At 64.8% G+C, this 56,613-nt stretch carries 50 protein-coding genes, 1 tRNA gene, 1 pseudogene and 2 riboswitches (1 of these 54 only partly in view); of the genes and pseudogenes, 19 read left to right on the top strand and 33 right to left on the bottom strand.

Annotated features, from left to right (window positions below; all coding sequences use genetic code 11):
- Nucleotides 1–84, bottom strand: the start of a protein-coding gene (locus HDG37_RS20740) for an aminopeptidase P N-terminal domain-containing protein (protein WP_184050878.1). Its footprint begins 1,335 nt before the window's first position; only the first 84 of its 1,419 coding nucleotides appear in the window; its start codon is at nucleotides 82–84; the stop codon falls past the left edge of the window.
- A 211-nt stretch (nucleotides 85–295) separates the two neighbouring features.
- Here HDG37_RS20740 and HDG37_RS20735 point away from each other — a divergent pair, with 211 nt between their 5' ends.
- Nucleotides 296–910: a glutathione S-transferase C-terminal domain-containing protein gene (locus tag HDG37_RS20735; protein ID WP_018421769.1), complete on the top strand. Its 615-nt coding sequence runs from the start codon at nucleotides 296–298 to the stop codon at nucleotides 908–910.
- Nucleotides 911–992: 82 nt separating this feature from the next.
- Here the strand turns inward: HDG37_RS20735 and lnt are convergent, their stop codons facing one another.
- The 7 genes from lnt to HDG37_RS20700 all read right to left on the bottom strand — a co-directional run bounded on the left by lnt (nucleotide 993) and on the right by HDG37_RS20700 (nucleotide 8,849).
- Nucleotides 993–2,750: an apolipoprotein N-acyltransferase gene (gene lnt / locus HDG37_RS20730; protein WP_184050875.1), complete on the bottom strand. Its 1,758-nt coding sequence runs from the start codon at nucleotides 2,748–2,750 to the stop codon at nucleotides 993–995.
- A gap of 118 nt (nucleotides 2,751–2,868) precedes the next feature.
- Nucleotides 2,869–3,774: an HlyC/CorC family transporter gene (locus tag HDG37_RS20725; RefSeq protein ID WP_018421767.1), complete on the bottom strand. Its 906-nt coding sequence runs from the start codon at nucleotides 3,772–3,774 to the stop codon at nucleotides 2,869–2,871.
- A gap of 219 nt (nucleotides 3,775–3,993) precedes the next feature.
- Entirely contained in the window at nucleotides 3,994–4,653 is a 660-nt protein-coding gene (locus HDG37_RS20720; protein ID WP_090801802.1) for a gamma-glutamylcyclotransferase, read from the bottom strand.
- A gap of 41 nt (nucleotides 4,654–4,694) precedes the next feature.
- On the bottom strand, nucleotides 4,695–5,156 hold the full coding sequence (gene ybeY, locus HDG37_RS20715; protein WP_184050873.1) for an rRNA maturation RNase YbeY: 462 nt from the start codon (nucleotides 5,154–5,156) through the stop codon (nucleotides 4,695–4,697).
- Between the two features lie 83 nt (nucleotides 5,157–5,239).
- The gene (locus HDG37_RS20710) at nucleotides 5,240–6,322 is read right to left on the bottom strand and encodes a PhoH family protein (RefSeq protein ID WP_184050871.1); all 1,083 of its coding nucleotides are present in this window, start codon (nucleotides 6,320–6,322) and stop codon (nucleotides 5,240–5,242) included.
- Nucleotides 6,323–6,365: 43 nt separating this feature from the next.
- Nucleotides 6,366–7,751 (bottom strand): tRNA (N6-isopentenyl adenosine(37)-C2)-methylthiotransferase MiaB, encoded by a 1,386-nt coding sequence (miaB, locus tag HDG37_RS20705; RefSeq protein WP_184050869.1) that lies wholly within the window; start codon nucleotides 7,749–7,751, stop codon nucleotides 6,366–6,368.
- A 132-nt stretch (nucleotides 7,752–7,883) separates the two neighbouring features.
- Nucleotides 7,884–8,849, bottom strand: coding sequence for a LysR family transcriptional regulator (locus tag HDG37_RS20700; RefSeq protein ID WP_184050867.1), 966 nt, complete (start codon nucleotides 8,847–8,849; stop codon nucleotides 7,884–7,886).
- 183 nt (nucleotides 8,850–9,032) lie between these two features.
- On the opposite strand from HDG37_RS20700, the gene HDG37_RS20695 reads away from it, so the two are divergent.
- The 3 genes from HDG37_RS20695 (at nucleotide 9,033) to ribB (ending at nucleotide 12,220) form a co-directional block, all read left to right on the top strand.
- Nucleotides 9,033–10,199 (top strand): MFS transporter, encoded by a 1,167-nt coding sequence (locus tag HDG37_RS20695; protein ID WP_184050865.1) that lies wholly within the window; start codon nucleotides 9,033–9,035, stop codon nucleotides 10,197–10,199.
- A 130-nt stretch (nucleotides 10,200–10,329) separates the two neighbouring features.
- Nucleotides 10,330–11,031: a helix-turn-helix domain-containing protein gene (locus tag HDG37_RS20690; protein ID WP_184050863.1), complete on the top strand. Its 702-nt coding sequence runs from the start codon at nucleotides 10,330–10,332 to the stop codon at nucleotides 11,029–11,031.
- A gap of 138 nt (nucleotides 11,032–11,169) precedes the next feature.
- A riboswitch (FMN riboswitch) is annotated at nucleotides 11,170–11,353 on the top strand.
- A 147-nt stretch (nucleotides 11,354–11,500) separates the two neighbouring features.
- Entirely contained in the window at nucleotides 11,501–12,220 is a 720-nt protein-coding gene (ribB, locus tag HDG37_RS20685; RefSeq protein ID WP_184050861.1) for a 3,4-dihydroxy-2-butanone-4-phosphate synthase, read from the top strand.
- Between the two features lie 95 nt (nucleotides 12,221–12,315).
- Here the strand turns inward: ribB and HDG37_RS20680 are convergent, their stop codons facing one another.
- From HDG37_RS20680 to glpD, 3 genes are all read right to left on the bottom strand, one after another.
- Nucleotides 12,316–13,002, bottom strand: a complete 687-nt coding sequence (locus HDG37_RS20680) for an HAD family phosphatase (protein WP_184022959.1) — start codon at nucleotides 13,000–13,002, stop codon at nucleotides 12,316–12,318.
- A 123-nt stretch (nucleotides 13,003–13,125) separates the two neighbouring features.
- Nucleotides 13,126–14,625: a glycerol kinase GlpK gene (gene glpK, locus HDG37_RS20675; protein WP_184050859.1), complete on the bottom strand. Its 1,500-nt coding sequence runs from the start codon at nucleotides 14,623–14,625 to the stop codon at nucleotides 13,126–13,128.
- A 259-nt stretch (nucleotides 14,626–14,884) separates the two neighbouring features.
- A complete protein-coding gene (gene glpD / locus HDG37_RS20670) occupies nucleotides 14,885–16,414 on the bottom strand; it encodes a glycerol-3-phosphate dehydrogenase (RefSeq protein WP_184050857.1) in 1,530 nt (509 codons plus the stop codon).
- 199 nt (nucleotides 16,415–16,613) lie between these two features.
- Between glpD and HDG37_RS20665 the strand changes: the two genes are divergently transcribed.
- Entirely contained in the window at nucleotides 16,614–16,988 is a 375-nt protein-coding gene (locus HDG37_RS20665; RefSeq protein WP_184050855.1) for a hypothetical protein, read from the top strand.
- 28 nt (nucleotides 16,989–17,016) lie between these two features.
- Here the strand turns inward: HDG37_RS20665 and HDG37_RS20660 are convergent, their stop codons facing one another.
- The 3 genes from HDG37_RS20660 to HDG37_RS20650 all read right to left on the bottom strand — a co-directional run bounded on the left by HDG37_RS20660 (nucleotide 17,017) and on the right by HDG37_RS20650 (nucleotide 19,149).
- Nucleotides 17,017–17,670, bottom strand: a complete 654-nt coding sequence (locus HDG37_RS20660) for a TetR/AcrR family transcriptional regulator (RefSeq protein ID WP_184050853.1) — start codon at nucleotides 17,668–17,670, stop codon at nucleotides 17,017–17,019.
- 195 nt (nucleotides 17,671–17,865) lie between these two features.
- Nucleotides 17,866–18,063 (bottom strand): hypothetical protein, encoded by a 198-nt coding sequence (locus HDG37_RS20655; protein WP_167368606.1) that lies wholly within the window; start codon nucleotides 18,061–18,063, stop codon nucleotides 17,866–17,868.
- 306 nt (nucleotides 18,064–18,369) lie between these two features.
- A complete protein-coding gene (locus HDG37_RS20650) occupies nucleotides 18,370–19,149 on the bottom strand; it encodes a DeoR/GlpR family DNA-binding transcription regulator (protein WP_184022964.1) in 780 nt (259 codons plus the stop codon).
- A gap of 319 nt (nucleotides 19,150–19,468) precedes the next feature.
- Between HDG37_RS20650 and ggt the strand changes: the two genes are divergently transcribed.
- From ggt to HDG37_RS20630, 4 genes are all read left to right on the top strand, one after another.
- On the top strand, nucleotides 19,469–21,109 hold the full coding sequence (gene ggt, locus HDG37_RS20645; RefSeq protein ID WP_184050851.1) for a gamma-glutamyltransferase: 1,641 nt from the start codon (nucleotides 19,469–19,471) through the stop codon (nucleotides 21,107–21,109).
- Between the two features lie 185 nt (nucleotides 21,110–21,294).
- A complete protein-coding gene (locus HDG37_RS20640) occupies nucleotides 21,295–22,665 on the top strand; it encodes an MFS transporter (RefSeq protein ID WP_184050849.1) in 1,371 nt (456 codons plus the stop codon).
- 362 nt (nucleotides 22,666–23,027) lie between these two features.
- Nucleotides 23,028–23,855 carry a ferritin-like domain-containing protein gene (locus tag HDG37_RS20635; RefSeq protein WP_184050847.1) on the top strand — a complete coding sequence of 276 codons (828 nt, stop codon included), beginning with the start codon at nucleotides 23,028–23,030 and terminating at the stop codon, nucleotides 23,853–23,855.
- 138 nt (nucleotides 23,856–23,993) lie between these two features.
- Complete coding sequence (locus HDG37_RS20630; RefSeq protein ID WP_184050845.1) at nucleotides 23,994–24,527, top strand: hypothetical protein; 534 nt, start codon at nucleotides 23,994–23,996, stop codon at nucleotides 24,525–24,527.
- Between the two features lie 59 nt (nucleotides 24,528–24,586).
- Here HDG37_RS20630 and HDG37_RS20625 read toward each other — a convergent pair whose 3' ends face one another.
- From HDG37_RS20625 to HDG37_RS20610, 4 genes are all read right to left on the bottom strand, one after another.
- Nucleotides 24,587–26,155, bottom strand: a complete 1,569-nt coding sequence (locus HDG37_RS20625) for a DEAD/DEAH box helicase (RefSeq protein ID WP_184050844.1) — start codon at nucleotides 26,153–26,155, stop codon at nucleotides 24,587–24,589.
- Between the two features lie 225 nt (nucleotides 26,156–26,380).
- Complete coding sequence (trhA, locus tag HDG37_RS20620; protein ID WP_035471054.1) at nucleotides 26,381–27,001, bottom strand: PAQR family membrane homeostasis protein TrhA; 621 nt, start codon at nucleotides 26,999–27,001, stop codon at nucleotides 26,381–26,383.
- Nucleotides 27,002–27,133: 132 nt separating this feature from the next.
- The gene (locus tag HDG37_RS20615; RefSeq protein ID WP_184050842.1) at nucleotides 27,134–28,435 is read right to left on the bottom strand and encodes a cytochrome c; all 1,302 of its coding nucleotides are present in this window, start codon (nucleotides 28,433–28,435) and stop codon (nucleotides 27,134–27,136) included.
- 21 nt (nucleotides 28,436–28,456) lie between these two features.
- Nucleotides 28,457–29,188, bottom strand: a complete 732-nt coding sequence (locus tag HDG37_RS20610; protein ID WP_184050840.1) for a c-type cytochrome — start codon at nucleotides 29,186–29,188, stop codon at nucleotides 28,457–28,459.
- Between the two features lie 394 nt (nucleotides 29,189–29,582).
- Between HDG37_RS20610 and copC the strand changes: the two genes are divergently transcribed.
- Nucleotides 29,583–29,960 (top strand): copper homeostasis periplasmic binding protein CopC, encoded by a 378-nt coding sequence (gene copC / locus HDG37_RS20605; RefSeq protein WP_184050838.1) that lies wholly within the window; start codon nucleotides 29,583–29,585, stop codon nucleotides 29,958–29,960.
- Nucleotides 29,957–30,886, top strand: a complete 930-nt coding sequence (locus HDG37_RS20600) for a CopD family protein (protein ID WP_184050836.1) — start codon at nucleotides 29,957–29,959, stop codon at nucleotides 30,884–30,886. The genes copC and HDG37_RS20600 overlap by 4 nt, the downstream gene beginning before the upstream one ends.
- Nucleotides 30,887–31,021: 135 nt before the next feature.
- On the opposite strand, the gene HDG37_RS20595 is transcribed toward HDG37_RS20600, so the two are convergent.
- Together HDG37_RS20595 and dgoD are read right to left on the bottom strand one after the other, a co-directional pair.
- A complete protein-coding gene (locus HDG37_RS20595) occupies nucleotides 31,022–31,324 on the bottom strand; it encodes a hypothetical protein (protein WP_184050834.1) in 303 nt (100 codons plus the stop codon).
- 246 nt (nucleotides 31,325–31,570) lie between these two features.
- Nucleotides 31,571–32,719, bottom strand: a complete 1,149-nt coding sequence (dgoD, locus tag HDG37_RS20590) for a galactonate dehydratase (protein ID WP_184050832.1) — start codon at nucleotides 32,717–32,719, stop codon at nucleotides 31,571–31,573.
- A gap of 182 nt (nucleotides 32,720–32,901) precedes the next feature.
- On the opposite strand from dgoD, the gene HDG37_RS20585 reads away from it, so the two are divergent.
- Entirely contained in the window at nucleotides 32,902–33,615 is a 714-nt protein-coding gene (locus HDG37_RS20585; RefSeq protein ID WP_184022974.1) for a FadR/GntR family transcriptional regulator, read from the top strand.
- Nucleotides 33,616–33,638: 23 nt separating this feature from the next.
- Here HDG37_RS20585 and HDG37_RS20580 read toward each other — a convergent pair whose 3' ends face one another.
- Nucleotides 33,639–35,126, bottom strand: coding sequence for a DHA2 family efflux MFS transporter permease subunit (locus HDG37_RS20580; protein WP_184058616.1), 1,488 nt, complete (start codon nucleotides 35,124–35,126; stop codon nucleotides 33,639–33,641).
- A 187-nt stretch (nucleotides 35,127–35,313) separates the two neighbouring features.
- Here HDG37_RS20580 and HDG37_RS20575 point away from each other — a divergent pair, with 187 nt between their 5' ends.
- Nucleotides 35,314–35,757 (top strand): MarR family winged helix-turn-helix transcriptional regulator, encoded by a 444-nt coding sequence (locus HDG37_RS20575; protein ID WP_184050828.1) that lies wholly within the window; start codon nucleotides 35,314–35,316, stop codon nucleotides 35,755–35,757.
- Nucleotides 35,758–35,833: 76 nt separating this feature from the next.
- On the opposite strand, the gene HDG37_RS20570 is transcribed toward HDG37_RS20575, so the two are convergent.
- The 8 genes from HDG37_RS20570 to HDG37_RS20535 all read right to left on the bottom strand — a co-directional run bounded on the left by HDG37_RS20570 (nucleotide 35,834) and on the right by HDG37_RS20535 (nucleotide 46,042).
- Nucleotides 35,834–36,172: a hypothetical protein gene (locus HDG37_RS20570; protein WP_184051082.1), complete on the bottom strand. Its 339-nt coding sequence runs from the start codon at nucleotides 36,170–36,172 to the stop codon at nucleotides 35,834–35,836.
- 114 nt (nucleotides 36,173–36,286) lie between these two features.
- Complete coding sequence (gene atzF, locus HDG37_RS20565; protein WP_184050826.1) at nucleotides 36,287–38,119, bottom strand: allophanate hydrolase; 1,833 nt, start codon at nucleotides 38,117–38,119, stop codon at nucleotides 36,287–36,289.
- Nucleotides 38,120–38,136: 17 nt separating this feature from the next.
- Nucleotides 38,137–41,736, bottom strand: coding sequence for an urea carboxylase (gene uca / locus HDG37_RS20560; RefSeq protein ID WP_184050824.1), 3,600 nt, complete (start codon nucleotides 41,734–41,736; stop codon nucleotides 38,137–38,139).
- 172 nt (nucleotides 41,737–41,908) lie between these two features.
- Nucleotides 41,909–42,550 carry an urea amidolyase associated protein UAAP2 gene (locus tag HDG37_RS20555; protein ID WP_184022979.1) on the bottom strand — a complete coding sequence of 214 codons (642 nt, stop codon included), beginning with the start codon at nucleotides 42,548–42,550 and terminating at the stop codon, nucleotides 41,909–41,911.
- 15 nt (nucleotides 42,551–42,565) lie between these two features.
- The gene (locus tag HDG37_RS20550) at nucleotides 42,566–43,282 is read right to left on the bottom strand and encodes an urea amidolyase associated protein UAAP1 (RefSeq protein ID WP_184050822.1); all 717 of its coding nucleotides are present in this window, start codon (nucleotides 43,280–43,282) and stop codon (nucleotides 42,566–42,568) included.
- A 13-nt stretch (nucleotides 43,283–43,295) separates the two neighbouring features.
- Nucleotides 43,296–44,087, bottom strand: a complete 792-nt coding sequence (locus tag HDG37_RS20545; RefSeq protein WP_184050820.1) for an ABC transporter ATP-binding protein — start codon at nucleotides 44,085–44,087, stop codon at nucleotides 43,296–43,298.
- Entirely contained in the window at nucleotides 44,084–44,896 is an 813-nt protein-coding gene (locus tag HDG37_RS20540) for an ABC transporter permease (RefSeq protein ID WP_184050818.1), read from the bottom strand. The genes HDG37_RS20545 and HDG37_RS20540 overlap by 4 nt, the downstream gene beginning before the upstream one ends.
- Nucleotides 44,897–44,971: 75 nt before the next feature.
- Complete coding sequence (locus HDG37_RS20535) at nucleotides 44,972–46,042, bottom strand: putative urea ABC transporter substrate-binding protein (RefSeq protein ID WP_184050816.1); 1,071 nt, start codon at nucleotides 46,040–46,042, stop codon at nucleotides 44,972–44,974.
- 57 nt (nucleotides 46,043–46,099) lie between these two features.
- A riboswitch (guanidine-I (ykkC/yxkD leader) is annotated at nucleotides 46,100–46,199 on the bottom strand.
- Nucleotides 46,200–46,498: 299 nt separating this feature from the next.
- Between HDG37_RS20535 and HDG37_RS20530 the strand changes: the two genes are divergently transcribed.
- Nucleotides 46,499–47,710, top strand: a complete 1,212-nt coding sequence (locus HDG37_RS20530) for an MFS transporter (protein WP_184050814.1) — start codon at nucleotides 46,499–46,501, stop codon at nucleotides 47,708–47,710.
- A gap of 182 nt (nucleotides 47,711–47,892) precedes the next feature.
- Here the strand turns inward: HDG37_RS20530 and HDG37_RS20525 are convergent.
- The 4 genes from HDG37_RS20525 to HDG37_RS20510 all read right to left on the bottom strand — a co-directional run bounded on the left by HDG37_RS20525 (nucleotide 47,893) and on the right by HDG37_RS20510 (nucleotide 52,287).
- Nucleotides 47,893–47,969, bottom strand: a tRNA-Met gene (locus HDG37_RS20525).
- Between the two features lie 86 nt (nucleotides 47,970–48,055).
- Nucleotides 48,056–49,714: an MFS transporter gene (locus HDG37_RS20520; RefSeq protein WP_184050812.1), complete on the bottom strand. Its 1,659-nt coding sequence runs from the start codon at nucleotides 49,712–49,714 to the stop codon at nucleotides 48,056–48,058.
- Nucleotides 49,715–49,920: 206 nt separating this feature from the next.
- A complete protein-coding gene (locus HDG37_RS20515) occupies nucleotides 49,921–51,480 on the bottom strand; it encodes a sensor histidine kinase (protein ID WP_184050810.1) in 1,560 nt (519 codons plus the stop codon).
- 9 nt (nucleotides 51,481–51,489) lie between these two features.
- Entirely contained in the window at nucleotides 51,490–52,287 is a 798-nt protein-coding gene (locus HDG37_RS20510; RefSeq protein ID WP_184050808.1) for a response regulator transcription factor, read from the bottom strand.
- A gap of 255 nt (nucleotides 52,288–52,542) precedes the next feature.
- Here HDG37_RS20510 and recA point away from each other — a divergent pair, with 255 nt between their 5' ends.
- The 5 genes and pseudogenes from recA to HDG37_RS40060 all read left to right on the top strand — a co-directional run.
- Nucleotides 52,543–53,619, top strand: a complete 1,077-nt coding sequence (gene recA / locus HDG37_RS20505; RefSeq protein ID WP_018421721.1) for a recombinase RecA — start codon at nucleotides 52,543–52,545, stop codon at nucleotides 53,617–53,619.
- Between the two features lie 7 nt (nucleotides 53,620–53,626).
- The gene (gene recX / locus HDG37_RS20500; RefSeq protein WP_184050806.1) at nucleotides 53,627–54,385 is read left to right on the top strand and encodes a recombination regulator RecX; all 759 of its coding nucleotides are present in this window, start codon (nucleotides 53,627–53,629) and stop codon (nucleotides 54,383–54,385) included.
- Between the two features lie 130 nt (nucleotides 54,386–54,515).
- The gene (locus HDG37_RS20495) at nucleotides 54,516–55,190 is read left to right on the top strand and encodes a DUF2889 domain-containing protein (RefSeq protein ID WP_184050804.1); all 675 of its coding nucleotides are present in this window, start codon (nucleotides 54,516–54,518) and stop codon (nucleotides 55,188–55,190) included.
- Nucleotides 55,191–55,245: 55 nt separating this feature from the next.
- Nucleotides 55,246–56,415: an ADP-forming succinate--CoA ligase subunit beta gene (sucC, locus tag HDG37_RS20490; RefSeq protein ID WP_184050802.1), complete on the top strand. Its 1,170-nt coding sequence runs from the start codon at nucleotides 55,246–55,248 to the stop codon at nucleotides 56,413–56,415.
- 91 nt (nucleotides 56,416–56,506) lie between these two features.
- Nucleotides 56,507–56,613 (top strand): annotated as a pseudogene (locus HDG37_RS40060) (succinate--CoA ligase subunit alpha); the annotation flags it as partial.

The following is a 56,613-nucleotide window of genomic DNA, read 5'->3' as shown; positions in this document are numbered from 1 at the left end:
CGCGGCGCGCAGCGCGGCGAGAACGCGCTCGCGGCGCGTGCGGTAGACGTCGATGGCGATGGTGGGTTCGGTCGGCTGGTTCATCGTGCGATTGTAGCGCCGCGATTCTCCTGGCCTCATTCTCCGCGCACGACTTCGACTCGCTTTGTGCGGCTCCGGACGGCGCGGCGGCCGCCGTCATGTTGCAATCCGTCCACAGCGGCTCGGCGGGCGGTTCGCGAAGATGGCGCCAGCACGCTCGCGGAAGCCTCAGACCACTTATACTTTCGCCGGATTCAGAAAAAGGCAGAAGGTCATGATGAAACTCATCGGTTCGTTCGGCAGCCCGTTCGTGCGCAAAGCACGCATCGTGCTCGCCGATAAGAAGATCGACTACGAACTGGTGCCCGAGAACGTCTGGGCGCCGGATACCCGGATTCACACCTTCAATCCGCTCGGCAAGGTGCCGTGCCTCGTGATGGAAGACGGCGAGGCCGTGTTCGATTCACGCGTGATCTGCGAGTACGTCGATACGCTGTCGCCGGTCGGCAAGCTGATTCCGCCGTCGGGGCGCGAGCGCGTCGCAGTGCGCTGCTGGGAAGCGCTCGCCGACGGCATGCTCGACGCGGCCGTACTGATCCGTCTCGAAGGCACGCAGCGCGCGCCCGAGCAGCGCGTGGACGCGTGGCTCGCGCGGCAGCAGCGCAAGATCGACGAAGCGCTGATCGCGATGTCGCAAGGGCTCGGCAGCAAGCCGTGGTGCGCGAGCAATCACTACACGCTGGCCGACATCGCGGTGGGCTGCGCGCTCGGCTATCTGGACTTCCGTATGCCGGAACTGAACTGGCGCGAATCGCATCCGAACCTGGACAAGCACTTCCAGAAGCTGTCGCTGCGGCAGTCGTTCATCGATACGGTGCCGAAGGATTGATGAAGCTCGAACGAGCATGAAAAAAATGCGCCTGCATGTCAGGCGCATTTTTTTTGCGGGTGTCGTGCCTTTGGCATCGGCGTTACCGCTTGCCGTTGCGTCGCCGCGCGAGCCCCGGTCCGAACGCGAAACCGAACGCGAGCAGCAGCGCCGACACCGCGAGCACCGTGTTGTTGCCGCTCGTCACGTAAGGCGTGTTGCCTGAGGTGCCTTGCACGCGCACGTCGAGCGAACCGACCGTGTAGGGCGTCAGGCGCCCGATCACGCGGCCGTTCGCGTCGATCGCGGCGGTCATGCCGGTGTTGGTTGCGCGCAGCATCGGCCGGCCGGTTTCGAGCGAGCGCATGCGCGCGATCTGCAGATGCTGGTCGAGCGCGATCGTGTCGCCGAACCACGCGAGATTGGTCGAGTTGATCAGCACGCCGGCGGGCGTCGCATTTTCGCGCAGCGTGCGCGCGATCTCCTCGCCGAAGATGTCCTCGTAGCAGATGTTCACCGCGACCGGCTGGTTATGCACCATGAACGGCTTTTGTACCGGCGGGCCGCGGAAGAAATCGCCGAGCGGAATGTTCATCAGGTTCACGAACCAGCGGAAGCCCCACGGCACGAATTCGCCGAACGGTACCAGATGGTGCTTGTCGTAGCGATAAATCTCGTGCGAGCCGGGCGTGATGCCGAACAGGCTGTTGGTGTAGTCGACCACCCGGCCGTCCGGCGTGATCGTGCCGCCGATCGCGCCGAACAGCAGCGAGCTGCCGGTCGAATCCGTGAACTGGCGGATCGCGGTCGCGAAGTTCGGCGGAAGCTGCTGCGCGAGCACGGGGATCGCGGTTTCCGGCGTGACGATCAGATCGGCCGGCTTCGACGTGATCATCTGCTGATACTCGTCGACCGCCGCGCGCAAGCCGGCTTCCTCGAACTTCATCTCCTGCTTCACGTTGCCTTGCAACAGCCGCACCGACAGCGGCGCGTTGGCGGGCGTGGTCCACTGCACGAGCGGCAGCAGCAGGCCAATCACGAGCAGCGCGAGCGCGACGCCAGCAGGCACGACGATGGGGACGACGCGCGTGCCGCGGCCCCGCGCGGCGCGACCGCCGGCGTCATCAGCGGCGCTGGCGTTCGGCTCGAGCGATTCATTCGCCCGCCCGGAGCGCCACGACGGCAGCAGCGCCAGCAACGCCTGCGCGATCAACGCGGCCGTCAGCGCAACCATCCAACCGACGCCATATACGCCGACCACCGGCGCAAACCCCGCCAACGGGCCGTCGACCTGCGCATAACCGGTGGCGAGCCACGGAAAGCCGGTGAACACCGTGCCGCGCAGCCATTCGCCGATCGCCCACGCGCTCGCAAAGGCGAGCGCGCCGTGCCAGGTCGGCGAGAATGGCGCGCGCTCGTCGGCCGCGCCGTTGCGCGCATGGCCCGCGCAGAACGACCACACCCCCGCGGCGAGCGCCGGATAGACCGCGAGATACAGGCAGAACAGCACGAGCGCCGTGCCAGCGAGCGGTGCCGGCATGCCGCCGTAGTAGTGCATGCTCACATACAGCCACCAGACCCCGCTCACGAAGTTGCCGAAGCCGAACGCGCCGCCCGTCAGCGCGGCGCTTTTCCAGCCGGTGCTGCGCGTGAGCCACGCGAAGAACAACACGAAGATCGCGAGTTGCAGCCAGCCGCCATGCGGCGTCGGCGCGAACGACAGCGTGTTGGCCGCGCCAGCGGCCAGTGCGACGAGGTAGTGCCAGCGCGGCAGCGCGCGGCTGCGCGTGCCGTCTTCGGTGGGAGCGGGAGCGGGGGCGCTCACGCCGCGGTGCGAACGGGAAGTGATCGGGTCGGCCATTGTTACGCGGTCGGCGTCGGTAGTTGAAAGGGCAACTCAGTAGGCAAACGAGTTGGCAAATGCGCCGGCAATGAAAGCGCGCGGGCGCTCAGGCCGTGCATCGGCCCGAGCCGCCGGCTCAGGTCTGCACGTGCTGTGACTCGCGCTCGCGCTGACCCGCGAGCGGGTCGCGGCGCACCAGCAGCATGTGGATCTGGCGGGCGTCGCCGCGCAGGATCTCGAAGATCAGGTCGTCGAGGCGGACTTTCTCGCCCCGATGCGGCACCCGGCCGAAGTGATGCGTGACCAGCCCGCCGATCGTATCGACTTCGTCGTCCGAATAATGCGTGCCGAAGGTGTCGTTGAACTGCTCGATCTCGGTCAGCGCGCGCACGCGGAAGTGTCCGTCCGGCGAAGCGATGATGTTGCCGCTCTCCTCGTCGAAATCGTATTCGTCCTCGATGTCGCCGACGATCTGCTCCAGTACGTCTTCGATCGTGATCAGGCCCGCGACGCCGCCGTACTCGTCGACGACCACCGCGAGGTGGTTGCGGTTCACGCGGAAGTCGTGCAGCAGCACGTTCAGCCGCTTCGACTCGGGGATGAACACGGCAGGGCGCAGCATGCCGCGCACGTCGAACTCTTCTTCGGCGTAGTAGCGCAGCAGATCTTTCGCGAGCAGCACGCCGATGATGTTGTCGCGATTGCCCTCGTAGACCGGATAGCGCGAATGCGCCTTGTCCAGCACGTAGGGGATGAATTCAGCGGGATTGTCCGCGATGTTGATCGCGTCCATTTGCGCGCGCGGCACCATGATGTCGCGTGCGCTCAGTTCCGACACCTGGAACACGCCTTCGATCATCGACAGCGAGTCGGCGTCGATCAGGTTGCGTTCGTGCGCGTCCTGCAGAATTTCCAGAAGTTCGGCGCGCGAGTCGGGCTCGGGCGAGATGAAGTCAGTCAGGCGCTCGAGCAGCGAGCGCTTTTCCTGCGGTTTGTCGAGTTGACGTCCGGTATGGCGTCGACTGGGATACGTGTCGTTCATGGTAGTGCGCCCGGCGAGACTGGGCGCGCTGTTGCAGTGCGTTAAGGATACACCAGGCGCATGGCGGAACCGTGTCCCGTCGGGCCCGGCGATTGGCGAAGCCAGGGTGAAACGGCCCTGCCGCGACGGCGGAGCGTGGAATCATCCTAACCGATTACGCGGGCAAAAGCGCTCGCTGGCAAAAAAGTCGCGGGTGGGGTTTTCGCCGAGATGCCGCGCTCACACGGCCGGCTTGCAGCGCGCGAGCAGCGCTTCGAGCGCGCGGTCCGGCATGCCGCTTTCGCGCAGCGCGTGCACGGTGCGGCTCACGTAATCGAAGGTTGTGCCGTAGCGGCCGCTCGCGCAGCCCAGCACGGTCTGGATGATGTCGTCGCGCAGCTTGCCGGTGTAGCTCGGCACGTCGCGGCGCATCACGAATGCGAGCGCGTCGACGCGCCGGCCGTCCGCGAGCACGCACGGCAGCCACGCGGGACGGTACGAGCCCATCGGCATTTCGCGGCGCCACAGTGCTTCGAGATGCGGCCTCGAGCCATCGGCCGCGAGCCGGAAGGCCATGCCGGTGCACGAGCCGCCGCGATCGAGCGCGAGCACGAGGCCGGGCTGCTCTGGCGTGCCGCGATTGACTCGCGACCACAGATAGAGTCCGCGGTGATAGCCGTGCACCTTCGAGCGCATCGCCTCGACGGTCGGCAGGCCCGGGTTCCAGATCAGCGAGCCATAGCCGAACAGCCACAGATCGCTTTGGCGGTCCCAGCCGCGCAACGTGGATTCGAGCGACGCGCGCAGTTCGTCGTCCGTCAGGAGCCGCGAGTCGCCGAGCACCGGCGGGTAGTCCGGACAGCGCACGGGGATATCGGCTTCGGGGGACGGAGTGCTCACGGTGGGTTCGGGCGGGCTGGCGTCGAGGAGGGCCGGAACGCCTATTGGTAAGGGTCCGGAAAGCCGAGCTTGCCGAGGATTTCGGTTTCGATCGCTTCCATTTCCTCGGCTTCTTCTTCGACCTCGTGGTCGTAGCCCTGTGCATGCAGCGTGCCGTGCACGAGCAGGTGCGCGTAATGCGCGGCGAGCGGCTTGCCCTGCTCGGCGGCTTCCTTCTCGACCACCGGGCAGCACAGAATCAGATCGCCCGTGACCGGATCATCTTCCGATTCGGCATAGGCGAAGGTCAGCACGTTGGTCGCGTAATCCTTGCCGCGATAGGTGCGATTCAGCGTGCGGCCTTCTTCGGCGTCGATGAACCGAACCGTCAGTTCGCCGTCCGCGAACAGCGCCGCCTTGATCCAGCCGGCCACCGTCGCGCGCGGCAGCAGCGCCTTGTGTTCCGGCCAGGCTTTGGCGGCGGGGAATTGCAGGCTCAACGTCAGTTTCGGGGTGCGGCTCATGCGGTTTCTATGCGTGGCATTCTTGGCTCAGTCTTTTTTTTGCGGCGAGGCGACGCGGGCCTCGCGCTGCGAAGCGCATCGCTTTAGCGCGGATCGACCGCGGCCGGCGACTTCTGCGCATGCGCATCGTACGCCTCCACAATTCGCGCGACCAGCGGATGCCGCACCACGTCCGCGCTCGTGAAACGCGTGAGCGCAATGCCGCGCACGTTCGCGAGCACCTGTTGCGCTTCGATCAGCCCGCTCTTCTGGCCGCGCGGCAGGTCGACCTGGGTCGTGTCGCCGGTGACGACCGCCTTCGAGCCGAAGCCGATTCGCGTGAGGAACATCTTCATCTGCTCGGGCGTGGTGTTCTGCGCCTCGTCGAGGATGATGAACGCGTGATTCAGCGTGCGGCCGCGCATGTATGCGAGCGGCGCGATTTCGATCATCTGCCGCTCGAACATCTTCGCGGTTTTGTCGAAGCCGAGCAGGTCGTACAGCGCGTCGTAGAGCGGGCGCAGATACGGATCGACTTTCTGCGCGAGATCGCCCGGCAAAAAGCCGAGCCGCTCGCCCGCCTCGACGGCCGGGCGCGTCAGCACGATGCGTTTGACCTGGTCGCGCTCGAGCGCGTCGACCGCGCAGGCCACCGCGAGATAGGTCTTGCCGGTGCCGGCGGGGCCGACGCCGAACGTGACGTCGTGCGACACGATCTGCTTCAGGTACTCGCGCTGCGCCGGCGTGCGGCCGCGCAGATCCGCGCGTCGCGTGTACAGCTTCGGGCCGTATTCCTCGAAGTCGTCCTCGCTCGCATTGGCGTCGGCGGGCTGGTCGAACGGGTGATCGGGATTGCCGGCGAAGTGCGCGTCGACGGTGTCGCCATTGCCGTTGCCGTTGCCATTCGGGCGATGACGCGCCGGATGGCGCACTTCGATGAGCGCGAGCTGGATGTCGTCGACCGACAAAGGCTCGCGCGCGTTGTTGTAGAAGTTTTCGAGCGCGGTGAGCGCGAGTTTCGCGCCGCGCCCGCGGATCGCGATGCGGTGGCCGCGGCGCTGCAGGGTCACGTCGAGCGCCTGCTCGATCTGCCGCAGATTCTCGTCGAGCGGTCCGCAGAGGTTGGCGAGCCGCGCGTTATCTTCGCGCGGTGCGGTGAATTCCAGAGGCTGCTGAGTGGTCTTCAAGGCGGTGAGTCGATCCTGTCGGTTGCGGTACTCAGAATGTCGTTCAATGCGTCGTCGCGGCGCTGTCGTCGTGAACCATCACGAGTTCACCACGCAGCGAGTGCGGATACGCGTGCACGATCTTCACGTCGACCATCTGACCGATCAGCCGTGCATGCGACGCGACCGGCGCCGGGAAATTGACGACGCGGTTGTTCCCGGTGCGGCCCGCGAGCTCGTTCGGGTCCTTGCGCGCCGGGCGCTCGACCAGAATGCGTTCGACCTTGCCGACCATCGCGTCGCTGATGCGCCGCACGTTCTCTTCGATCGTGGCCTGCAGATGTTGCAGGCGCTTGAGCTTCACCTCGCGCGGCGTGTCGTCGTGCAGGTTCGCGGCCGGGGTACCGGGACGCGGGCTGTAGATGAACGAGAAGCTCGTGTCGTACTTCATCTCTTCGACGAGCGCCATCATCTTCGCGAAGTCTTCCTCGGTCTCGCCGGGGAAGCCGACGATCATGTCCGTCGACAGCGACAGGTCCGGGCGGATCGCGCGCAGCTTGCGGATCACCGACTTGTACTCGAGCACGGTATAGCCGCGCTTCATCGCCATCAGGATGCGGTCGGAGCCGTGCTGCACCGGCAGATGCAGGTGGCTGACGAGCTTCGGCACCTTCGCGTAGGTGTCGATCAGGCGCTGCGTGAACTCCTTCGGATGCGACGTCGTGTAGCGGATCCGTTCGATGCCGGGGAGGTCCGCGACGTATTCGATCAGCGTCGCGAAGTCGGCGATCTCGGTCGAACCCACGGTCGGCGCGCCGCCGAATTTTCCACGATAAGCGTTCACGTTCTGACCGAGCAGCGTGACTTCGCGCACGCCCTGGTCGGCGAGGCCGGCGATTTCGGTCAGCACGTCGTCGAGCGGACGCGACACTTCCTCGCCGCGCGTGTACGGCACGACGCAGTAGCTGCAGTACTTGCTGCAGCCTTCCATGATCGACACGAACGCGCTCGGACCTTCGACGCGCGCCGGCGGCAGGTGATCGAACTTCTCGATTTCGGGAAACGAAATATCGACCTGCGCGCGGCCGCTCGCGCGGCGCTCGTCGATCATCTGCGGCAGGCGGTGCAGCGTTTGCGGACCGAACACGATATCGACGTACGGCGCGCGCGCGACGATCGATGCGCCTTCCTGACTCGCGACGCAGCCACCCACGCCAATGATCAGATTCGGATTCGCGTCCTTCAGCTCGCGTACGCGGCCGAGGTCGGAGAAGACTTTTTCCTGCGCTTTTTCGCGCACCGAGCAGGTATTGAACAGGATCACGTCGGCGTCTTCCGGCGTGTCGGTCTTGACGAGTCCTTCAGCGGCACCGAGCACGTCGACCATCTTGTCGGAGTCGTACTCGTTCATCTGGCAGCCAAAGGTCTTTACATAAACTTTCTTGGTCATCGAATTTCGCCGGTCGCAGTGGTTAACCTGGGGGCGTCGTAAAAAGGTGAAGGAGGCCGCGGCGCGGGGCAGCGCGGAGCGTGATGGCCGGCTTGCGCGTGTCTTTGCAGCGTAACTGCATATTATAGCCCTTCACGCAACGGGGGTTTCGGCGCTCATTGGCCGGTCCGGCGGCAGTCCCAGCAGGCTTTCCAGTTCATCTGATACCTGCGCGAAGCGCTCGGCGAGGAAATCGAGCAGCACGCGCACGCGCGGCGCCATGAAGCGATTGCGGTGATACAGCGCGTGCAGCGGCGCATCGGGGTAGCGCCATTCCGGCAGCAGGATCTTCAGGCGGCCGGCGCGCAGGTCCGCTTCCACGTCCCACATCGATTTGATCGCGATGCCGTAGCCGCGCAGCGCCCATTCGCGCGCGACCGCGCCGTCGTTGGTTTCGCGCGCCGCTTCGAACGGCACGCTGTAGTGCTGCACCTCGTCACCGCGCGTGAAGCGCCATTCGCTGGCCGGCCCCGATGCGGTGCCGAGCACGATGCAGTCGAAATTGGCGAGGTCGAGCGGGTCCTTCGGCTCGCCGCGACGCCCGACGTATTCCGGTGATGCGCACAGCACCCGCCGGTTCGGCGCGAGCCGGCGCGCGACCAGCGAGCTGTCCTGCGGCACGCCGAAGCGGATCGCCAGATCGATGTCCTCCTGCACGAGATTGGCCAGCGCATCCGACAGCGTCAACGCGAACGTCACGTCCGGGTACAGCGCGTTGAATTCGTCGAGCCAGTGCATCAGCAGGTTGCGGCCGAAGTCCGAGGTCGCCGACACCCGCACCTTGCCGCGCACGACGCCCTGGCCCGCTTGCAGCGCGGCTTCGGCGTCGTCCAGCGATTGCAGCGCCTGGCGGCAGCAGTTCAGGTAGAGGCGGCCTTCTTCGGTGAGCCGTAGCTGCCGCGTGGTGCGCTCGAACAGGCGCGCTTTGAGCCTCGCTTCCAGTTTCGCGAGCCGCGCGCTCGCCGCGGCGGGTGTCAGGCCCATCTTGCGGCCCGCCGCCGACAGGCTGCCTTGCTGCGCCGCTTCGACGAAGAGGCGGATGTCGCCGAGGTTATCCATCGCTGGCTTTCAAGCAGAATTTGAAAATGCTTCAAATACTACGCCAATTATCAAATTGGCGTCACGCCGCGACAATGCAGCCGTCGAAACTCCGCTGCTGTCCTTCGTCATCGAATTCGTGACGGCGGCGCGCCAGGTCTTTCAACCCAAACCCTGATCCCACCTCATTCCCGGAGCGGAAAAATGCCCATTCCATTACTCGCGCTCGCGATTAGCGCATTCGCCATCGGTACCACCGAATTCGTCATCATGGGCCTGTTGCCCGAAGTGGCGCGTGATCTGGCCGTGTCGATCCCGTCCGCTGGCCTGCTCGTCAGCGGCTATGCGCTCGGCGTCGCGGTCGGCGCGCCACTGCTCGCGGTAGTCACGAGCAGGATGTCGCGCAAGTTCGCGCTGCAGCTGCTGATGGGCGTGTTCATCGTCGGCAATGTGTTGTGCGCGGTGGCGCCGGGCTATTCGGTGCTGATGATCGCGCGCGTCGTGACCTCGTTCGCGCACGGCTCGTTCTTCGGCATTGGCGCGGTGGTCGCGGCCTCGCTCGTGCCGGCCGAAAAGCGCGCGAGCGCGATCGCGCTGATGTTCACGGGCCTAACGCTCGCGAACGTGCTCGGCGTGCCGTTCGGCACCTTCATCGGCCAGCAGTTCGGCTGGCGGGCGGCGTTCTGGATCGTCAGCGGCTTCGGCGTGCTGTCGCTCGCGGGCATCAGCGCGCTGGTGCCGAACCGCCACGACACCGGCCCCGCCGGCCTCGCCCACGAAGTGCGCGTGCTGCAAGACCCGCAAGTGTGGAGCGCCCTCGCGATGACGGTGCTCGGCTTCGGGGGCGTGTTCGTCGTGTTCACCTATATCGTGCCGATCCTCGAGCAGGTGAGCGGTTTTTCGCCGCGCGGCGTGACGCTGATCCTCGTGCTGTTCGGCGTGGGCCTGACGGTCGGCAACATGGTCGGCGGCAAGCTTGCGGACCGCGCGCTGATGCCGTCGCTGATGGGCATTCTCGCCGCGCTCGCGGTCGTGATGGCGATCTTCGCGCGCACCAGCCATTCGCAAGCGGCTGCCGCGATCACGGTGTTCGTGTGGGGCATCGCGGCGTTCGCGACGGTGCCCCCGTTGCAGATGCGCGTGGTCGAGAAGGCGGCCGCCGCGCCGAATCTCGCATCGACGCTGAACATCGGCGCGTTCAACGTCGGCAATGCGGCGGGTGCGTGGCTCGGCGGTCTCGTGATCAATCACGGTCACGCGCTCGATACCTTGCCGTGGGTTGCCGCCGCGGTCAGCGTTGCCGCGCTGCTGCTGACGTGGTTCGCGGCGCGCATGGATGCGCCGGCGCGCGCGCTCGCGCAAAGCGCGTGAGTCGTCAGTTGCTTGCCTCCGCCATGCTGATAACAGTGTGAAGATAACTTCGTTGGGTGCGGCGAAAGCCGATGCTATCTTGCTTCCACTTACTGCTCTTGCGCCGCCTGGCGGCGCTCTGGAGGCCAATATGCATTCCCCGCTCGCGCTGGTCCGCGATCCGTCTGCCGACACCGACGCGGCGCCACGCTCCGCCGAACCCTTCGATGCGCTCGAACAGCTGGTCGGCGTGAATCTGGCGCGGTTGCGCGCCGAACGGCAGCTTTCGCTCGATGCGCTGGCGCGCGCGTCAGGCGTGTCGCGCGCGATGCTCGCGCAGATCGAATCGGCGCGCAGCGTGCCGTCGATCAAGGTGCTGTGCAAGGTCTCGGCGGCGCTGAAGGTGTCGGTGGCGGCGTTCCTGCGGCGTCACGCGACCAACGGCTTCGAGCATCTGCCGGCCGAGCGCTCGGCCCGCGTGGTCAGCGCGAACGGTCGCTACTCGGTGCGGCCGCTGTGTCCCGACGACGAGTCGATCGCCGCCGAGTTTCACGAACTGCGGATCGCCCCGCTGCATACCGAAGCGGGCGTGCGCCGCGCGCCTGGCACGACGGTGAATCTGGTGGTCAGCGACGGTACGCTCGAAGTCAGCGTGCACGACCAGCGTCAACTGCTCGCGACCGGCGACGCGCTCGTGTTCGACGCCGACCAGCCGCACAGCCTGCGCAATCCCGGCGACACCGAGGCGCGCGCGTTTCGCGTGACGCTGCGGGCTGAGACGCCGCCGCGCTGGGAAGTGCCGGCCGCGGGCGCCGCACGCGACGAAGCCGCACGCGAAGGTGTGCCGGGTTGAGAATCGACGGCGTCCGAGGTTCAAGCACGGGTCAGGGCGTCGATGCAGGTCAAATGCAATGAGTAGGGTCTTTGTTCGTCGCGCTGCAGCGCTCGCGCGACTGTTGTATGCTTCGCCCGCCGGTCGAACCGGCAATCAGTGCGTCTTCAGGGCGGGGTGAAATTCCCCACCGGCGGTGGGCCGGCAGCGCGACAGCGTGAGCCGGCAAGCCCGCGAGCGCCCGCATCGCTTAGCCTTCGGCATAGCGCAGACAGGAGCGGGGTCAGCAGATCTGGTCAGAAGCCAGAGCCGACGGTCATAGTCCGGATGGAAGAAGATGTGCAGATAGTCATGTGCGTTCCGCGACGCCGCCTGTAGCCGGGTGGCGTATCAGCGTCCGCTTCCGCGCGGCGCCTGGGCGGCGCGTGTCAGTCTGTTTGCAATGCCCTGAAACGTTTCTCGCCCAACTTTTGCGATGAGCGTTTCAACTATGTCCTTTGCTACTTTTCCTGCTCCGTCGACGATTGCAGACGATGCCTTCGCCGATCTCCCGCTGCTTGCCACCGAAGCCGTTCCGCCGCGTATCGCCGCCGCCTTGCAGGCGCTGCGCGAGGGCCGTGCCGTGGTGCTGCAGGACGACCACGACCGCGAGAACGAAGCCGATCTGATCGTCGCGGCCGAGCGCCTGTCGGTCGAAACAATGGCGCTGCTGATCCGGGAATGCAGCGGCATCGTCTGCCTGTGCCTGCCCGATGACAGGATCCGCGCGCTCGAACTGCCGCCGATGGCCGTCAACAACGAAAGCCGTCACGGCACCGCGTTCACGGTGTCGATCGAAGCGCGCGAAGGCGTCAGCACCGGCGTGTCCGCGCAGGATCGCGTGACCACGATCCGCGCCGCGATCGCCGATACGGCCAAACCCGCCGACATCGTGCGCCCCGGCCACGTGTTCCCGCTGCGCGCGATGCCGGGCGGCGTGCTGGCGCGGCGCGGCCACACCGAAGGCACCGTCGATCTGGCGATTCTCGCGGGCCTGAAGCCGGCCGGCGTGCTGTGCGAACTGATGAGCGCCGACGGCACGATGACGCGCGGCGCGGACGTCGAGCGCTTCGCCGCGCAACACGATCTGCCGATGCTGACGATCGCCGAGCTGGTCGAGTTTCGCGAGTCGCTCGCGCAGGTGCGCGAGGGCGCGATGGACGAGGCTTGACGGGCCGTCCATCGAGCGGCACGCGACGCCATGACGCAAAAAACCGGTTCTTCTTCCGAAGAACCGGTTTTTTTTATCGGCGTTGCGCAAAACCGCTACGACTGCACGTCGCCGAATTCGCCGCGCACGCCCGCCTCGATGAGCGCCGGCAGTTCATCCATATGCTTGATGATTCGCGTGATACCCATCGCGCGCAGCGCATCCGCGTAGCCGTCCGGAATATGGCTCGCGCCGACGAACGCGATCGTCTTCATGCCGGCCGCGCGCGCCGCGTTCAACCCCGCGACGCTGTCCTCGACGACGAGGCAACGCGCCGGCACGACGCCAAGCGTCGTGGCCGCGAACAGATAGACGTCTGGATACGGCTTCGGCCGCGCGACCTGCTCGGCGCTGAACACGCGCTCGCCGAAAATCTGCTGCAGACCCGCGCGCCGTACCGATGCGGCGACGCGCGACATACGGCTGTTCGACACGACCGCAGCCGGCAGCGTCACGCGTTGCAGCGCGTCGCGCACGCCGTGGATCGGACCGAGCGACGCGGCGAGCGCGAGCTCGACATGGTGCTCGATCGTGTCGAGGAAGTTCACAGGCAGCGTAATGTCGAACTGCGTTTCGAGGCCGGCGAGAAAGCGCGAGGTTTGCTGGCCGAACGCGGTTTTGACGACGGGGGCGAAATCGATGCCGGGGAAGGTGGCCGTCAGCGTGTCGAACATCACGCGATCGGCGATGACTTCACTGTCGACGAGCACGCCGTCGCAGTCACAGATGAGGTGGTCGATCATGCCTGAAAAACGGTAAGCGCAAAGCGCGCGGGCGGCGGGTTGCGGGCCCGCGCGCCGGGATGAAAAGCGTCATCATACGTACTTTCGGACCGCGTCCTTTTGGCGTTCTGCGTGCCCGCGGCCTTACGGCGTATCGGCCCAGGCCTTCGCCGCGCGGATCGCGCGCTGCCAGCCATCGAGGCAGGCCCTGACCTCCGCATGCGGTAGCGCCGGCGTGAAGCGGTGCTCGAGCTTCCACTGGCTTTTCAACTCGTCGATGTCCTTCCAGTAGCCCACCGCAAGACCGGCCAGATAGGCGGCGCCGAGTGCGGTGGTCTCGGACACCTGGGGGCGCACCGTGTCGACGCCGAGGATGTCCGCCTGGAACTGCATCAGCAGGTTGTTCGCGCAGGCGCCGCCATCCACGCGCAACTCGCCGATGCGAATGCCCGAGTCGGCTTCCATCGCCTTCAGCACGTCGAGCGATTGATAGGCGATCGAATCGAGCGCCGCGCGCGCGAGATGCGCGGAGGTCGTGCCGCGCGTGACGCCGAACAGCGTGCCGCGCGCATGCGCGTTCCAGTGCGGCGCGCCGAGGCCGGCGAACGCGGGCACGAGATACACGCCGTCGCAATGCGGCACGCCGCGCGCGAGCGTTTCGATTTCCGCCGCGTTCCTGATGATGCCGAGGCCGTCGCGCAGCCACTGCACCACGGCGCCGCCGATGAAGATGCTGCCTTCGAGCGCGTAGTCGATACGCTCGCCGATCTGCCAGGCGATCGTCGTGACGAGATTGTTGTTCGATTCGATCGGTTTGGCGCCCGTGTTCATCACGAGGAAGCAGCCGGTGCCGTAGGTGTTCTTGACCATGCCGGACTCGGTGCACATCTGGCCGAACAGCGCGGCGTGCTGATCGCCGGCGATGCCCGCGAGTGGAATCTTCGACGCGAACACGGTGGTCACCGTCGGTCCATACACCTCCGACGACGGCCGTACTTGCGGCAGCATGCTGCGCGGAATGTCGAGCGCGGCGAGCAGTTCGTCGTCCCACTTCAGGGTGTGGATGTTGAACAGCATCGTGCGCGACGCGTTGGTCACGTCGGTGACGTGCAGCGCGCCCTTCGTGAAATTCCACATCAGCCAGCTGTCGACGGTGCCGAACGCGAGCCGGCCCTGACGCGCTTTTTCGCGCGCGCCTTCGACGTTGTCGAGAATCCAGCGGATTTTGGTCGCCGAGAAATACGAGTCGATCGGCAAGCCGGTCTTCGCGCGCACGCTCGCTTCGAGACCCTGCGCTTTCAGGTCGTCGCAGAAGTCGGCGGTGCGGCGGTCCTGCCAGACGATCGCGTTGTAGATCGGATGGCCGGTTTCGCGATCCCACACGATCGTGGTTTCGCGCTGGTTCGTGATGCCGATCGCCGCGATCGACGTGCCGTTCATGCCGGCTCGAGTGACCGCCTCGGCGGCGACGCCAGCCTGCGTCGACCAGATTTCCTGCGGATCGTGCTCGACCCAGCCCGGGTGCGGGTAGATCTGCTGGAATTCCTTTTGTGCGCTCGACACGACGTTGCCGCGCCGGTCGAACAGCATCGCGCGCGAGCTGGTGGTGCCTTGGTCAAGCGCGAGAACGTACTGATCCAGCATTGTCTCTTCTCCATGCATGTTACGGATCGCCGGATTGCTGGCCGGCGATGCGAGCGGCGTGTTGTCGTGAGCGGGCCGCCATAGTGTGAGGGCGCATGCCGGTGTCGTCCAGCCGAAGCTGCGGTGGGGCCGGCCCGGGACGCGCGGATGGCGTGCGCCGTTTCTACGGGCTCGCGCCGTTTGCTTCACCCGGCATTGGCGCCGTGTTGTGTTTGCAGCCGCTTTTGTCGGGGCATGCCAGTTTGCCCGGCCGGGCGGCCTACGCGCTCTGCCGGGCCGGTTCGTGCGCGAACCACGCGTCGATCTCGCGCGTAACCTCATCGAGCGTGCCCGGCTCGACGTGCAGGCCGAGCTTCGAGCGCCGCCACAGCACGTCCTGCGCGGTGCGGGCCCATTCGGTATCGCGCAGATAAACCAGTTCGGCTTCGTGCAGTCCCGGCGCGAACTCGCGACCGAGCTCGGCGCGCGAGCGCGCGAGGCCGATCACGCGATTCGCGCGCGTGCCATACGCGCGCGCGAGCCGATGCGCGAGCGACGCCGGCAGCCACGCATGCTCGCGCGAGAACTCACCGAGGAAGCGATTGAAGTTCGCCTGTGCGATGTCGCCGCCCGGCAGCGGCGCGTCGACGGTCCACGCGGACCCGCCGTGGCGCAGCGCGTCGGTGAGCGTATCGACGGCCTGCTCGGCGAGCTTGCGAAACGTCGTGATCTTGCCGCCGAACACCGACAGCAGCGGCGCCTGTTCCGCGGGCGCGTCGAGTTCGAGCGAGTAGTCGCGCGTGACCGCCGACGGATTGTCCGCGTTCTCGTCCTCCAGCAGCGGGCGTACGCCCGAATAGCTCCAGCGCACGTCGGCCGGCGAGATCTTCTGCCTGAAGTAGCGGTTGATCGAATCGCACAGATACTGCGTTTCGTTGGCGTCGATCGCGACTTGCGACGGGTCGCCGCGATATTCGAGGTCGGTGGTGCCGATCAGCGTGTAGTCGTGCTCGTAGGGAATCGCGAAGATGATCCGCTTATCGGCGTTCTGGAAGATGTACGCGTGGTCGTGCTCGAACAGGCGCCGCGTGACGATGTGGCTGCCCTTGACGAGCCGCACGCTATGCGCCGATGGCCGGCCGAGCGCGCCCTTCAGCAGCTCGCCGACCCACGGGCCCGCCGCGTTGGCGATCGCGGCGGCGCGCACGTCGAGCGTCGTGCCGTCCGCGCGTTGCAGTTGCGCGCGCCATTCGCCGCCGGCGCGCTCTGCGTTGACCAGTTTCGTACGGGTGAGGATCGTCGCGCAGCGCTCGTGCGCGTCGAGCGCGTTCAGGACGACGAGGCGCGCGTCGTTGACCCAGCCGTCCGAATAAACGAAGCCGCGCTTGATCGTTTCGACGAGCGGCGCGCCGGCCGGATGCCGGCTCATCACGATGCCGCGCGAGCCCGGCAGCAGCTCACGTTTGGCCAGATGGTCGTACAGGAACAGACCCGCGCGGATCAGCCAGGCGGGGCGCAGATCCGGCATATGCGGCATCACGAAGCGCAGCGGCCAGATGATGTGCGGCGCCGCGCGCAGCAGCGTCTCGCGCTCCTGCAGCGCCTTGCGCACGAGCCCGAACTCGCGGTACTCGAGGTAGCGCAGGCCGCCGTGGATCAGCTTGGTACTCGCCGACGAGGTGTGCGCGGCCAGATCGTCCTGCTCGCACAGCAGCACCGCCAGGCCGCGGCCGGCCGCGTCGCGGGCGATGCCGGCGCCGTTGATCCCGCCACCGACGACGAGCAAATCGTATTTCGTGCCTTGCGTCACCTGGTGAGCCTCTGCATCGAATCTGGGAGTAAGTTGGAAAACTAATTGAACGAAGCATGTTCGTTTTCGAACTTTAATGAACATATTCGAAAAAGTAAAGTTCGCTTCGACCCGAGCGAGCCGGGATCGAGTGGCACGGGAGTGGCACAACGCGCGACCGCGGACGATACTCTCGGTAGCAGCCATTTCGAGGTGATGTATGCGTGGACTTTTGATGATCGGCGCGGCGGCGCTTCTGGCGGGATGCGTGAGTACGCCGAGTCTGGAAGGGACGAGGGGCGCAACGTCGTTCGAGGCGTTACAAAAGATGTGCTCGCCGCAAACCGTCGACTACGGCAGCGACGCGCAGAACGTCTATGAGACGTTCTTCGATGCCTATGTGGCGAACCGGCGCGGCCGGCTGTCGAATGACGACTTCTGCGCGTTCCAGGCATCGATCGCGCAGCGCCATGCGAGCGAGGCGACGAGCAGCGATCCGAAGGTGCGCAATCAGTGGGTCGAGTTCTTCAACGAGCAGCGCGCAAGGGCGATCAGCTGGCGTGCGAGTGCCGATCCGACCTTGCGTAACGGGTAAGCAGCAGCGGGTTGACCGGCGAGCCGGTTCACTTGTGCGGCGCCAACGCTCCGCGCCACAGCATGCGCAAAAGCTGCGCGAACACGGCTTCACGTGACGGCTGCGGCGCTCCGTCGCCGGCGGAATCCGCCTGTGGCGCGGCCGACGGCGGTAGCTGGTTCGCGAGCGCGAGCATCGTGAAGCCGTGCAGGCTCGTCCAGTACGTATAGCCGATCAGGCGCGGATCGCCTTCGAGAATACCCGCCTCGACGAGCCGCTCGAAGTGCGCTTCCAGCAGACGCCACGCGCGCTGCGACGCCGCGGTCAGTTCAGGGTAAGCGCCTCGCTGTTGCGGCGTCTGATCGAACATCAAACGGTAGGCGTGCGGTTCATCGAGCGCGAAGTCGACGTAGGCCCGGCTGACGGCGCTGTGATCGATGGCGGGGGCGTTCGCGGGGATGCCGCGCGCGGCCGCTTCGAGGCGCGCGGCGAAGCGGTTGAACGCGGCGGCGCGGACCATCGCCAGAATTTCTTCCTTGTCGCGGAAATAGCGATACGGTGTCATCGCGCTGCAGCCGAGCTCCTTCGCCAGTTCGCGCATCGTCACGCCTTGCGCGCCGCGGGTCGCAAATGCGTTTTCGGCGACGCGTCGCATGGCTTCGCGATACTGCTGGATGTCGTCGGCGGAGAGCGTCTTGGGCATGCGCGAGGGCGGGGAAGTCCGTCGCGTGAATTTACTGTGTAAATGAGATGCGCACAACAAAGGGCCGCGAAGGTGGCCCGCTGTCAGGGGAATTGGACGATACGAGACCGGTAGTCGCGAGCGAAGCGCGCGGCACATCCGCCAGGGCGGCGCGGATACGCCGCCAACGGCTCTCGGATCGAACGACAGGAAATCTCAGGAAAAACGTTTGATGGCCCGCAATGCGGTGTCGCCGGTTTCGGTCACGCGCCATTCTTCGTTGCCCGATGCGAGGCGCTCGAGTTGCACCAGTTGGCGTTCGAGCAACGCATCGAGTTCTTCTCGGTCCATTTCGACCTGGTTGGGGGCGTCCTTGACGAGTAACAACGTGGCGAATTCATGCGGACTCAGCATCGTTCTCTCCATGTCAGCAAATTGCGGACAGCCTTGCAGTCGACCGGCAGGCCGGGGCGGGGTCCGCTAAGGATCAGGGCGGGAGGTACGGCTTACACGACAGATTCACAAACCGACGCCGTGCGAAACTCGCAACGCACGTTGGGGAACTGGAGTGTAGGCGAGCACCGATGAAACGCCAACCTGGTCCCCGTAAATTTTCCATTTGACAATTGGTCGCGCGATAGGCGGTCCGGCCCCGCAGCCAGATTCTTGATTTCACGCGAGGTTTTGCGTGCGCCGCAGCATGGCGGAGATCGCCTGGAATTATCCGGCGATATAGATTTGACAATTCGCGGCGTTCAGCGCTTCGGCCATGTCGGCGGCCGGCGCGGCGTCGGTGAACAATGCGTCGATCTGCTCCAGATGTCCCTGGCGAACTAGCGCCGGGCGGCCAAACTTGGAGTGATCCGCGGCGAGGAACACGGTGCGTGCGTGCTCGATGATCGCCTCGGCGACACGCACTTCGCGCGTGTCGAAATCGCGCAGCGTACCGTCCGTTTCGATGCTCGACGTGCCGATGATCGCGAAATCGACTTTGAACTGCCGGATGAAGTCGATCGCCAGTTCACCGACGATGCCCTTATCCCACGGCCGCACGATGCCCCCCGTCACCAGCACTTCGCAATCCGGGTAGCCGCTCATCATGCTCGCGACGTTCAGATTGTTCGTGATCACGCGCAGTCCACGGTGGCGGTTCAGCGCGCGTGCCACTTCCTCGGTGGTCGTGCCGAGGTTGATGAAGAGCGATGCCTGATCGGGAATGTGAGTGGCGACTAGCGCCGCGATGCGTCTTTTCTCTTCATGAAACATGCGCTGGCGCGCGGTGTAGGAGACGTTCTCGGAACTGGTCGGCAGACTGGCGCCGCCGTGATAGCGGCGCAGCAGATTCATATCGGCGAGCCAGTTGACGTCGCGGCGGATCGTCTGCGGGGTGACGTCGAAGTGGCTCGCGAGGTCGTCCACGGTCACGAAGCCGTCGCGTTGCACCCACTCCAGCAATTCCTGTTGCCGGGCGTTGAGAGTCAGGCGGGGGTCTCGTGTCATGTGTCTCGGGTGGTGGCTGTCGTGTCGGCGTGGTCCGTCGTGATCATCGAGCGGCTGGCAGAAAGCCCGCCGTCGACGAACACGATTGCGGCTATTGTAAAACCATCGCGCCCCTTGTCCGCCAACTCGCCGCGAATGCTCCGAACCTGCTCGAACCTTCATTCAGGTGCAATACGCATTTATTCATTTGATAAATGAATTTGTTTTTTGGCGCCCTTCGCGATGCAATCCTGGGTTCCGCGATTTACCTGCTTTACAACCTTTCCCATGATGTCCGGCGACTTTTTCGTGCCGGCCCGCGCTTTCGAGAGTGTTCGACATGACTGGCTTCAGCAACTGGCAAAACCCTTATCCGACGCAACGTCTGCCCGTATTCGCACGCAATATCGTTTCGACCTCGCATCCGCTCGCGGCGCAGGCCGGGCTGCGCATGTTGTGGAAGGGCGGCAATGCCGTCGACGCGGCCATCGCGGCCGCCGCAGCGATCACGGTGGTCGAGCCGGTGTCGTGCGGCCTGGGCGGCGACGCGTTCGCGCTCGTGTGGGACGGCAAGAAGCTGCATGGTCTGAACGCGTCGGGCGTGTCGCCGGCTGCGTGGAACGTCGATTACTTCAAGCGCAAATACGGCGAGGAAAACGGCTTCGCGAAACAGCCGAAGCGGGGCTGGGACGCCGTCACGGTGCCGGGCGTGATCGCCGGTTGGGAAGCGCTGCACCAGAAGTTCGGCAAGCTGCCGTTCGCCGAGCTGATGGAGCCGGCTATCGAGATCGCCGAGCGCGGTCACGCGGTGGCGAGCATCGTCGCCTACAAATGGGCGGCCGCGGTGCCGGAACTGAAGGATCAGCCGGGCTTCGCGCAGACCTTCATGCCGCGCGGACGCGCGCCTGAGGTCAGCGAGCTGGTGCGCTTGCCCGGTCACGCGAAGACGCTGCGCCTGATCGCCGAGCAGGGTCCGCGCGCGTACTACGAAGGCGAGATCGCCGAGCGGATCGCCGCGTTCGCGCGCGAAGGCGGCGCCGCGCTGAGCGCCGACGATCTCCGCAACTACCGCGCGGACTGGGTCGAGCCGATCGGCAAGGACTATCGCGGCTACACCGTGCATGAGATTCCGCCGAACGGCCAGGGCATCGCGGCGCTGGTTGCGCTCGGCATCCTCGAGAAGTTCGACGTGAAGTCGCTGAAGGTCGATAGCGTCGAGTCGCAGCATCTGCAGATCGAAGCGATGAAGCTCGCGTTTGCCGACCTGTATCGCTATGTGGCCGATCCGCGGTCGATGGAAGTCACGCCCGAGCAGATGCTCGACGACGCGTACCTGAGCTCGCGCGCGAAGCTGATCGATCCGAAGCGGGCGACGCACTTCGACTTCGGCATGCCGAAGGCGGGCGGCACCATCTACATGTCGGCCGCGGACGAGAGCGGCATGATGGTCAGCTTCATCCAGTCGAACTACATGGGCTTCGGCTCGGGTGTGGTGGTGCCGGACAGCGGCATCGCGCTGCAGAACCGCGGCTGCGGCTTCTCGATGGATCCGAAGTCGCCGAACGTCGTCGAGGGCGGCAAGCGGCCGTTCCACACGATCATCCCGGCGTTCCTCACGCAGCAGGTGAACGGCCAGCAGCAAGCGGTGATGAGCTTCGGCGTGATGGGCGGCGACATGCAGCCGCAAGGCCATCTGCAAACGGTGGTGCGCATGCTCGACTACGCTCAGCAGCCGCAGGCCGCGTGCGACGCGCCGCGCTGGAAGGTCAACCGCGACTTCACGGTCGATATCGAGTCGACGCTCGATCCGAAGACCACCGAGGGCCTGCAGAAGCTCGGCCACACGATCAAGTCGGTCGACGATCCGTACATGGACTTCGGCTCCGGCCAGTTCATCTGGCAACTCGATCGCAACGAGCCGGAGCGCGGCTACGTGGCGGCCAGCGACAGCCGCCGCGACGGTCTTGCCGCCGGCTTCTAGGCCACGACGAGGCAACGCCCGGGGCCGAGGTCCGCACCGGGACTCAGGTCCGACGCCCGGGTAACACATAACGAACGCGCGGCATGGCGTATGCCGCGCTATTGCGCGCCCGCCAGCCGCCTCGCTGACCCAGGCGGTGCCGCACCTACCACAGCTATCACGCAGCAGACAGGCAGGAGACCATCATGAACACCCCCGCGTCGTACTCGACGACCGCTTTCCCCCACGCCGCGCCGCTTTCGAAAGCGATGGTGCGGCGGATCGTTTTCTCGTCGTCGATCGGTAACGCGCTCGAGTGGTTCGACTTCCTGGTCTACGGCTACTTCGCGACGATCATCGCGAAACAGTTCTTCCCGATGCAGGACGAGTGGCTGTCGACGCTGCTCGCGATCGCCACTTTCGGCCTCTCGTTCCTGATGCGCCCGCTCGGCGCGATCGTGCTCGGCGTGTACGGCGACCGCAAGGGCCGCAAGGCGGCGCTCACGCTCGCGATCGCGCTGATGATGGTCGGTACTTTCACGATGGCCGTGATGCCGCCGTTTTCGACGATCGGTCTTGCGGCGCCGCTGCTGGTGCTGCTGGCGCGGCTCGTGCAGGGCTTCGCGGTCGGCGGCGAGTTCGGCAGCGCGACCGCGTTCATGGTCGAGCACAGCGCGACCCGGCGCGGCTACTACGCGAGCTGGCAGTTCGCGAGCCAGGGTCTCGCGGCGATCACCGCGGCGGCCTTCGGTTCGCTGCTGACCGCGTGGCTGCCGGCCGAGCATCTGAACAGCTGGGGCTGGCGTGTGCCGTTCGTGTTCGGTCTGCTGGTCGGGCCGGTCGGCTACTACATCCGCTCGCATCTCGACGAGACGCCCGAATTCCTCGCATTGCGTGAAGAACGCGCGGCTCGCGAGGCGGCCGGCGAGCACAAGGTCGTCAGCGGAACGAAGGACGCGTCGTTCTCGAATCAGTGGGTCAACCTGCTGCTCGCGATCGGCATGGTTGCGCAGTCGACGGTCGGCGTGTACGTGCTGCAGCTCTACATGCCGCTTTACGCGGTCAAGCAGCTGCATATGGCGGCGGCCGCGTCGTTCGGCGTGGTCGTGCTGAACGGCGGCATGCAGTTCATCTTCTCGCCGATCATGGGCGCGCTGTCCGATCGCATCGGCCGAATTCGCATCATGCTGAGCACGTCGATCCTGATGGGCCTGCTGATCTATCCGATGTTCGCATGGCTGCAGACACATCCGACGATTGGCTGGCTGCTCGTGCTGCAAGGCGTCGCCGGTATTTTCAAGGCCTCGTACTCGGGGCCGATGCCCGCGCTGATGTCGGAGATCTTCCCGACCGAGGTGCGCTCGACTGGCCTTTCAATCGGTTACAGCATCGGTGTGACGATCTTCGGCGGTTTCGCGCCGACCATCGTCGAAACCTTCATTCATTTGACCGGCGACAAACTCGCGCCAAGTTATTACGTCCTGCTCGCGACGGTGCTTTCGGGCGTATCGCTGATCATCGTCGCGCTGCGCATGCGTCGCGTGCGTCCCATCCCGGGCGACGTCCAACCTGCCTGAGGAAGAGGGGCCCGCCCAAGGGGGCCGCCCAAGGGGGCCCGCCTAGGGCGCCCGCCCGTGTCCCCAACCCCGACGGGTCTGATGTCTGTCCGAAAAGCCAGCCTTTTGGGCTGGCTTTTTTTGCCTTGCGCACATGTTTTAACACGTTGGAAGATTTCGACTATCTTGAAATCGGAACTGCGTCGATGCGGCATGGTCTGTGCTGTGTGATCTGCATGGTCGGATATCTCCGGCTAAGATGCAGAGTACAAGGGCCCAACTCTAATTCACGGCGTTGTATCCGACACGCAGAAACATCACGGCGAGCGCGGTGGCAGTTGCGAAGAACTCCACGGGTCGGTACAGCATGGGAGCAAGACACGATGCACACAGAGCTGAACCATGTCATGCCCTGGCGGATCGAAGACATCGATCTGACGCGCATTGACCGTCAGAAGGCCGCGGCCAACGAGGACCTGCTGCTGTTGTTGTGCGCGGCTTCGTTCATCGAAAGCGGCACCGATCTCTACACCAGCAATCTGAGTACGTTTTTCAACGACGACCCCGAGGTCTCGGCCTGGCTCAACCACGAGTGGGAGCCCGAGGAAATGCAGCACGGCCGGGCGCTGAAGACCTATATCGCGTATGTATGGCCCGAGTTTGACTGGGACACCGCGTTCCGCAATTTCATGGGCGAGTATTCGCTCACGTGCTCGATCGAGGATTTCGAAAAGACCCGCGCGCTGGAGATGGTCGCGCGTTGCGTAGTCGAAACGGGTACCGCGACGCTGTATCGCGCGATCAACGAGTGCTCGGACGAAGCGGTCCTCAAGCAGATCACCGACAACATCCGCACCGACGAGGTCCGTCACTACAAGCACTTTTTCAGGTACTTCAAGAAGTACAACCGGATCGAGGGCAACGGTAGGCTCGCGGTGCTCGGCGCGTTGATGCGTCGCGTGATGGAAATCAAGAACGAAGATTCGGAGATCGCGTTGCGGCACGTGTTCGCGATTCGCTATCCGGAGCGCGTGCACGACTCCGCGTATAACCGCGAGCGCGCGGCGCGCATCAACAAGCTGGTGCGCCGTAATCTGTCCGCCGACATGTGCGTGAAGATGCTGCTCAAGCCGCTCGATCTGCCGGCGCGCATTCAGCCGGGCGTGCATTATCCGCTCGCGAAGATCACGCAGCACGTATTCTTTCGCTGAGCAATCGAACGTTGCGCGAGACCTCGGCTGAATGCAGCTGCAACGACCTGACGAAGCGAACCGGAGCCCGCTCATGCGGGCTTTGGTTTTTCCGAGGCATGATGGAGCTTTACCGACTACTTCGACTGGATCGATGGCATGAGCGCTTCCTCCTCCGCATCTACGTCCGCGCGTCCGCTCGAACAGATCGTGTTCGACGAATGGCCGGCCAACGTGCGCGCGTTGTTCGACGGTTCGTCGCTTGCGGACAAGCTGGGCTTCACCGCGTCGCTACTGAGCGTCGACGCGAACGGCCACGTGCGCACATCTCTGCTGAGCGTCGGCGAACTCTATGCGCCCGACTCGCGCACGCTGTGCATCGCGCTATGGCCGCAGGCGCGCGCGACGCGCGCGATCGCGCAAAACGGGCGCGCGGCGCTGAGCTTCGTCTGCGATGCGGCGTTCTATCAGGTGCAGTTGCGTGTCGCGCCGCTGCCCGGTGTTGCTGGCGACGACAGCGGCCTCGTCTATCTGCTCGGCTCGATCGACACAGCGGAAGCGCAAAGCGTCCGTTATGCGCGCCTCACGGGCGGCATCACGTTCGAATTGCAAGGAGAGGGGAGTGTGGTGTTCGAGCGATGGGAACGGCAGGTCGAGCATTTGAAGCAGGCTGCCGCCGCGAGCAGCCGTTAGTCTTCGAGCAGGGAAGCGCTAACGGCTGATGCGCGGGCAGCCTTTAGGCCGCGCGACGCTTAACGGCCACGGGCGCCGTTGCGCGACGGTTGCGCACCACGCGGCGCATCGTTGCGCTTCGCGCCGCCGCCGAGCAACGCGCCCGGATTGCCGTTGTGCGAACGATTGCCCTGCGGTTTGCGCGGCGCATGGTGCGCGGGAGCGCCATCATGCGCGGCGGTACGCGGCCGATCGTCGTGACGCTGCGTATCGCGACGCGGCTGATTGCCATTGCCGGCCGGCTTCGCACCTTGTGGCCGCGGCGTGGGCTGAGCGTTCGACGCACGCTGACCCGTGCCTTGTCCCGAACGCTGACCGGAGCCTTGAGCCGGCTTGGCCGGTGCGCCACCACCAGCACCGCCGTCACGACGCACCGCACCTTGTCCCTGGCGCGGCGAGCGCCCCCCGCCGCCCTGCCCGCGTCGCAGGATCGGCTCCGGCTTCGCGGTCGGGTCCGGCTCGAAACCGGCGATCACTTCCTGCGGGACCGGACGCTTGATCAGCTTCTCGATGTCCTTCAGCAACTGCAGTTCATCGACGCACACGAGCGACACCGCCTCGCCGGTCGCACCCGCGCGACCCGTGCGGCCGATGCGGTGCACGTAGTCTTCCGGCACGTTCGGCAGATCGAAGTTGACCACGTGCGGCAACTGATCGATATCGATGCCGCGTGCGGCGATGTCGGTCGCCACCAGCACCTGCAGCGTACCGTCCTTGAACTCGGCGAGCGCGCGCGTGCGTGCCGACTGGCTCTTGTTGCCGTGAATCGCGAGCGCGCTGATGCCGTCCTTCGTCAGCTGCTCGGCGAGGCGATTCGCGCCGTGCTTGGTGCGCGTGAACACGAGCACCTGGAACCAGCTGTGCTGACGGATCAGATGCGTGAGCAACTCGCGCTTGCGGTCGCGATCGACCGGGTGAATCTTCTGCGCGACCGTTTCGGCCGTCGTGTTGCGGCGCGCGACTTCGATCAGCGCCGGCGAGTCGAGCAGGCTATCGGCGAGTGTCTTGATCTCGTCGGAGAAGGTCGCCGAGAACAGCAGGTTCTGGCGCTTCGGCGGCAGCTTCGCGAGCACGCGCTTGATGTCGTGGATGAAGCCCATGTCGAGCATGCGGTCCGCTTCGTCGAGCACGAGGATCTCGAGATGCGACAGGTCGATGGTCTTCTGCTGCATGTGATCGAGCAGACGGCCCGGCGTCGCGACGACGATATCGATACCGCGCCTGAGCGCATCGATCTGCGGATTGATGCCGACGCCGCCGAACATCACGGTCGACTTCAGCTTCAGATACTTGCCGTAGGCGCGCACACTTTCTTCGACCTGCGCGGCGAGTTCGCGCGTCGGCGTGAGGATCAGCGCGCGCACCACGCGCTTGCCGCCGGCGGCCGGCGGCATCGAATTCAGGCGCTGCAGGATCGGCAGCGTGAAGCCGGCGGTCTTGCCGGTGCCGGTTTGCGCGCCGGCGAGCAGATCGCCGCCGTTGAGCACGGCCGGGATCGCCTGAGTCTGGATCGGAGTCGGGCTGGTGTAGCCGAGTTCATTGACAGCGCGGACCAGCGGTTCGGACAAGCCGAGGGAATCAAAAGACATAAAAGCTCTTTGCAATGCAGTGTCGCGAACGGCCCCGCTGGGCCCAAAGGGCCCCAACGCGGAAAAACCAGCGCGGCATCGACACGCCCGCATGGCGTGTTCGAGGCCGCGGCCCGGTTCCGTTCACGGAGAAATCGGCGGCACGCTCACAGATGTGCCGAATGTTTCAACGCGCTATGCAGACACGTCGACTGGCCTTAAGTTGCAATTCGTCGCCGTGGAATGTCACGCGACATAGCGCGCGACACTGACGAATTGACACAGACTGCCCGCCAGGACGAACAGGTGCCAGATACCATGTCCGTGGCGGATGCGCTCGTCGTTGATGAAGAAATAGATGCCGACGCTATAGATGACGCCGCCGGCCACGAGCCACGCGGTCCCCGCGGCCGGCAACGCCTGCACCAGCGGGTGGACGGCTACGAGCGCGAGCCATCCCATCAATACATACAGCACCATCGACACGCTGCGGGTGCGTCGCCCGAGCGTGAGTTCCTGCACGATGCCGAGGGCAGCGAGCCCCCAGCTCACGCCGAATAACGACCAGCCCCACGGTCCACGCAACGTGACGAGCGTGAACGGCGTGTAGCTGCCGGCGATCAGCAGGTAGATCGCCGAATGATCGCATTTCTGCAGAATCGCCTTCAGACGCGGATGGCTGACGCTGTGATACAGCGTCGAGATCGCGTACAGCACGAACAGCATCGCACCATATACGGCGAAGCTGACGACCTTGTACGCGTCGCCGGCGAGCGCGCCCATCGTGACGAGCGCCGCCAGCCCCACCACCGACAGCACGGCGCCGACGAGATGGGTGATGCTGTTCAAACGCTCACCGAAGGGCACAACTCTTTCCTCCTGCACGGTCCCGCGAGGGCGACCACCAACACAAACAGGCCCACATGATACCGGTCCTGAAAAAACGAAGGGCGCGGCCGCGAATTTCGCAGGCCGCGCCCGGGGTGCGTCGAACCCTGCTTAGTCGAGCGGCGCCGAACGCAGATCGGCCACCTGCTGCGGCGACACGGCCGTGCCGTGGTTGCCCCAGGACATACGGATGTACGTCACGACCGCTGCCACTTCCTGATTCGACAGAGCCTGCGCGAACGGCGGCATGCCATACGGATGCGGGTTCCCTTCCGTGCTCGGCGGATAACCACCGTTCAGCACCATGCGGATCGGGTTGACCGCCGACGGCATCTGGATCGACTGGTTGTTCGCGAGCGGCGGGAACGCCGGCGGCCGGCCGAGACCGTTAGCCTCGTGGCACTTCGCGCAGTTGTCAGCGTAGATCTTCTGACCTTGCTTCAGCAGTTCGCCGCCGAATTTTTCCGAGGTTTCGAGCTGCAGCGGTTCCGGTGCTTCGCTCTTCTGCGGAATCGTCTTCAGGTACGTCGCCATCGCGTTGATGTCTTCGGCCGACAGATACTGCAGGCTGTTGTGAACCACTTCGGCCATCGGACCGAACACCGCGCCGCGGCTCGACACGCCGGTCTTGAGCAGGTCGGCGATGTCCTTGAGGTCCCAGTCGCCGAGGCCGGCTTCGCGGTTCGACGTCAGCGACGGCGCATACCAGTTCTGCAGCGGAATCAGGCCGCCCGCGAACGCGGCCGAGTTGACCGGGGCGCCCATCGCATTGATCGACGTGTGGCACATGCCGCAGTGACCAAGGCCTTCGACCAGATACGCACCGCGGTTCCATTCGACCGACTTGGTCGGATCCGGCTTGAACTCGCCTTCACGGAAGAACAGCGTGCGCCAGCCGATCAGCATGTTGCGCTGGTTGAACGGGAATTTCAGTTCGTGCGGACGGCTCGGTACGTTGACCGGCGTGACCGAGCGCAGATATGCGTAGATCGCGTCGGAGTCGGCGCGCGTGACCTTCGTGTAGCTCGTGAACGGGAAGCCCGGATAAAGCAGGCTGCCATCTTTCGAGCGGCCGGTGTGCATCGCGCGATAGAAGTCGTCCTGGGTCCACTTGCCGATGCCGTACTGGTCGTCCGGCGTGATGTTCGGCGTGAACATCGTGCCGAACGGTGTGGCCATCGGCAGGCCGCCCGCGAACGGCTGGCCGCCGCGCACCGTGTGGCAGGCGATACAGTCGCCGGCGCGGGCGAGGTACTCGCCCTTCTTGATCAGGTCGGCCTGGTCCGCGGGCGTTGCCGCCACGGCTGCGCCGCTGCTATGCAGATTGTCGCCGCCCGACCAGAGGACGGGAACGAGTGCGGCAGCCGCGACCACGACGACTGCCGAGAGGGCGAACAAAGACTTGTGTTTCATTTGAATGTCTCTCCCGGCGCCTTATTGCGGTTCGCTGCCGCAGGCAAGCGGAGTCTTCAAGGAGCGGGCCGGAGCCGGCACGGGGTTTTGCGGAGCCTTCTGCGTGGAAAGCCAGGCCGCGACGGCGTTCACGTCTTCGTCGCTGAGGCGCGTGGCGATGGTGTGCATGCAGTCCGGCGCGATCGCGCGACGCGTGCCCGAGCGCCATGAACCGAGCTGTGCGCTGATGTAGTCGGCGTGCAGGCCGACGAGACCCGGGATCGCCGGTTCCATACCGGTCAGCGCCTTGCCGTGGCAGGCCGCGCAAGCGGGCACCTGCTTGTTCGCATCACCGTGCAGCACGATCTGCTCACCGCGCGCGAGCGTGGCGGCCGAGGCCGTCGGCTTGGCCGGCGTCGGATACGGCGGGCGTTGTTGCGAGAAGAAGGTGGCGATCTGATGCAGGTAGTCGTCGGAGAGATACGTGACGAGGTAGTTCATCGGCGGGTACCTGCGGCGCCCTTCACGGAAGTTCTGCAACTGATTGAACAGATATCCCGCCGGCTTGCCCGCGAGGCGTGGGAAGTAGTCGTTGTCGGTACCTTGCCCATGCGAGCCGTGGCAGGCCGTGCAGCCTTGCACGCGCGCTTCCATCGTGTCGGGGGCCTTCGGTTGAGTCTGCGCTTTCGCTGCGCTATAGACACCCGCGGTGCCGATCAACAGAAGGGCGAGCAACGGGCGGAAGAGGCGTCTTGAAGACACGCGTAACTCCATCAGAATCGGGGACCTGACCGAACTTCGGGCGGCTCGGTGTGAAGGACAGCCGTCGCTGCGGCGACGCAGCATTCTATCATCGAAGGGTAATCGTGACTATTTGCCGCATTAGCGACGGTTCCAGGTGTGACCGCCATGCGACAGTGTGTCGCGTTATGCCGGTTTCGGACTTTGGTTGCGTCACGGCTCGTGGCCGACGTCTTTGCCTCAAAAATAATCACGGCGTCGCCGCCGCAAACGTGATGCCGCGTGACGCATTCGATCAAGCCAGGTTGAACCGATCCCCGCGCGCGCCATCGAAGCGTACACTTCCGGGCTCGCCGGCCGTCGTGCAGACGATGCGCCTCGCCGGCCCGCCTATGTTCCGTTCGTTCTCATCCGCTATCGGCCTTACATGAAGCTATTCGATTTCTCCTCGTCGACGCTGCAAGCGTTGATGTCCGGCGCGGTGGCGCTGGCCATGTCGTCCACCGCGTTCGCGCATGCGCATCTGATCTCGAGCGTGCCGGCCGCGAACGCCGACGTCGTCGCGCCTGCCGACCTGACGATCCATTTCACCGAGCCGCTCGAGCCCGCATTCAGCAAGATCACACTCGCCGATGCAAGCGGCAAGCCCGCGACGCCGGGCGCGTCGACGGTCGATAGCGCGGACGCCCGCGTGATGCACCTGGCGCTGCCTCAGTTGACGAGCGGCCGCTATGCGGTGCACTGGATCGCGGTGGCCACCGACGGCCATCGTACCCATGGCGACTTCGCGTTCAACGTCAAATGAACTTCGACGGACTGTGGATCGGGCAGGTCGCAATGGCCACGCTCATGAATCTCTCGTTCGGCTTCGCCGTCGGCTCGGCGCTACTCGGCGCATGGCTCGCGAGGGACGGGCTCCAGGGCACTTCACCGGCGCGTCCCGGCTGGATGCGCGCGCAACGCTCGATGCTCGCGGCCACCATCGTGCTGGTGCTCGCGGATTTCGGCTGGCTCCTGTATCAGGCGGCGTCGATGAGCGGTGTCGGGTTGTCCGCGGCGTTCGGCGTGGTGCCGACGGTGCTGACGCAAACGCATGTCGGCTATGGCTGGAGCGTCGCGTTCGGCGGCGCGCTGGTGCTGCTCGGCACCGCGCTGAGCCATGGCACGGGCATGCTGCGCAATACGCTGCTGTGGCTCGCGGTGCTCGCGATCGCGGCGGGTAAGGCGTCGCTCGGTCATGCGGCCGATGCCGGCGTGGTGTCGGCCGCGATCGGCATGCAGACGCTGCACGTGCTCGCAACGAGCGTATGGGGCGGACTCGCGATGGCCGCCGGCCTGGCGGTGCTGCCGGCGCTCGGGGCATCCACCGCGCGGGGCATGCTGATCCGCACGGCGATCCAGGTGTCGAACGTGTCGATCGTCGCGGTCGCGTTGGTGTTGCTGTCGGGCGTCTTCAATGCGGTGCGCGACTCGGGCAGTTCGTTCGAAGCGATTCAGGCGAGCACGTGGGGTCATGTGCTGACGTTGAAGCTCGTGCTGGTCGCGCTCGCGCTGGTGCTCGGCGCGCTGAACCGCACATCGGCGCTGCCACGCCTGCGTCGCACCGCATCGACGATGGATGCGCACACCTTCGTCAACGTGATGTATCTTGAAGCGCTCGTGATGATCGGCGTGTTCGTCGTCGCGGCCGCGTTGTCACACACCGTGCCGGCGTTCGCTGCGCTCGGTTGAACCCGCGGTGCGGCATAGGCGATTGACCAATCGGCGATGGATGCGCGACGGCCGCGCGCGTCCATCGTGCGTCAGTTCTACGACAGCACCCGCGGATGCGCGCCGCGTAAAAAAGCGCCGCACTGCGAAGCCCGCTTACTCGAAGCCGAGGCGATGACCGAGAATCGGCGCGCAGAACAACGCGATCGCGCAGCCCGCGGCCTTGCCTTCGAGTTCGGCGCCGGCCGCGTGCGAGCCGACCATCTGCGTGAGCAGATCGAAGACCTGCGGCAGGCAGTACAGCACCGCCGCGGCGATAAAGCATTTCCCGACTACCGAGATGTTCCATCCGCGCTCGTGCGCGAGCATCGCGCCGATGATGCGCAGCACGCCGAACGCAACCAGCGCGCCGACCGCCGCCTGTTCGCGGATCAGATAGTCAGGAAGGAATTCGCCCATGGTGCTCCTCGCTGCATGCGTTGTTGGCATGCATTTCAGCAAGGAGCAGGCCATACGTATGTCCGATACCGAACAAACGTCGCGAAAGCCAGGCGGGATACGGCTCGGCGGGGAGTGATGCAGGTCGGGGCGGCAGCGCTCGAACGCCGGTTCGAGCCGGCTGGTCCGGGAGTTACGTTACTGCGACGGCCCGCGCGTCACGTGGCCCGCCGGCGGCGTTCCGCCTGCTTCGCTCAGGTGTTCAGATCACCATTCGGCGACGCTGCCGTCCGCGTGACGCCACACCGGATTGCGCCAGCGGTGACCGACCTTCGCCATCTCGCGCACTTTCTCTTCGTTGACCTCGATGCCGAGTCCGGGGCCCTGCGGAATCGACACGAAGCCGTCTTCGTACTTGAAGACTTGCGGATTCTTGATGTAGTCGAGCAGGTCATTGCCCTGGTTGTAGTGGATGCCGAGGCTCTGTTCCTGGATGAACGCGTTATAGCTGACCGCGTCGATCTGCAGACAGGTTGCGAGCGCGATCGGGCCGAGCGGGCAATGCAGCGCGAGCGCGACGTCGTAGGCTTCCGCCATCGCGGCGATCTTGCGGCACTCGGTGATGCCGCCCGCGTGCGACGCGTCCGGCTGGATGATGTCGACGTAGCCGCCCGACAGGATGTGCTTGAAGTCCCAGCGCGAATAGAGACGCTCGCCGAGCGCGATCGGCGTGTTGGTCTGATTGACGATGTCGCGCAGCGCCTCGGCGTTTTCCGATAGCACCGGCTCTTCGATGAACAGCAGCTTGTACGGGTCGAGTTCCTTGGCGAGCACCTTCGCCATCGGCTTATGCACGCGGCCGTGGAAGTCCACGCCGATGCCGATGTTCGGCCCGACCGCCTCGCGCACCGCCGCGACGTTGTTGATCACGCCTTGCACCTTGTCGAAGGTGTCGATGATCTGCAGCTCTTCCGAGCCGTTCATCTTGACGGCCTTGAAGCCGCGCTCGACCACCGCGCGTGCGTTGTTCGCGACATCGCTCGGACGGTCGCCGCCGATCCACGAGTACACCTTGATTTTGTCGCGCACCTGGCCGCCGAGCAGCGCATGCACCGGTACGCCGTGATGCTTGCCCTTGATGTCCCACAGCGCCTGATCGACGCCGGCGATCGCGCTCATCGTGATCGGGCCGCCGCGATAGAAGCCCGCGCGGTACATCACCTGCCAGTGATCCTCGATCATCAGCGGGTCCTTGCCGATCAGATAATCGGACAGTTCCTCGACGGCCGCGGCGACCGTATGCGCGCGGCCTTCCACCACCGGCTCGCCCCAACCGACGATGCCCTCGTCGGTCTCGATCTTGAGGAAGCACCAGCGCGGCGGGACGATGAAGGTTTCGAGCTTGGTGATTTTCATGGTGTGTGTCTCCGGTGTCGATCGAAGCTGGCGCTTTGGCGCTTGCTCCGAACCCATGCAAAGCAGGTCTGCGGGCATGCAAAATTTCGGGGAATTCCATGCTACAACAAAACTGCACTAAAATACTATTAATAGTATTATTTGCCACATAGTGGCGAGATCTGGCAGACTTACCGCGCGCGTTGCGCGACGGGATCATCAACCGCGAGGAGAAAACCATTACGCACGATCTGCACGGGCGAGTCGCCCAACTGCTGGCGACCGCGATTCTGCGCGGCGACTATGCGCCGGAGTCGATCCTGCCTCGCGAAGCCGAGTTAATGGAGATGTTCGGCGTGAGCCGCACGGTGCTGCGCGAGGCGCTGCGCACGTTGACGTCGAAAGGGCTGATCGAATCGCGGCCGCGCGTGGGTACGCGCGTGCGGGTCAAGTCCGCGTGGAATCTACTCGATGCCGATCTGCTCGACTGGTATTCACGCGTCGCCGAGCCGATGGCGTTCGCGCTCAAGCTGCAGGAAATGCGCGAGATGATCGAGCCTTATGCCGCCGGGCTCGCGGCCGCCGCGCACACCGACGACACGTTGGGTGCGCTTGCGGCCGCGCATACCGCGATGGTGGCGGCGCGCAACGTCGACGAATGGGTGCGCGCGGATCTGCAGTTCCACCTGTGCGTGCTCACCGCGTGCAGCAACGAGCTGCTGATCCCGCTTGGCGCGCTGATCGAGCGCACGCTCGAGGCACAATTGCGGCTCAATGCGAAACGCGCCGATGTGTTCAACGCGTCGCTCGCCGAGCACACGGCGGTGTTCGACGCGATCCGCGCCCGCGATGCCGCCGCGGCGTACGCGGCGATGGCGTCATTGCTCGGCGTGACGCGCGGACGAATCGAAGGCTGAGGCGGACGTCGGCGCATTCGGTCTCAATCCATCGCCGCATGCGCGATCGACGCATCCGGTGCCTTGTGCGACGGCCGGATCAGCAGCAACAGCGGGATGACCAGCAGCGTCGCCACGAACATCAGCTTGAAGTCGTTCAGATACGCGACCATCGCCGCCTGCTGCGTGATCGACGCGTTCAGCGCCGCGATGTCATAGTTCGAGCCGCTGTTGAGCATCGACTGGAGCGCCGGATTGAACGCGGTGACGTTCGCAGCGAGGTCCGCGTGCGAGATCTGCGTGTTGCGCGTCATCAGCGTCTGCACGATCGAAATGCCGATGCTGCTGCCGATGTTGCGCATCAGGCTATAAGTCGCGGTGCCGTCCGCGCGCAGCTCCGGCGACAGCGTCGAGAACGTCAGCGTGGACAGCGGCACGAACACGAGGCCGAGTCCGAAGCCCTGGATCACGCCGGGCCACACGATGTCCGATGCCGATAGCACGATCGTGTACTGCATCATCTGCCACAGTGCGAACGCCGAAATCAGGAAGCCGCAGAGCAGCAGCAGCCGCGCGTCGACGCGCTTGAGCAGCCGGCCGGCGATCAGCATCGCGACCATCGTGCCGGCGCCGCTCGGTGCGGTGACGAGGCCCGTGGTCGCGACCGGATAGCCCATCAGGTTTTGCAGCATCGGCGGCAGCAGCGCACGCGTCGCGTACATCACCGCGCCGATCACGAAGATGAACAACGTGCCGGTCGCGAAGTTCGGGTCCTTCAATAACTTGTACTTGAAAAACGAGCGCTCGCCGATCGTCGCCGTGTGCACGAGAAAGAACGCGAAGCTGATTGCCGCGACGAGCGCCTCGATCACGATCTCGGTCGACGAAAACCAGTCGAGCTGCTCGCCGCGATCGAGCATCGCCTGCAACGCGCCGATCGCGAGGCCGAGCGTGATGAAGCCGAAGGCGTCGAACTTCACGTCGTGTTTCGGCTCGCGCGTCGGCAGGAAGCTCGCGACGCCGAACAGCGCGATCGCGCCGATCGGCACGTTGATGAAGAACACCCAGCGCCAGTTGTAGCTATCGGTGAGCCAGCCGCCGAGCGTCGGGCCGAGGATCGGCCCGACCATCACGCCCATGCCCCACACGGCCATCGCCTGGCCCTGCTTTTCACGCGGGTTGATGTCGAGCAGGATCGACTGCGACAGCGGCACCAGCGACGCGCCGAAGATCCCTTGCAACAGACGCGACACGACGATCTGCGACAGCGTCTCGGAGAGTCCGCACAACGCGGAAGACACGGTGAAGCCGCCGATCGCGATCAGCAGCAGCCGCTTCACGCTGAGGCGATCCGCCAGCCAGCCGGTGAGCGGCGTGGCGATCGCGGCGGCGACGATATAGGAGGTCAGCACCCACGTGATCTCGTCCTGCGACGCGGACAGCGTGCCTTGCATATGCGGCAGCGCCACGTTGGCGATCGTGCTGTCGAGGGTCTGGATCAGCGTCGCAAGCATGATCGAGATCGTGATCATCGGCCGGTTGAGCAGCTCAGTGGTGCTCGCCGACGTGGAGGCGGAAGACATGGACGGTGGGGAGGGTCGATATAGTAAGCATGCTTAGTATATCGACGATACGGGTTGGCGCTATCGGGAGTTGTGCTGAGGATAGAACGCACACGCAGTCGCGCTGTACGCCGAAGTGCTTCCGTATAATCCGCGCATGAAAACCCAATTCGAAGAGCGCTTCGGCTTTCTGATCTACGACGTCGGCCGGCTGGCGGGCAAGCGGTTCGACGATCTCGCGAGGTCGTCGGTCGATCTGACGCGCGCGCAGTGTCGCGTGCTGGCCTATCTCGGCCACTACGGCGACATCAATCAGGCCCGGCTGGCGGATCTGCTCGAGGTCGCGCCGATCTCGGCGGGCCGGCTGCTCGACCGGATGGAGGAGGGCGGCTGGATCGAGCGGACCGCGAATCCGCAGGATCGCCGCGAGCGCCAGGTGCGCATGACGCCGAAGGCTGAGCGCACGCTCGGCAAGGCGCGCAAGGTCGGCGACGAGGTCGCGCTCGAAGCGCTCAATGGTTTCAGCGATGAAGAAGCGGCGCAGTTGATCGCGCTGCTGCAGCGGGTGCGCGGCAATCTGAGCCGGCTGGTGGATCGCTGAAGCGTCGCGGTGTTGGCGCGACGCCGAAGTCTTTCGCGCGAGCCGGGGTTACGTTGAGCTCGCGCTTCAAATCACGTTATCTGGATTCCGACGCCGGCGTGGCGCCGCTCGGCGGTACCAGCTCGTAACAGCCCGGCGCCACCGAGGTTTTTGCTTTTGCATCCGGCTGCTGCGGATCGATGCATTTGAACGCGCTCTGATCGCGCTGCACGAAGATCGTGTCGGCGGGACCGTTGTTGACCACGGCGACGATCCTGTAGCCGTCCTGCAGCAGCGTCGCGAGCAGGGTGGAACTGGCGCGCCATTGACTGTCGGCGGTGCTCGGCGTTTGAGCTTGTGCCATGAGGGCGGCGGTCGTGCCGGCGAGCATGAGCGCAGTGGTGGTTGCGGCGAGCGCGACGGTGCGGAGCGTCATTAAGGAACCTCTCGAAGTGGCGACGGAATTGCGGAAGGAAGCCGGAGGTGCCAACCAAACCCGCGGCGCTTCACTGCCCATACCCTGCGACGCCGCTGCTCATCGTTCGTTCCATCAGAAACTCGCGCAACGCTCGTTGGCAAGCCATGCTCGCCATCCGCCAAACTCCGAGATATCGGTTCCCGACTGCACGCCATACGGCTCGCAGAGGAAACCGGTAACCCACGAACCGTCGACGAGTTCGACCTTCCCCAGAACCAGCGGAGACGGAACGGTCGAAATAAACGAGCCGAACTCCGCGCTGGGCATTTCCCACACTTCGACAGCAATTTTTGCGCCGCCATCGGTGACGCGCCACAGGCCTGGACGCCTCGTACCGTCCGCCGACGCAGGCAGCGCCGACAACCGGTATTGCGCGGCAGTCTGAGTGGCCTGCAAGAGCCGCCCGCGTCGGGCAAGCAGATCGCGGTTGAGGGGCAAACCTTGCATGTGTGCGCCGCAGACCGCGATCCGCATGCGATCGTGGCTCGCCGCGCATCGTTCGCCGTGCGGCTCCGGCTCGACGGTCAGACCTCCGACGCAGTGCACGCCGCTCTTTCGTTGCAGCAGGTCGGCCACACCCAACAGATACTGGTCGGTGAACGCGCGGCCAAAGACGGTCACGCCCCAGGGCAGACCATTCTTCATGAAACCGGTCGGCGTAGCGACGGCGGCATAGTCCAGCAGATTCATGAAGTTCGTGTAATAGCCGAGCAGGGAGTTCGGACCAATGGGGTCGCGCTCCAGTTCGTCGAGCGTCACGGCACGCGGATACGACGGCGTCAGAACGAAATCGAGTGAATCGATCGACGCATCGCAGAGGGCCTTCAATTCCTGCAAGCGGTACTGCGCGCGAAACAGTTCGACCGCGCTCGCGCCGGGTGCCTTCGCCAACACGTCGCGAATGACGGGCAAAACCGCAGCGGGTTTCTCCGTCATCAACTCGCCCGCCACGCTGTAACGCTCGGCCACCCACGGCCCCTGATAGAGCAGATTGGCGGTTTCGACAAACGGCGTGAAGTCGATTTCGACAGCTTCACCACCGGCTTCTTCGAGCAACGCGCGCACCTTCGCGAACAGCCCGGGGCTTTCGGAACAGCCGGCGAATTCCAGTTGCGCCGGCACGCCGAACTTGAACGCCGTGGGCTTGCCAAACGCGCGTGCCGTATTCCATTGCGGATTCGCGCGGCTGTATGCATCGCGAGGATCGGGGCGCGCGCTCAACGCAAGCAACTCGCTCGCTTCTTCCGCCGTCGCCGTGAAGAACGTCACGCAATCGAGCGTGCGGCACGCGGGCACCACACCCGCGGTGGACAGCAGGCCTTTAGTCGGCTTGAGACCGACGAGATTGTTCAGCGCGGCAGGCACGCGACCGGAACCGGCCGTGTCGGTTCCGAGCGCGAAACTGGCGACGCCGAGCGCGACCGCGAGTGACGATCCCGCGCTCGAGCCGCCCGACGGATAGTCGGGATGCACGCTATTGCGACACTTGCCATACGGCGAGCGGGTGCCGTTCAGACCGGTCGCAAACTGGTCGAGATTGGCTTTGCCGAGCGGCACCGCGCCGAGCGCGATCAATTGCGCAACGACGCTCGCCGATCGCGACGGCGTGTACGCAAACGCGGGGCACGCGGCGGTCGTCTGAATGCCGGCGAGATCGATGTTGTCCTTGATCACGAACGGAACGCCATAGAGCGGCAGGCTTTCGACGTCCTGCGTGTCGAGCCAGTCGAGGTAGGGCGCGACTTCATCTTCGGTCAGAAGATGGATGAACAGATTGAACGACGGATTGAGCGCCGCAGCTTTTTCGAGCAGTTCAGCGACGAGCCCGCGCGGAGTGAGCGTTCCTGCACGGTATGCGGAACGAAGCGTTGGGAGGCGAAGATCGAATGACGAGAATGAAGACATGGTTTGCGTCCAGATAATTAGTGACGTTCGACGACGGCGACGCGTTGCCCCGCGCGCACGGGCGAACCCGGAGCCACGTAGATCTCGCCGACCGTTCCGGCGCACGGCGCACACACCGGGATTTCCATCTTCATCGACTCGATGATGAGCAGCACGTCGCCCGCGTCGACCGCGTCGCCGGTTTTCACCTTGACTTGCCAGAGGCTGCCGGCGATCTCGCTGTCCACGGCGACTTCGCCGTCGTGAAGCGGAGCTGACTGAGTGTCTTCGGTGAGCGGCGTCTCGAACGTGACTTCCGAGGTGCCCGCTTCACGCCACCGCTCGCGCTCGGCCTGGAAGGCCGCCTGCTGTCTTGAACGGAACTGCTCGATGCTGGCGGATTCGCTGGCGAGAAACGCCTGATAGTCCAGCAACGAAAGCTCGGACTCTTCAATCCGCAACGGAAAACGCCCAAGCGGAAAGTCCGCGCGGATGCGCAACAGTTCGTCGGCCGATACTTCGTAGAAGCGAATCTGGTCGAAGAAGCGCAGCAAATAATGCTGTCCGGCGAAATCCGCGACTTCGCGGTAGCGATTCCACATCTGCAACGTGCGGCCGACGAATTGATAGCCGCCAGGCCCTTCCATGCCATACACGCACAGATACGCGCCGCCGATGCCGACCGAGTTCTCCGCGGTCCACGTACGGGCCGGGTTGTATTTCGTCGTGACCAGCCGGTGACGAGGGTCGAGCGGTGTCGCGACGGGTGCGCCGAGGTACACGTCGCCGAGGCCCATCACCAGATAGCTCGCATCGAAGACGATTTGCCTGACCGCGTCGATGGAGTCGAGGTCGTTGATGCGGCGAATGAATTCGAGGTTGCTCGGGCACCACGGCGCGTTCTTGCGCACGGTGGTCATATATTTTTCGATCGCGAGCTGGCACGCGGGGTCGTCCCATGACAGCGGCAGATGAACGACCCGCGACGGCACGCGCAGGTCCTTCTGCAACAAGACCTCGTCCCACGCCCGCGCGACGATGTCGAGCAAATTGACGAGCGGCAGATCCTCGGGCCGGTAGTGGATCTGCAGCGAACGGATGCCCGGCGTGAGATCGATGACGCCAGTCAGATGCTGCGCTTCGAGGGACTGCATCAGCGCATGTCCGCGAAACCGTGCCACGAGGTCGAGCTCCGCTGGACCGATCTCGAGCAGCAGATGTGTGTCGCCGGATACACGCGCGACGAGTCTGTCGCGGTCCGTCCCGGTATCGAGCACGATCGGCGACGTCAGCGATGCTCTTCTTTCGCTCGGCGCACCCGGTGCAATCTCGAGGCTCTCCAGTTCCCGACGACGCTCACGCGCAGCCTCACGCGCTTCTTCGACTTCGACGGGCGCGAAGCGGATCTTGTCGCCTGCTTTCAGCTGGCCGATCTGCCAGAGGTCCGCCTCGATGATCGTCACCGGACAGACGAAGCCGCCGAGACTCGGGCCGTCGGGTCCGAGAATCACGGGCATGTCGCCGGTGAAGTCGACGGCGCCGACCGCGTACGGATTATCGTGAATGTTCGACGGATGCAGTCCAGCTTCGCCGCCGTCCTCGCGCGCCCACTCGGGTTTCGGTCCGATCAGGCGCACGCCGGTACGGCTGGAGTTGAAGTGAACCTCCCACTCGGTGTCGAGCAACTGCGCGATATAGCGGGCGCTGAAGTATTCAGGTGCGCCGTGCGGGCCATAGATCACGCGAACGGTGCGCACGCCGTCGAGCGTCGGCGCGTCGACGAGCGCCGCGCCGGCCTGCGCATCGCCGAGCGGATAAAGATGCAGCACGTCGCCCGCGCGGATCGCGCGGCCGCCATGTCCGCCGAACTGGCCGAGCGTAAAGGTGCTGCGGCTGCCGAGATACAGTGCGACGTCGAAGCCGCCGCGCACGCACAGATAAGCGCGCGCGCCCGCGCCGCGTATCGTGCCGAGCGCGAGCGTCGAACCCGCCGGCACATGGAGGCTCGTGTTCAGCGGCTGAGCGACATCGTCGAGCAGCACCGGAATCTGCGCGCCGGTGATGGCGACCACGGCATCCGTGTTGAAGCGCAGCGTCGGCCCGCTCATCGTGACTTCGAGAGCGGCGGCGTCGGCCGCATTGCCGAGCAGGCGATTGCCGAGCCGCATCGCCCGGTCATCCATCGGCCCCGACGGCGGGATGCCGACTGCCCAGTAGCCCAGGCGGCCGGGATAGTCCTGCACCGTCGTCTGCGTGCCGCCGCTGACGACTTCGACCGTGCTGGCCCGATACCTGAGCCCTTCGAGACATCGAGTCCACGGTTCGCCCGACGCGAACGGCCGGTCGCGCAGAATCTGGCGCAGATAGTCGCGATTGGTCTCGACGCCGTAGAGTCGGGAGTTGCGCAGCGCATCGTCGAGCGCATCGCGCGCTTCATCGCGAGTCGGCGACCACGCGATCACTTTCGCGAGCATGGGGTCGAAGTAAGGCGGCACTTCGCAACCGGCCTCGATCCATGTATCGATGCGCAATGCGCGCCCGTCAGCGTGCGGGAACGCGACATCGGTCAAGAGGCCCGGACTCGGTTTGAAATCACGCCCCGGATCTTCCGCGTAGAGTCGCGCCTGGATCGCGTGCCCTCGCGGCGTTAGACTCGCCGCCAGCTCCTTCAGCGGCGCGAGCGTGCCGGCCGCCAGTTCGATCATCCAACGCACGAGGTCGACGCCCCACACCTGTTCGGTGACGCCGTGCTCGACCTGCAGACGCGTATTGACTTCGAGGAAGTAGAACTGTTCGGCGGCGCTGTCGTACACGAATTCGACGGTGCCGGCGGAGCGATAGTCGACGGCTTTCGCGAGCTTGACCGCTGCCTCGCAGAGCGCGGCCTGAATGCCGTCCGGCAGGCAGGGGGCGGGCGTTTCCTCGAGCACCTTCTGATTGCGCCGCTGCACCGAGCAGTCACGCACCCCAAGCGCGAGCGCCTCGCCTTTGCCATCGCCGAATACCTGCACTTCCAGATGCCGCGCCCGTTCGATGTATTTCTCCAGAAACACGCCGGCATCGCTGAAATTGTTTTCGCCGAGGCGCTTCACGGCATCGAAATGGGCGCCGAGTTCGTCGGCGTTCCAGCACACCCGCATGCCGATGCCGCCGCCGCCCGCGGTGCTCTTCAGCATCACCGGATAGCCGATGGCCTGTGCCGCCGCGAGCGCCGCCGGCAAGTCCGCGAGCAGCCCGGTGCCTTCGAGCATCGGCACCTCTTCGTTGGCCGCGATTTCGCGGGCCGTGTGCTTGAGGCCGAACGCGCGAAGCTGCGCGGGTGTCGGTCCGATGAAGGTGATGCCGGCCGCTTCGCAGGCTTCGCCGAACGCCGCCTTCTCCGATAAGAAGCCGTAGCCGGGATGGATCGCCTGCACGCCTTCGCGACGCGCAATCGCGAGGATCTTGTCCACGTCGAGATAAGTCAGCGCGGCCGGACCCTCGCCGAGCGCATGCGCGACAGGCGCTTCGCTGACGTGGCGGCTCGCCCGGTCGGCTTCCGCATAGATGGCGACGCCGGTGACGTCGAGTTCGCGCAACGTCCTGAGAATGCGGCACGCGATAGCGCCGCGATTGGCGATCAGAATCTTCTCGAACATGGAAGGTGTGTTGATTCGAAGGCGGGCCGTCCCGCCGTGGGAATGGCCGGCCGTGGTCGTCCACGGCCGAAGTCGCGTCAGCGATGCGTCTGGGTCAGTTCTTCGCGCGTACGGCTGAAGTACCGGCCCGAGCGAACCAGCATGAGCAGAAAAAGCCAGAGGCGGATGCGCTTCAATTCCATATCAGCAGCTCCGCGGGCGTCGGGTTGTAGGCGTTGCACGGATTGTTCAGCTGCGGGCAGTTGGAGATCAGTACGATCACGTCCATCTCCGCGCGCAATTCGACGTATTTGCCCGGCGCGGAAATGCCGTCTTCGAAGCTGAGCCCGCCCGTGGCCGTGACCGGCACGTTCATGAAGAAGTTGACGTTCGCGCCGATGTCCTGCTTCGACAGGCGGCCGTCGTGAGCGCAGGCACGCAGGAAGTTGTCGCGGCAGCTGTGCATGTAGCGCTTCTCCAGTGCGTAGCGCACCGTGTTGCTCTCCTGCGCGCAGGCGCCGCCGAGCGTATCGTGGCGGCCGCACGTGTCGGCGACGATCGTCAGCATCGGCTTGCCGAGGTTCGAGTACAGCACCGAGCCCGTCGTCAGGTAGAGGCTTTTTTGCCGGCGCAACGTGCGTTGCGGGTCGAAGCGCTCGCGCGGATCGGCGAGGCTGTAGAACAGCGTGTCGACGGCCTGGTTGCCTTCGAGATCGACGATGCGCAGCGTTTGCCCGGCCTTCACCTCGTGTAGCCACGGCTCGCCGGCGGCGAGTGTCTCGCGATAGACCGCGGTTTCCGGACGTTTGTCGCTGACGATAAGCGTGCTGGTCATAAGCGTGGCCTTCGCTCAAAGAAAGAAGCGTTCTGTGTTGATGAAACCGCGTGCGTTCTCTTCGCATGCGGTGCGGCAAACTTCGGCGACCTCGGGCCGCGCGTCGCTCAACTCGAGTTTGACGGGCCTCGGCGCGTACTCGGGGTTCGGGTCGAGCGGGTGCTGGATCGCGGTGAGCACGACGAGCGTGTTCATCGGTGCGTAGAGCTCGACGTAGTTGCCGGCTTTTGAGTTTCCTGGCACGAAACTGAGAACGCCGTCGTCGCTGACATCGACACGGCTGAACAGATTGAGCGTCATCAGCAGGTCAGTGATGCCGAGCCCCCACTTGCTCATTTCGACGAGCAGGTTGTCCGTGCCGTTGCGATAGAACGCGTTGCGCAGCTCCTGGTAGCGGCCCGCGCCGTATCGTTCGCGAACCTCGTCGGCATTCGACACACCGCCGATGCTGTCGTGCCAGCCACAGGTATCCGCGACGATCGCGGCAAGCACGCGGCCCATGTCGGAGTACAGGCAGTGCCCGACCGTTAGCCTGGCCGTGTGCTGGCACTTCAACGAATCCGGCAGATTGAGCCGTTCGCTCTTTTCCGTCGCGTTGACCATCATCACGCTGACGTTCGCGCCGCCGCGCAGGTCGGTAACGCGCAGTGATCGACCACGCTTGACGATCAGCGACGTATGGCCGCCGCCTGGGACGGTTTCTTCAAGCAATAAGGTCGTATCTGAGTTCATACCTGAGTTCCCTTCAGTCGGAGACCAGTTCGATATGCGATGCGCCCCGCACGGCAGCCTCGGCGATATGCACGGCGGACATGGAATCGCGGCTATGGTCGAGCGCAATGTTGTAGGTGATGCGCGCGCCGTAGGCACCCGGGGCCTGCGGGTCGACGCGCACCTTGTCGAAAACCAGCACGCGGCTTCCCAACGTGAAGCCTTCTTTCAGGTCATGCGTGACCATGAAGATCGTGAGCTTCGCTTCGCGCCACAGGCCGGAGAGCAGCTCATGCATGTCCTTGCGGATGCCGGGGTCGAGCGCGCCGAACGGTTCGTCGAGCAGCAGCACGCGAGGCTTCATCATCAGCGCCTGCGCGATCGCGAGGCGTTGCTGCATGCCGCCCGACAGCTGCTGCGGAAACTTGTTCAACGCAGCGCCCAGCCCGACGCGCTCGAGCATGGCAGCTGCCTCGTCTTGCGCCACGCGCCGGCGGGCACCGAATAGCCGGCCGGTGAACTTCGCCTGTGGAAGCTCCAGCCCCAGCATCACGTTGCGCAACACGCTCAGATGGTCGAACACCGAGTAGCGTTGAAACACGACGCCGCGATGCCGGTCCGGTTCGCCGGGCAGCGGCTTGCCGTCCAGCAGGATCTCGCCGCGCGTCGCGTGCTCCTGACCCAGCAGCAGGCGCAGAAACGTCGACTTGCCGCAGCCGGACGCGCCGACCATCGAACAGAACTCGCCTTCCTTGACGGTCAGATTCAAACGCTCGAGCACGACCTGGTCGCCGTACTCTTTCCAGACGTTGCGGACTTCGATCATCGCGCGCCTCCGTACCACGGGAAGCACCATTGCGTGATCCGGCGCAGCAGCTCGTCGGTGAGCCATGCGAGCAGCGTGATCCACGCGACGTACGGCAGGATCAGATCCATCGACAGATAGCGGCGCACGAGAAAGATGCGGTAGCCGAGGCCATCGGTCGACGCGATCGCTTCGGCGGCGATCAGAAAGAGCCACGCCGCGCCGAGAGAAAGACGCGTCGCCGCCAGCAGACGCGGCAGCAGTTGCGGCAGCACCAGACGCAGAATCAGCGTCCAACTGGTGGCGCCGAGCGTCTGCGCCTTGACCCACAGCTCGACTGGAATCTCGCGGGCGCGAGCATGCAGATCGCGAATGATCACCGGCGTGATGCCGACGACGATCAGCACGACCTTCGACAACTCGTCGAGCCCGAACACGATGAACAGGACCGGCAGCACCGCCAGCGGCGGCACCATCGAGATCACGGTGATGAATGGCGACAGCGTCGCGCTGACGAGCGGCAACGAACCGGTCGCGATCGCGGCCACCAGTGCGATCACGGCACTGACGACAAGGCCGATGCCGAGCCGCCGCAAGCTCGACAGCGTGTCGGTCCACAACAGATACTCGCCGGTGCGCTTGTCCTCGGTGAAGGCGGCCGACTTCACCGCGTCGCTCATTTGCGCCGCGCTCGGCAGCAGCTTGTCATCGGGATTGACCGAGAGCCGCATCGAGGACCCGGTGAAGTAGACCGCGAACAGCACGACGAACGGCAGCAGAAGCAGCATCAAGCCGCCGATCCGGCTCGGATGTCGATTGATGAGTCGCATGGTGAGCGCCTGGTTGGAAAGCTGGGATGCGAGCCCGCGATAGCGAGCCCCCGGCGAGTGCCTGGCCGGTCCGTGTCAGAGCTTGCCCGCGGCCGCCATCGCGACGTAGGTCGGATCGAAACGCAGCTTGACGTTGTTCTTGTTGCCGACGACGACGCCCTTGTCGAACGCCATGCCGACCGCGTCCGCGCTCTTCGCGTCCTGTCCGAGCAGGCCGTGATCGAAAGAGAACTTCGCGACGCGCGTCATGATCTTCGGCATGTCGGCGCTGGTGACGAAGTCGAGCGCGGCTTGCGGCGAATAGAAGAGGGCGGTCGTCGCCAGTTGGCCCTTGAAGTTGGCGAGATCGGTGCCCGAGGCCTTCGCCATCGCGCTCAGCGCGGACGTGCTGGCCGCGGAGTCGGTGTGCATCAGCGCGACCATTTCGAACCATGCACCGGTCAGCGCTTTGCCGAGGGCGGGGTTCTGCTGCAACGTCTTCGTGTTGACGACCATCATGTCCATGATTTCGCCGGGGATCTTGCTGGAGTCGAAGACTTCGCTGACGTTCGGCTGCGACTTCAGATCGGCGAGCATCGGATTCCAGGTGACCGCGTTGTGAACCGAGGGGGTCGCGAATGCGCCCGAGATGTCGGCATCCGAGGTGTTCACGACCTTGAGGTCGCGCTCGCTCATGTGAGCGCTTTCGAGCGCGCGTGCGAGCAGGTAGTGGGAGACGGAAAACTGCACGAGGTTGACCTGCTGCCCCTTCAGGTCCGCGATCTGCTTGCCCTTGCCCTTCATCAGCACGCCGTCGTTGCCGTTCGAATAGTCGCTGACGATCAGTGCCGTCGAATCCACGCCGCCGGAGGCGGGAATCGTGAGCGCGTCCATGTTGGTCATCGCGCAGCCGTCGAACTTGCCGGCCGTGTACTGATTGATGGACTCGACGTAGTCGTTCAACTGCACGACGTCGACATTGATGCCGTATTTCCTGGCCCATTTGGACACGATGCCCTGGGTTTTCGCCTCACCCCATGGCATCCAGCCGGCGTAGATGGTCCAGCAGACCTTGAAGTCGTTGCGGCCCGCGGCGAAGGTGGGGCTCGAGGCGAAGGTGGCGAGGGAGACGGCGGCAATGCCAAGACAGCGAACGAGCTTGAACATGGGTTGACCTCGGAGGGGACGGTTAGCGACGGCAGGGAGCAGCGCAAACATCGCGTTCTCTCCCGGGCTTTTGTCCCGCCGTGTAACCTCGCCTGAGGTCGACAGCTCTCGGACCAGCACCTGCGTGAAGCAGGCCGGAACCCTAGCCGTCCATTTCCAGATTGTCTGTCGAACCGGAGGTTGCGCCGGCTCCTTGCGCGCTCTTTAAAGCGGGAAGTGTGCCAGGGGGCATGCCGCGGGTTGGTCGCTAGCTTTGTGCGGCGAAGGGCAAGTTTTTGCCCTGGGGCGGGGAAGGTGTGCACTGATGTGTGTCAGGGAGTGCACTCGATTCGGGCGTGAGAGGACGGGTATCCGACTCAGCGATGCCAGATAAGATGCAACGGTCGTAGCGGTCTGCCTTGCTGCTCGCATGCGTCTGCGCCGTTCGAACGTGTTACTTGATGCCATCCCTATCGAATGCAAAACGAACCGCAAGTCAATGTCGTCCGGCAGATTCCACGCAGTGTGTGGGTTCTAGGATGTGTGAGTCTTTTCATGGACATCTCATCCGAAATCATCCACAGCCTGCTGCCGATGTTTCTGCTGGCAAGCCTTGGCGCCGGCGCCGGCACGATCGGGCTCATCGAGGGCATCGCGGAGGCCACGGCCCAGATGGTCAAGGTGTTTTCTGGAACGCTCAGTGACTACCTCGGCAACCGAAAGTGGCTCGCCGTAGCAGGGTATTCGCTCGGCGCCATGAGCAAGCCGCTTTTTGCCATTGCGTCCTCGGTTGGAGTCGTGGTGACGGCGCGCGTCATTGACCGTGTCGGCAAGGGCATCCGCGGTGCGCCTCGCGATGCACTCATCGCGGATGTCACGCCGCAGCACCTGCGTGGCGCGGCCTTCGGTCTGCGCCAGTCGCTCGATACGGTCGGTGCGTTCCTCGGACCGCTGCTGGCCGTTCTCATCATGCTGATATGGGCAGATAATTTTCGGCTTGCCTTCTGGCTTGCCGTCATTCCCGGTGTGCTCGCGGTCGCGCTGTTGACGTTTGGTATCACGGAGCCTGAGCACGAGCCTCGCGCCAAAAGAAGCAATCCTGTGCGGTGGCAGAGTCTCAGGGAGCTTGGTTTGGACTACTGGTGGGTCGTAGGGATAGGCGCCGTTTTTGCGTTGGCGCGATTCAGCGAGGCTTTTCTGGTGCTTCGTGCGATGGGCAGCGGCGTACCGATTGCGCTCGTTCCGCTCGTCATGGTGGCGATGAATATCGTCTACGCGCTGTCCGCTTATCCGTTCGGGAAGCTCGCGGACACGATGCGCCATACGCGGCTGCTGATAGGTGGTCTGATCGTGTTGATTGGCGCCGACCTCGTGCTTGCACACGGCACCCACTGGAGCATAGTCGTCGTAGGCGTAGCGCTGTGGGGGCTGCACATGGGGATGACGCAAGGCCTGCTCGCTACGATGGTCGCGCACACGGCACCTGCGCATCGGCGCGGGACTGCGTTCGGTTTCTTCAATCTGCTGAGCGGCATCGTGACGCTGGTTTCGAGCGTTATCGCAGGCCAGTTGTGGGAACGTCTGGGGGCAGCCACGACCTTTTATGCGGGCGCAGCCTTCGGTCTGATGACCGTGGTGCTGCTGCTCTTTCACCCGACACCGGCTCAATCTCTTCACGACCTGAGCTAACGTGGCATAGCCGGGGTATCCGTCTGGAAAATGCGCGCGTTGTTGCCGCTATTTCCCCAACGTTGAGTGGTGTGTCGCTGCGTCTGCCTGAACTCGGATGCCCATCGGTCGTCAGGCTTCGTGACAGCGTTTCAAAACAAAAAAGCCGCTGTCCTTGTGGGACAGCGGCTTTTTCTTGAAGCTGGTGGCGAATCAGGGACTCGAACCCCGGACCTGCGGATTATGATTCCGTCGCTCTAACCGACTGAGCTAATTCGCCGAAAGAAGCGAGATTATGCTGGGGCAGCCGGAGGCTGTCAACCCCCGCCTCACAACTTTTTCAGATGGCTCCGGCTGTCGGTCCACTCAATCCTTCGCGTAGATATCCGAGTCCTTGGTTTCGCGCACGAACAGCATGCCGATCACGAAGGTGACCACCGCGATGATGATCGGATACCAGAGCCCCGAGTAGATGTTGCCCTTCGCCGCGACGATCGCGAACGCGGTGGCCGGCAGGAAGCCGCCGAACCAGCCATTGCCCACGTGATACGGCAGCGACATCGACGTATAACGGATGCGCGTCGGGAACATCTCGACCAGCATCGCCGCGATCGGCCCGTAGACCATCGTCACGTAGATCACGAGGATCGTCAGGATCACGATGCTCATCGGCCAGTTGATCTGAGCCGGATCGGCCTTCGGCGGGTAGCCGGCGGCCTTCAGCGTCGCGGCGAGCGTCTTCTCGAACGTCTTGGCTTGCTCCTTCGCGTCGGCGGCACGGCCGTCGAACGTGTTGACGACCGTATCGCCCACTCGGATCTGCGCGATCGTGCCGGCAGGCGCCGCGACGTTGTCGTAGTTCAGGCCGGCTCGCGACAGCGCGCCCTTCGCGATGTCGCATGAACTCGTGAACTTCGCCGTGCCCACCGGGTTGAACTGGAACGAGCACTCGGCCGGATCGGCGATCACGACGATCGGCGACTTCGCGGTTGCCGCTTCGAGCGCCGGGTTCGCGTAGTGCGTGAGCGCCTTGAACAGCGGGAAGTAGGTGAGTGCGGCGATCAGCAGGCCGGCCATGATGATCGGCTTGCGGCCGATGCGATCCGACAGCGAGCCGAAGAACAGGAAGAACGGCGTGCCGATCAGCAGCGCGAGCGCGATCATGATGTTGGCGCTCGAACCGTCGACCCTCAGCGTCTGCGTGAGGAAGAACAGCGTGTAGAACTGGCCCGTGTACCAGACGACAGCCTGGCCGGCCGTCAGGCCGAGCAGCGCGATAATCACGACCTTCAGGTTCTTCCATTGGCCGAACGCTTCGGAAAGCGGCGCCTTCGAGGTCTTGCCCTCGGCCTTGATGCGCGCGAACACCGGCGACTCATGCAGTTGCAGGCGAATCCACACCGACACCGCGAGCAGCAGGATCGACACGACGAACGGAATGCGCCAGCCCCAGGCGCCGAACGCGTCTTCGCCCATGAACGTGCGAATGCCGAGAATCACGAGCAGCGACAGGAACAGACCGAGCGTGGCGGTGGTCTGGATCCATGCGGTGTAGAAGCCGCGGCGGTTCGCCGGCGCGTGTTCGGCCACGTAGGTCGCGGCGCCGCCATACTCGCCGCCGAGCGCGAGACCCTGCAGCAGGCGCATCGCGATGAAGAGCACCGGCGAAGCGATGCCGATCGCCGCGTAGCCCGGCAGGAAGCCGACGAGGAACGTCGACAGGCCCATGATGATGATCGTGATCAGGAACGTGTACTTGCGCCCGACCATGTCGCCGAGCCGCCCGAATACGATCGCGCCGAACGGCCGCACCGCGAAGCCCGCCGCGAAGCTGAGCAGCGTGAAGATGAACGCCGCGGTCGGATTGACGCCGGAGAAGAAGCTCTTGCTGATGAAGGCCGCAAGCGAGCCGGCCAGATAAAAGTCATACCACTCGAAAACCGTACCCAGCGACGATGCGAAGATCACCCGCTTCTCATCGCGCGTCATCGGCACGTGCGCGATTTGCCCGCCAACGGTAGCCATATGTCGTCTCCAATATTGATATACACGCGGATCGCCGGCACAGGCGTTCCCGTGCAACCGATTATTGGAGTGGAAACTTACGGCGTTCTGACTCGGCGCCTGAACCTGGGGTAGTCCGGTAAGTCGACGAATAGGCGTTCAATTTCCGTTAATGTGCTGGTATGTTCCCGCAATCCACGCTGAAAATCTCAAAAAAACGCTGACCGTCACGCTGACGATAAAGGCGCGTTAGGGTAAGTCCCGCCCCGTTCGAGCTCGTGCAAGCTGACGCGCACCAGTGTGCCGGCGAGCCGCGGCGACTCCTGGTAGACGTTGTCGACGATGGCGAGCTCGCCGCCGTGCATTGCCGCAATTTCGCGCACGATCGCGAGGCCGAGGCCGCTGCCGTCGCCCTCGCGGCCCAGAATCCGGTAAAAGCGCTCGACCACACGCGAGCGCTCGCTGGCCGGAATGCCGAGCCCGGTGTCCTCGACTTCCAGATGTACGAGCCGCGCGGGGGCGTCGTGCCGCACGCGCACGGTGATGCGGCCGCCCGCCGGCGTATAGCGGATCGCGTTGTCGATCAGGTTCGACAGCATTTCACGCAGCATCACCGGATTGCCGGCGACTTCGACCGGCTCGTCGGGCGCTTCGTAGCCGATGTCCATCTGCTTCGCGAGCGCGGCCGGCACCCATTCGCGCACCGCGCTGCGCGCGAGTTCGCCGAGTTCGAGCGGCGTGAAGATCTGCCCCGATCGACGGTTCTCCGCGCGCGCCAGCGCGAGCAATTGCGTGACGAGCCGCGCGGCCTGCTCGGAGCTCGTCGCGATCTGTTCGAGCGAGCGACGAACCTCGGCCGACGCGTTCTGGCGCAGCGCGAGCTCGGCCTGGGTGCGCAGGCCGGCCAGCGGCGTTTTCATCTGATGCGCGGCGTCGGCGATGAAGCGCTTCTGTAGCTCCATGTTCTGTTCGAGGCGCGTGAGCAGATCGTTGAACGACGTGACGAGCGGCTCGATTTCCGGCGGCGCGCGGCGCGCTTCGAGCGGCGACAGATCGTCCGGCCGGCGCGCGCGGATATGCGCCTGCAGCGCATGCAGCGGCTCGAGCCCGCGCGACAGCCCGAACCACACGAGCAGGATCGCGAGCGGCAGGATCACGAACTGCGGCAGGATCACGCCCTTGATGATGTCGTTGGCGAGCTGGCTGCGCTTGTCGAGCGTTTCGGCGACCTGCACGAGCACGGCCTGCGCGCCCGGCGTCTGCGGAAACTCGACGGTCGTGTAGGCGACGCGGATGTCGTTGCCGCGCAGCACGTCGTCGCGGAATTCGACGAGGCCCGGTGGCGGGCGGTCCTCCTCGTGCGGCAGCGGCATGTCGCGCTCGCCGGCCACGAGCTCGCCGCGCGTGCCGAGCACCTGAAAGAACACGCTGTCGACGTTGTCGGCGCGCAGGAAATCGCGCGTCGACTCGGGCAGCGACAGCTCCGCGACGCCGTTGACCGGATGGATCTGGCGCGCGAGCACGTAGGCGTCGGTTTCGAGCGCGCGGTCGAACGGCCCGTTCGCGATCGACTTCGCGACCAGATAGGTGACCGCGAGGCTCATCGGCCACAGCAGCAGCAGCGGCGCGAGCATCCAGTCGAGAATTTCGCCGAACAGCGAGCGCGGACGCGCTTCGGCGGCGGCTTCGGTTTCGTCGGGCGGGGCGAACGGATTGGCGTAGCGCGCGTCGCGCGCCTCGTCGAGGTCCGCAGCGTGCGCCGTGGCGCGATCAGCGCGTGCGGACATCGCTGGCCTCTATTTGTAGTGGTGGCTCGCCGGCATCGCGCTGGACGACGGCGCGGTGGACGTTTGTGCCGCTTGTGCCGCTTGTGCCGTCTGCGGCTCGGAGCCGGCCGGGGTGGCGGGCGCGCTCGCATTCGCCGGCGGCGCCGCTTTTTCGAGACAGTAGCCGAGCCCGCGCACGGTGATGATGCGCACGCCGCTCGGTTCGATCTTCTTGCGCAGCCGGTGCACGTAGACTTCGATCGCGTTGTTGCTGACTTCCTCGCCCCATTCGCATAGATGGTCGACGAGCTGCTCTTTCGAGACCAGCCGACCGATCCGTTGCAGCAGCACTTCGAGCAGCCCGAGTTCGCGCGCGGACAGATCGATCGCCTGGTCGTTGACGTAGGCGATGCGGCCCACCTGATCGAACGACAGCGAGCCATGCCGCACGACGGTCGGGCCGCCGCCCGCGCCGCGCCGTGTCAGCGCGCGCACGCGCGCTTCGAGTTCGTTCAGCGCGAAGGGCTTGGCCATGTAATCGTCGGCGCCGAGGTCGAGGCCTTTGACGCGTTCGTCGACGCTATCGGCGGCGGTCAGGATCAGCACGGGCAGGTTCGAATTGCGCGCGCGCAGGCGGCGCAGCACCTCGAGCCCGGACATGCGCGGCAGGCCCAGATCGAGGATCAATAGGTCGAACGTCTGCATTGACAACGCGGTATCGGCTTCCATGCCGCTTTTCACGTGATCGACCGCATAGGCCGATTGGCGGAGTGATCGAACCAGACCATCCGCGAGTATGCTGTCGTCTTCGGCAATCAGAATTCGCATGATGCGCCAGCCTGGCTTTGCCGGCACCGTGGGGGTTGCCCCGGCGCGCAGCGGTCTCCGAACATTATTGTGGGTAGTTGGGGCGATGCGACAGTAAAAGATGCGCGTTCGCATCACAATCGCGCTTGCCAAAACCACTGTTTTTTTATACAGTGTCTGCGTTTCGTGTGATCTCCTGGAGACTCCGCTCAATTCGAGTGGAACCACGGGTGCACATCTGCCTCAGACGCCGTTCATCATAGCAAAGGACGATTCATGGAAGAAAGCAAGAAAGGCTCGGCTGGACTGACTGCTGAAAAGAGCAAGGCTCTCGCCGCCGCGCTCGCGCAGATCGAAAAGCAGTTCGGCAAAGGGTCGGTCATGCGGCTCGGCGCAGGTGAGGCAGTCGAAGACATCCAGGTGGTCTCCACCGGATCGCTCGGCCTCGACATCGCACTGGGCGTCGGCGGTTTGCCGCGCGGCCGCGTGGTCGAAATCTACGGTCCGGAATCGTCCGGTAAAACCACGCTGACGCTGCAGGTCGTCGCCGAAATGCAGAAGCTCGGCGGCACCGCGGCGTTCATCGACGCGGAACACGCGCTGGACATTCAATACGCGGGCAAGCTCGGCGTGAACGTCGCCGACCTGCTGGTCTCGCAGCCGGACACAGGCGAACAGGCGCTCGAAATCGCCGACGCGCTGGTGCGCTCGGGCTCGATCGACATGATCGTGATCGACTCGGTCGCGGCGCTGGTGCCGAAGGCGGAAATCGAAGGCGAAATGGGCGACTCGCTGCCGGGTCTGCAGGCGCGTCTGATGTCGCAGGCGCTGCGCAAGCTGACCGGCACGATCAAGCGCACGAACTGCCTCGTGATCTTCATCAACCAGATCCGCATGAAGATCGGCGTGATGTTCGGCAACCCGGAAACCACCACGGGCGGTAATGCGCTGAAGTTCTACGCGTCGGTGCGTCTCGACATTCGCCGCATCGGCTCGATCAAGAAGAACGACGAAGTGATCGGCAACGAAACCCGCGTGAAGGTCGTCAAGAACAAGGTGGCGCCGCCGTTCCGTGAAGCGATTTTCGACATCCTGTACGGCGAGGGCATCTCGCGTCAGGGCGAAATCATCGACCTCGGCGTGCAGGCGAAGATCGTCGACAAGGCCGGCGCATGGTACAGCTACAGCGGCGAGCGGATCGGTCAGGGCAAGGACAACGCGCGTGAATTCCTGCGCGAAAATCCGGATATCGCTCGCGAAATCGAGAACCGTATCCGCGAATCGCTGGGCGTTACCGCGATGGCGAACGCCGTGACCGGCGCGGACGCTGAAGTCGCGGGCGAAGAAGAGTAAGCATCAAGTGATACGCAAAGGCCGGCCGCTGTCCGGTTCCGACTCCGGACGCTATCCGGACGGCCCGCGCGACGCGGCGGACGGATCGCCTGAGTCCGGCGATCCGTTCGAACCGTTCGACGCACATGACCGCGCTGCGGGCCGCGGCCCCCAGCGTACGCGGTCTGCGCCCGCTGCAGCGTCGTCCAGCCGGGATTCCTCCGGACTCGATTCCCCAATTCCCTCCGAGGTCACCTACACCCGCTCGCGTCGCCAACCCGGCGAAGAGAAGCCGGGCCAGTCCGACAAAGACGACAGCAGGAAATCCCAACGCCCCGCCCGTTCGCTGAAAGCGCGCGCGCTCGGCTATCTGTCGCGCCGCGAATATAGCCGCGCCGACCTCGCCCGCAAGCTGAAGCCTTACGTCGAGGAAACCGATTCGCTCGACACGGTGCTCGACGCGCTGCAGGCCGAAAACTGGCTATCCGACTCGCGCTTCGCGGAAAGCCTGATCCATCGGCGCGCATCGCGGCTCGGCACGAGCCGCATTCTCGGCGAACTGAAGCAACACGCGCTCAACCCGGCGCTCGTCGAAGAGGCGAGCGCGCAATTGCGCGAAACCGAACTCGTGCGCGCCCAGGCGGTCTGGCGCAAGAAGTTCGGCCAGTTGCCGCAAACGCCGGCCGAGCGCGCGAAGCAGGCGCGCTTTCTCGCGTCGCGCGGCTTCTCCGGCGCGACGATCGGCAAGATCCTGAAGGGTATCGACGACATCGGGGACGGCGACTAACACGCCAGTCTCGACGGGTAGGGCAATTACCGCGCCGTAACCTGGCGCCAGGCCGTGCGCAATCGGGGCTGTCCCAAATACCCGTTATGCTAAACTCCAGAAGTTTTCCAATCCGGCCTTTCCTTCCCGCATGTCGCTTTCCCCGCCAGTGTCCAGTCAGTTGCGCCATCGTCGCGCAATCAGAGCGGAAGCTTACGAGCGAGCCGATGGCCTGTGGGATGTGGAAGCGTGCCTGACCGACGAAAAGCCACGCGATGTGGCGCTTGCGTCGGGTGTCCGGCCCAATGGTCAGCCGATCCATGAACTCTGGCTTCGCATCACCATCGATCGCAAGCTCAATGTCGTCAACGCCGAGGCGTCGTCCGACTGGGTGCCCTATCCAGGGTTGTGCCAGGCCAGCAATCCCGCCTACCGTGCCCTCATCGGGCTCAATCTGTTCCACAACTTCCGTCGCGATGCTGCCCGTTTGCTGGCCGGCACGGCCGGCTGCACGCATCTCACCGAGCTGTGCGCGATCCTGCCGACCGCCGCGATCCAGGCGTTCGCCGGCGACGTATGGAACACCGATGACGGCACGCCGGGCGCGAACGCGGGTTCGGGAGACGAATCGTCCAACGGCACAGGCGAGCATTCCAACGACAAACCGCCATTCCAGCTGGGACGCTGCCACGCGCTGCGTTTCGACGGCGAGGCGGTGAAACAGTTTTATCCGCGCTGGTATGGTCATGCACCGCGTCCGGCGGAACGCGCGGCCTCGTCGGACGGCGCGGCGGCCCGCGAACGAAGCGGCGACGCGTCGGCCTGAACGGCGGCAACGGAATCGAAGTTCTATCCAACTCTCAGACTGAAGGGAATCACGCATGAAGATTCACGAGTACCAGGGTAAGGAAATCCTGCGGAAATTCGGCGTCGCGGTACCGCGCGGCAAGCCGGTCTTCTCGGTGGACGATGCGGTCAAGGCCGCGCAAGAGCTGGGCGGCCCGGTGTGGGTCGTGAAGGCTCAGATCCACGCGGGTGGCCGTGGCAAGGGCGGCGGCGTCAAGGTCGCCAAGTCGCTGGAACAGGTTCGCGAGTACTCGAACCAGATCCTCGGCATGCAGCTCGTCACGCACCAGACCGGTCTGGAAGGCCAGAAGGTGAACCGCCTGCTGATCGAAGAAGGCGCCGACATCAAGAAGGAACTGTATGTCGGTCTCGTGATCGATCGCGTTTCGCAGAAGATCGTCGTGATGGCGTCGAGCGAAGGCGGCATGGACGTCGAAGAAGTCGCGGAAAAGACGCCCGAGCTGATCCACAAGGTTGCCGTCGATCCGTCGACTGGCCTGAAGGACTCGGAAGCAGACGACCTCGCGAAGAAGATCGGCGTGCCCGACGCTTCGATTCCGCAAGCTCGCGCGATCCTGCAAGGCCTGTACAAGGCATTCTGGGAAACCGACGCATCGCTCGCCGAAATCAACCCGCTGATCCTGACCGGCGACGGCAAGGTCATCGCACTCGACGCGAAGTTCAACTTCGACTCGAATGCGCTGTTCCGTCACCCGGAAATCGTCGCGTACCGCGATCTGGACGAAGAAGATCCGGCTGAAATCGAAGCGTCGAAGTTCGACCTCGCGTACATCTCGCTCGACGGCAACATCGGCTGTCTGGTGAACGGCGCCGGCCTCGCAATGGCAACGATGGACACCATCAAGCTGTTCGGCGGCGAACCGGCGAACTTCCTCGACGTCGGCGGAGGAGCTACGACCGAGAAGGTTACCGAAGCGTTCAAGATCATGCTGAAGAACCCGAACCTGACCGCGATTCTGGTCAACATCTTCGGTGGCATCATGCGCTGCGACGTGATCGCGGAAGGCGTGATCGCGGCCTCGAAGGCCGTGTCGCTGAAGGTGCCGCTCGTGGTCCGCATGAAGGGCACGAACGAAGACCTGGGCAAGAAGATGCTCGCCGAATCCGGCCTGCCGATCATCTCGGCGGACAGCATGGAAGAGGCGGCTCAGAAGGTCGTCGCGGCTGCTTCGGGCAAGGCGTAAGCCAGCTGTCCACGGCGCATTTACCAGCTCATTTGCCAGCTCATTTGCCAGGTTTACGAGTGGCGGCGCGCAAGCGACACAGGCGTGCAGCATCGCGCCGAGTGGCGCTACCGCGCGACGCCAAACGAACAGAGGTCAATACATGTCGATTCTGATCAACAAAGACACCAAGGTCATCACGCAGGGCATCACCGGCAA

Source organism: Paraburkholderia sp. MM5384-R2, from assembly GCF_014201025.1.
Taxonomy (GTDB): Bacteria; Pseudomonadota; Gammaproteobacteria; order Burkholderiales; family Burkholderiaceae; genus Paraburkholderia; species Paraburkholderia tuberum.
Note: the sequence above shows the minus strand (reverse complement) of the source record. Positions and strands in the feature narration are given on the sequence as shown.

Bases quoted from the DNA above. Each gene is read 5' to 3' on its own strand.
- HDG37_RS20535 (WP_184050816.1), bottom strand. From the start codon at position 46,042: ATGTTCAAGCTCGTTCGCTGTCTTGGCATTGCCGCCGTCTCCCTCGCC.
- HDG37_RS20600 (WP_184050836.1), top strand. From the start codon at position 29,957: ATGAACTTCGACGGACTGTGGATCGGGCAGGTCGCAATGGCCACGCTC.
- HDG37_RS20520 (WP_184050812.1), bottom strand. From the start codon at position 49,714: ATGGCTACCGTTGGCGGGCAAATCGCGCACGTGCCGATGACGCGCGAT.
- dgoD (WP_184050832.1), bottom strand. From the start codon at position 32,719: ATGAAAATCACCAAGCTCGAAACCTTCATCGTCCCGCCGCGCTGGTGC.
- miaB (WP_184050869.1), bottom strand. From the start codon at position 7,751: ATGACCAAGAAAGTTTATGTAAAGACCTTTGGCTGCCAGATGAACGAG.
- HDG37_RS20595 (WP_184050834.1), bottom strand. From the start codon at position 31,324: ATGGGCGAATTCCTTCCTGACTATCTGATCCGCGAACAGGCGGCGGTC.
- HDG37_RS20680 (WP_184022959.1), bottom strand. From the start codon at position 13,002: ATGATCGACCACCTCATCTGTGACTGCGACGGCGTGCTCGTCGACAGT.
- HDG37_RS20650 (WP_184022964.1), bottom strand. From the start codon at position 19,149: ATGACACGAGACCCCCGCCTGACTCTCAACGCCCGGCAACAGGAATTG.
- HDG37_RS20635 (WP_184050847.1), top strand. From the start codon at position 23,028: ATGCACACAGAGCTGAACCATGTCATGCCCTGGCGGATCGAAGACATC.
- HDG37_RS20640 (WP_184050849.1), top strand. From the start codon at position 21,295: ATGAACACCCCCGCGTCGTACTCGACGACCGCTTTCCCCCACGCCGCG.
- HDG37_RS20540 (WP_184050818.1), bottom strand. From the start codon at position 44,896: ATGCGACTCATCAATCGACATCCGAGCCGGATCGGCGGCTTGATGCTG.
- uca (WP_184050824.1), bottom strand. From the start codon at position 41,736: ATGTTCGAGAAGATTCTGATCGCCAATCGCGGCGCTATCGCGTGCCGC.
- HDG37_RS20615 (WP_184050842.1), bottom strand. From the start codon at position 28,435: ATGAAACACAAGTCTTTGTTCGCCCTCTCGGCAGTCGTCGTGGTCGCG.
- HDG37_RS20630 (WP_184050845.1), top strand. From the start codon at position 23,994: ATGAGCGCTTCCTCCTCCGCATCTACGTCCGCGCGTCCGCTCGAACAG.
- sucC (WP_184050802.1), top strand. From the start codon at position 55,246: ATGAAGATTCACGAGTACCAGGGTAAGGAAATCCTGCGGAAATTCGGC.
- HDG37_RS20570 (WP_184051082.1), bottom strand. From the start codon at position 36,172: ATGACGCTCCGCACCGTCGCGCTCGCCGCAACCACCACTGCGCTCATG.
- HDG37_RS20625 (WP_184050844.1), bottom strand. From the start codon at position 26,155: ATGTCTTTTGATTCCCTCGGCTTGTCCGAACCGCTGGTCCGCGCTGTC.
- ribB (WP_184050861.1), top strand. From the start codon at position 11,501: ATGTCCTTTGCTACTTTTCCTGCTCCGTCGACGATTGCAGACGATGCC.
- HDG37_RS20725 (WP_018421767.1), bottom strand. From the start codon at position 3,774: ATGAACGACACGTATCCCAGTCGACGCCATACCGGACGTCAACTCGAC.
- HDG37_RS20530 (WP_184050814.1), top strand. From the start codon at position 46,499: ATGCAAAACGAACCGCAAGTCAATGTCGTCCGGCAGATTCCACGCAGT.
- lnt (WP_184050875.1), bottom strand. From the start codon at position 2,750: ATGGCCGACCCGATCACTTCCCGTTCGCACCGCGGCGTGAGCGCCCCC.
- recA (WP_018421721.1), top strand. From the start codon at position 52,543: ATGGAAGAAAGCAAGAAAGGCTCGGCTGGACTGACTGCTGAAAAGAGC.
- HDG37_RS20580 (WP_184058616.1), bottom strand. From the start codon at position 35,126: ATGATCACGATCTCGATCATGCTTGCGACGCTGATCCAGACCCTCGAC.
- HDG37_RS20610 (WP_184050840.1), bottom strand. From the start codon at position 29,188: ATGGAGTTACGCGTGTCTTCAAGACGCCTCTTCCGCCCGTTGCTCGCC.
- HDG37_RS20545 (WP_184050820.1), bottom strand. From the start codon at position 44,087: ATGATCGAAGTCCGCAACGTCTGGAAAGAGTACGGCGACCAGGTCGTG.
- HDG37_RS20510 (WP_184050808.1), bottom strand. From the start codon at position 52,287: ATGCGAATTCTGATTGCCGAAGACGACAGCATACTCGCGGATGGTCTG.
- HDG37_RS20735 (WP_018421769.1), top strand. From the start codon at position 296: ATGATGAAACTCATCGGTTCGTTCGGCAGCCCGTTCGTGCGCAAAGCA.
- HDG37_RS20700 (WP_184050867.1), bottom strand. From the start codon at position 8,849: ATGGATAACCTCGGCGACATCCGCCTCTTCGTCGAAGCGGCGCAGCAA.
- HDG37_RS20575 (WP_184050828.1), top strand. From the start codon at position 35,314: ATGAAAACCCAATTCGAAGAGCGCTTCGGCTTTCTGATCTACGACGTC.
- HDG37_RS20665 (WP_184050855.1), top strand. From the start codon at position 16,614: ATGCGTGGACTTTTGATGATCGGCGCGGCGGCGCTTCTGGCGGGATGC.
- ybeY (WP_184050873.1), bottom strand. From the start codon at position 5,156: ATGAGCCGCACCCCGAAACTGACGTTGAGCCTGCAATTCCCCGCCGCC.
- HDG37_RS20495 (WP_184050804.1), top strand. From the start codon at position 54,516: ATGTCGCTTTCCCCGCCAGTGTCCAGTCAGTTGCGCCATCGTCGCGCA.
- glpK (WP_184050859.1), bottom strand. From the start codon at position 14,625: ATGCTGGATCAGTACGTTCTCGCGCTTGACCAAGGCACCACCAGCTCG.
- HDG37_RS20690 (WP_184050863.1), top strand. From the start codon at position 10,330: ATGCATTCCCCGCTCGCGCTGGTCCGCGATCCGTCTGCCGACACCGAC.
- copC (WP_184050838.1), top strand. From the start codon at position 29,583: ATGAAGCTATTCGATTTCTCCTCGTCGACGCTGCAAGCGTTGATGTCC.
- HDG37_RS20550 (WP_184050822.1), bottom strand. From the start codon at position 43,282: ATGAACTCAGATACGACCTTATTGCTTGAAGAAACCGTCCCAGGCGGC.
- HDG37_RS20655 (WP_167368606.1), bottom strand. From the start codon at position 18,063: ATGCTGAGTCCGCATGAATTCGCCACGTTGTTACTCGTCAAGGACGCC.
- HDG37_RS20695 (WP_184050865.1), top strand. From the start codon at position 9,033: ATGCCCATTCCATTACTCGCGCTCGCGATTAGCGCATTCGCCATCGGT.
- ggt (WP_184050851.1), top strand. From the start codon at position 19,469: ATGACTGGCTTCAGCAACTGGCAAAACCCTTATCCGACGCAACGTCTG.
- HDG37_RS20555 (WP_184022979.1), bottom strand. From the start codon at position 42,550: ATGACCAGCACGCTTATCGTCAGCGACAAACGTCCGGAAACCGCGGTC.
- HDG37_RS20515 (WP_184050810.1), bottom strand. From the start codon at position 51,480: ATGTCCGCACGCGCTGATCGCGCCACGGCGCACGCTGCGGACCTCGAC.
- atzF (WP_184050826.1), bottom strand. From the start codon at position 38,119: ATGTCTTCATTCTCGTCATTCGATCTTCGCCTCCCAACGCTTCGTTCC.
- HDG37_RS20660 (WP_184050853.1), bottom strand. From the start codon at position 17,670: ATGCCCAAGACGCTCTCCGCCGACGACATCCAGCAGTATCGCGAAGCC.